54 protein-coding genes, 3 tRNA genes, 1 rRNA gene and 1 pseudogene are annotated in these 57,671 nt (G+C 46.3%); 15 read left to right on the top strand and 44 right to left on the bottom strand.

What is annotated here, in order from left to right; translation table 11 throughout:
- The first annotated feature begins 239 nt into the window (after positions 1–239).
- The 5 genes and pseudogenes from M2133_RS09985 to M2133_RS09965 all read left to right on the top strand — a co-directional run bounded on the left by M2133_RS09985 (position 240) and on the right by M2133_RS09965 (position 3,661).
- Positions 240–575: an Arm DNA-binding domain-containing protein gene (locus tag M2133_RS09985; RefSeq protein WP_277465979.1), complete on the top strand. Its 336-nt coding sequence runs from the start codon at positions 240–242 to the stop codon at positions 573–575.
- 85 nt (positions 576–660) lie between these two features.
- On the top strand, positions 661–1,458 hold the full coding sequence (locus tag M2133_RS09980; RefSeq protein ID WP_277465978.1) for a nitroreductase family protein: 798 nt from the start codon (positions 661–663) through the stop codon (positions 1,456–1,458).
- A gap of 354 nt (positions 1,459–1,812) precedes the next feature.
- Positions 1,813–2,952, top strand: a complete 1,140-nt coding sequence (locus tag M2133_RS09975; RefSeq protein ID WP_277465977.1) for a DNA alkylation repair protein — start codon at positions 1,813–1,815, stop codon at positions 2,950–2,952.
- A 43-nt stretch (positions 2,953–2,995) separates the two neighbouring features.
- Positions 2,996–3,382 (top strand): annotated as a pseudogene (locus M2133_RS09970) (VOC family protein); the annotation flags it as partial.
- 15 nt (positions 3,383–3,397) lie between these two features.
- Complete coding sequence (locus M2133_RS09965; RefSeq protein ID WP_277466078.1) at positions 3,398–3,661, top strand: zinc ribbon domain-containing protein; 264 nt, start codon at positions 3,398–3,400, stop codon at positions 3,659–3,661.
- Here the strand turns inward: M2133_RS09965 and M2133_RS09960 are convergent.
- The 6 genes from M2133_RS09960 to M2133_RS09935 form a co-directional block, all read right to left on the bottom strand.
- Positions 3,658–4,368, bottom strand: a complete 711-nt coding sequence (locus tag M2133_RS09960) for a DUF169 domain-containing protein (protein WP_277465976.1) — start codon at positions 4,366–4,368, stop codon at positions 3,658–3,660. The genes M2133_RS09965 and M2133_RS09960 overlap by 4 nt on opposite strands.
- A 7-nt stretch (positions 4,369–4,375) precedes the next feature.
- On the bottom strand, positions 4,376–4,873 hold the full coding sequence (locus tag M2133_RS09955) for a DUF2269 family protein (protein WP_277465975.1): 498 nt from the start codon (positions 4,871–4,873) through the stop codon (positions 4,376–4,378).
- On the bottom strand, positions 4,870–5,301 hold the full coding sequence (locus M2133_RS09950) for a MarR family transcriptional regulator (RefSeq protein ID WP_277465974.1): 432 nt from the start codon (positions 5,299–5,301) through the stop codon (positions 4,870–4,872). The genes M2133_RS09955 and M2133_RS09950 overlap by 4 nt, the downstream gene beginning before the upstream one ends.
- Before the next feature lie 88 nt (positions 5,302–5,389).
- A complete protein-coding gene (gene rarD / locus M2133_RS09945) occupies positions 5,390–6,295 on the bottom strand; it encodes an EamA family transporter RarD (protein ID WP_277465973.1) in 906 nt (301 codons plus the stop codon).
- Positions 6,296–6,311: 16 nt separating this feature from the next.
- Positions 6,312–6,665: a DUF2200 domain-containing protein gene (locus M2133_RS09940; RefSeq protein ID WP_277465972.1), complete on the bottom strand. Its 354-nt coding sequence runs from the start codon at positions 6,663–6,665 to the stop codon at positions 6,312–6,314.
- A gap of 15 nt (positions 6,666–6,680) precedes the next feature.
- Entirely contained in the window at positions 6,681–7,994 is a 1,314-nt protein-coding gene (locus tag M2133_RS09935; protein WP_277465971.1) for a UDP-glucose/GDP-mannose dehydrogenase family protein, read from the bottom strand.
- Between the two features lie 176 nt (positions 7,995–8,170).
- Between M2133_RS09935 and M2133_RS09930 the strand changes: the two genes are divergently transcribed.
- The 6 genes from M2133_RS09930 (at position 8,171) to M2133_RS09905 (ending at position 14,576) form a co-directional block, all read left to right on the top strand.
- On the top strand, positions 8,171–9,409 hold the full coding sequence (locus tag M2133_RS09930; RefSeq protein WP_277465970.1) for an O-antigen ligase domain-containing protein: 1,239 nt from the start codon (positions 8,171–8,173) through the stop codon (positions 9,407–9,409).
- Positions 9,409–10,404 (top strand): acyltransferase family protein, encoded by a 996-nt coding sequence (locus M2133_RS09925; protein WP_277465969.1) that lies wholly within the window; start codon positions 9,409–9,411, stop codon positions 10,402–10,404. The genes M2133_RS09930 and M2133_RS09925 overlap by 1 nt, the downstream gene beginning before the upstream one ends.
- An 81-nt stretch (positions 10,405–10,485) precedes the next feature.
- Positions 10,486–11,679, top strand: coding sequence for a glycosyltransferase (locus M2133_RS09920; RefSeq protein ID WP_277465968.1), 1,194 nt, complete (start codon positions 10,486–10,488; stop codon positions 11,677–11,679).
- A complete protein-coding gene (locus M2133_RS09915; protein ID WP_277465967.1) occupies positions 11,679–12,383 on the top strand; it encodes an acyltransferase in 705 nt (234 codons plus the stop codon). The genes M2133_RS09920 and M2133_RS09915 overlap by 1 nt, the downstream gene beginning before the upstream one ends.
- Before the next feature lie 7 nt (positions 12,384–12,390).
- A complete protein-coding gene (locus tag M2133_RS09910; protein ID WP_277466077.1) occupies positions 12,391–13,461 on the top strand; it encodes a radical SAM protein in 1,071 nt (356 codons plus the stop codon).
- Positions 13,458–14,576: a glycosyltransferase family 4 protein gene (locus tag M2133_RS09905; protein WP_277465966.1), complete on the top strand. Its 1,119-nt coding sequence runs from the start codon at positions 13,458–13,460 to the stop codon at positions 14,574–14,576. Before M2133_RS09910 ends, M2133_RS09905 begins: the two co-directional genes overlap by 4 nt.
- Here the strand turns inward: M2133_RS09905 and M2133_RS09900 are convergent.
- The 9 genes from M2133_RS09900 to M2133_RS09860 all read right to left on the bottom strand — a co-directional run bounded on the left by M2133_RS09900 (position 14,545) and on the right by M2133_RS09860 (position 24,200).
- Entirely contained in the window at positions 14,545–15,615 is a 1,071-nt protein-coding gene (locus tag M2133_RS09900; RefSeq protein WP_277465965.1) for a sialidase family protein, read from the bottom strand. The two genes, M2133_RS09905 and M2133_RS09900, sit on opposite strands and share 32 nt — an antisense overlap.
- A 242-nt stretch (positions 15,616–15,857) precedes the next feature.
- The gene (locus M2133_RS09895; protein WP_277465964.1) at positions 15,858–16,367 is read right to left on the bottom strand and encodes an HAD-IIIA family hydrolase; all 510 of its coding nucleotides are present in this window, start codon (positions 16,365–16,367) and stop codon (positions 15,858–15,860) included.
- Between the two features lie 11 nt (positions 16,368–16,378).
- On the bottom strand, positions 16,379–17,419 hold the full coding sequence (locus M2133_RS09890; protein ID WP_277465963.1) for an N-acetylneuraminate synthase family protein: 1,041 nt from the start codon (positions 17,417–17,419) through the stop codon (positions 16,379–16,381).
- On the bottom strand, positions 17,416–18,183 hold the full coding sequence (locus M2133_RS09885) for a glycosyl transferase family 2 (protein ID WP_277465962.1): 768 nt from the start codon (positions 18,181–18,183) through the stop codon (positions 17,416–17,418). Before M2133_RS09885 ends, M2133_RS09890 begins: the two co-directional genes overlap by 4 nt.
- A 53-nt stretch (positions 18,184–18,236) precedes the next feature.
- On the bottom strand, positions 18,237–19,169 hold the full coding sequence (locus tag M2133_RS09880) for a polysialyltransferase family glycosyltransferase (RefSeq protein WP_277465961.1): 933 nt from the start codon (positions 19,167–19,169) through the stop codon (positions 18,237–18,239).
- Positions 19,166–20,629: a hypothetical protein gene (locus tag M2133_RS09875; RefSeq protein WP_277465960.1), complete on the bottom strand. Its 1,464-nt coding sequence runs from the start codon at positions 20,627–20,629 to the stop codon at positions 19,166–19,168. The genes M2133_RS09880 and M2133_RS09875 overlap by 4 nt, the downstream gene beginning before the upstream one ends.
- Before the next feature lie 3 nt (positions 20,630–20,632).
- Entirely contained in the window at positions 20,633–21,655 is a 1,023-nt protein-coding gene (locus M2133_RS09870; RefSeq protein ID WP_277465959.1) for a glycosyltransferase, read from the bottom strand.
- 116 nt (positions 21,656–21,771) lie between these two features.
- Complete coding sequence (locus M2133_RS09865) at positions 21,772–23,388, bottom strand: Wzz/FepE/Etk N-terminal domain-containing protein (RefSeq protein WP_277465958.1); 1,617 nt, start codon at positions 23,386–23,388, stop codon at positions 21,772–21,774.
- A gap of 5 nt (positions 23,389–23,393) precedes the next feature.
- Complete coding sequence (locus M2133_RS09860) at positions 23,394–24,200, bottom strand: polysaccharide biosynthesis/export family protein (protein ID WP_277465957.1); 807 nt, start codon at positions 24,198–24,200, stop codon at positions 23,394–23,396.
- 255 nt (positions 24,201–24,455) lie between these two features.
- Between M2133_RS09860 and M2133_RS09855 the strand changes: the two genes are divergently transcribed.
- The gene (locus M2133_RS09855; RefSeq protein ID WP_277465956.1) at positions 24,456–25,295 is read left to right on the top strand and encodes a S1-like domain-containing RNA-binding protein; all 840 of its coding nucleotides are present in this window, start codon (positions 24,456–24,458) and stop codon (positions 25,293–25,295) included.
- Between the two features lie 116 nt (positions 25,296–25,411).
- Here the strand turns inward: M2133_RS09855 and M2133_RS09850 are convergent, their stop codons facing one another.
- From M2133_RS09850 to M2133_RS09750, 21 genes are all read right to left on the bottom strand, one after another.
- Positions 25,412–25,789 carry a RidA family protein gene (locus M2133_RS09850; protein WP_277465955.1) on the bottom strand — a complete coding sequence of 126 codons (378 nt, stop codon included), beginning with the start codon at positions 25,787–25,789 and terminating at the stop codon, positions 25,412–25,414.
- A 77-nt stretch (positions 25,790–25,866) separates the two neighbouring features.
- Positions 25,867–26,607, bottom strand: a complete 741-nt coding sequence (gene rlmB / locus M2133_RS09845) for a 23S rRNA (guanosine(2251)-2'-O)-methyltransferase RlmB (protein ID WP_277465954.1) — start codon at positions 26,605–26,607, stop codon at positions 25,867–25,869.
- 2 nt (positions 26,608–26,609) lie between these two features.
- Positions 26,610–27,206: a thymidine kinase gene (locus M2133_RS09840; protein WP_277465953.1), complete on the bottom strand. Its 597-nt coding sequence runs from the start codon at positions 27,204–27,206 to the stop codon at positions 26,610–26,612.
- Between the two features lie 128 nt (positions 27,207–27,334).
- Positions 27,335–27,808 (bottom strand): hypothetical protein, encoded by a 474-nt coding sequence (locus M2133_RS09835; RefSeq protein ID WP_277465952.1) that lies wholly within the window; start codon positions 27,806–27,808, stop codon positions 27,335–27,337.
- A gap of 215 nt (positions 27,809–28,023) precedes the next feature.
- A complete protein-coding gene (recN, locus tag M2133_RS09830) occupies positions 28,024–29,691 on the bottom strand; it encodes a DNA repair protein RecN (RefSeq protein ID WP_277465951.1) in 1,668 nt (555 codons plus the stop codon).
- A gap of 2 nt (positions 29,692–29,693) precedes the next feature.
- Positions 29,694–30,596: a DUF4835 family protein gene (locus M2133_RS09825; protein WP_277465950.1), complete on the bottom strand. Its 903-nt coding sequence runs from the start codon at positions 30,594–30,596 to the stop codon at positions 29,694–29,696.
- Positions 30,593–31,795, bottom strand: coding sequence for a bifunctional phosphopantothenoylcysteine decarboxylase/phosphopantothenate--cysteine ligase CoaBC (gene coaBC, locus M2133_RS09820; protein WP_277465949.1), 1,203 nt, complete (start codon positions 31,793–31,795; stop codon positions 30,593–30,595). Before coaBC ends, M2133_RS09825 begins: the two co-directional genes overlap by 4 nt.
- 31 nt (positions 31,796–31,826) lie before the next feature.
- Positions 31,827–32,594, bottom strand: coding sequence for a 3'-5' exonuclease (locus M2133_RS09815; RefSeq protein WP_277465948.1), 768 nt, complete (start codon positions 32,592–32,594; stop codon positions 31,827–31,829).
- 9 nt (positions 32,595–32,603) lie between these two features.
- On the bottom strand, positions 32,604–33,728 hold the full coding sequence (gene dnaN, locus M2133_RS09810; RefSeq protein ID WP_277465947.1) for a DNA polymerase III subunit beta: 1,125 nt from the start codon (positions 33,726–33,728) through the stop codon (positions 32,604–32,606).
- Positions 33,729–34,394: 666 nt separating this feature from the next.
- On the bottom strand, positions 34,395–34,547 hold the full coding sequence (locus tag M2133_RS09805) for a DUF4295 domain-containing protein (RefSeq protein WP_277465946.1): 153 nt from the start codon (positions 34,545–34,547) through the stop codon (positions 34,395–34,397).
- A 16-nt stretch (positions 34,548–34,563) separates the two neighbouring features.
- Positions 34,564–34,752 (bottom strand): 50S ribosomal protein L33, encoded by a 189-nt coding sequence (gene rpmG / locus M2133_RS09800; protein ID WP_277465945.1) that lies wholly within the window; start codon positions 34,750–34,752, stop codon positions 34,564–34,566.
- 17 nt (positions 34,753–34,769) lie between these two features.
- Positions 34,770–35,009, bottom strand: coding sequence for a 50S ribosomal protein L28 (gene rpmB / locus M2133_RS09795; RefSeq protein ID WP_277465944.1), 240 nt, complete (start codon positions 35,007–35,009; stop codon positions 34,770–34,772).
- A 192-nt stretch (positions 35,010–35,201) separates the two neighbouring features.
- Positions 35,202–35,285 (bottom strand) — tRNA-Leu (locus M2133_RS09790).
- Between the two features lie 17 nt (positions 35,286–35,302).
- A tRNA-Leu gene (locus tag M2133_RS09785) sits at positions 35,303–35,384 on the bottom strand.
- Between the two features lie 44 nt (positions 35,385–35,428).
- Positions 35,429–35,504: transfer RNA gene (locus tag M2133_RS09780), tRNA-Gly, on the bottom strand.
- A 140-nt stretch (positions 35,505–35,644) separates the two neighbouring features.
- Positions 35,645–36,469 carry a purine nucleoside phosphorylase I, inosine and guanosine-specific gene (locus M2133_RS09775; RefSeq protein ID WP_277465943.1) on the bottom strand — a complete coding sequence of 275 codons (825 nt, stop codon included), beginning with the start codon at positions 36,467–36,469 and terminating at the stop codon, positions 35,645–35,647.
- A 150-nt stretch (positions 36,470–36,619) separates the two neighbouring features.
- Entirely contained in the window at positions 36,620–37,963 is a 1,344-nt protein-coding gene (locus M2133_RS09770; protein ID WP_277465942.1) for an amidohydrolase, read from the bottom strand.
- Position 37,964: 1 nt separating this feature from the next.
- On the bottom strand, positions 37,965–39,269 hold the full coding sequence (locus M2133_RS09765; RefSeq protein WP_277466076.1) for a DEAD/DEAH box helicase: 1,305 nt from the start codon (positions 39,267–39,269) through the stop codon (positions 37,965–37,967).
- A gap of 2 nt (positions 39,270–39,271) precedes the next feature.
- The gene (locus M2133_RS09760) at positions 39,272–39,937 is read right to left on the bottom strand and encodes a DUF4276 family protein (protein WP_277465941.1); all 666 of its coding nucleotides are present in this window, start codon (positions 39,935–39,937) and stop codon (positions 39,272–39,274) included.
- Between the two features lie 12 nt (positions 39,938–39,949).
- On the bottom strand, positions 39,950–41,335 hold the full coding sequence (locus M2133_RS09755; RefSeq protein ID WP_277465940.1) for an AAA family ATPase: 1,386 nt from the start codon (positions 41,333–41,335) through the stop codon (positions 39,950–39,952).
- Between the two features lie 47 nt (positions 41,336–41,382).
- Complete coding sequence (locus M2133_RS09750; RefSeq protein ID WP_277465939.1) at positions 41,383–42,738, bottom strand: dipeptidase; 1,356 nt, start codon at positions 42,736–42,738, stop codon at positions 41,383–41,385.
- 117 nt (positions 42,739–42,855) lie between these two features.
- On the opposite strand from M2133_RS09750, the gene M2133_RS09745 reads away from it, so the two are divergent.
- From M2133_RS09745 to M2133_RS09735, 3 genes are read left to right on the top strand one after another with little or no spacing between them, the layout of a single operon-like run.
- Positions 42,856–44,388, top strand: a complete 1,533-nt coding sequence (locus M2133_RS09745; protein ID WP_277465938.1) for an ATP-binding protein — start codon at positions 42,856–42,858, stop codon at positions 44,386–44,388.
- A 21-nt stretch (positions 44,389–44,409) separates the two neighbouring features.
- Positions 44,410–45,531, top strand: a complete 1,122-nt coding sequence (locus M2133_RS09740; RefSeq protein WP_277465937.1) for a glycoside hydrolase family 43 protein — start codon at positions 44,410–44,412, stop codon at positions 45,529–45,531.
- Positions 45,532–46,257 carry an SDR family NAD(P)-dependent oxidoreductase gene (locus M2133_RS09735; RefSeq protein WP_277465936.1) on the top strand — a complete coding sequence of 242 codons (726 nt, stop codon included), beginning with the start codon at positions 45,532–45,534 and terminating at the stop codon, positions 46,255–46,257. It abuts the gene before it with no gap.
- 64 nt (positions 46,258–46,321) lie between these two features.
- Here the strand turns inward: M2133_RS09735 and M2133_RS09730 are convergent, their stop codons facing one another.
- From M2133_RS09730 to rrf, 8 genes are all read right to left on the bottom strand, one after another.
- Entirely contained in the window at positions 46,322–46,711 is a 390-nt protein-coding gene (locus M2133_RS09730; protein WP_277465935.1) for a GtrA family protein, read from the bottom strand.
- Between the two features lie 40 nt (positions 46,712–46,751).
- On the bottom strand, positions 46,752–47,306 hold the full coding sequence (locus M2133_RS09725; RefSeq protein WP_277465934.1) for an NAD(P)H-dependent oxidoreductase: 555 nt from the start codon (positions 47,304–47,306) through the stop codon (positions 46,752–46,754).
- A 70-nt stretch (positions 47,307–47,376) separates the two neighbouring features.
- A complete protein-coding gene (locus M2133_RS09720; protein ID WP_277465933.1) occupies positions 47,377–48,207 on the bottom strand; it encodes a peptidylprolyl isomerase in 831 nt (276 codons plus the stop codon).
- A gap of 60 nt (positions 48,208–48,267) precedes the next feature.
- Entirely contained in the window at positions 48,268–50,097 is a 1,830-nt protein-coding gene (locus M2133_RS09715) for a U32 family peptidase (protein WP_277465932.1), read from the bottom strand.
- 95 nt (positions 50,098–50,192) lie between these two features.
- Positions 50,193–51,125 (bottom strand): homoserine O-succinyltransferase, encoded by a 933-nt coding sequence (metA, locus tag M2133_RS09710; RefSeq protein ID WP_277465931.1) that lies wholly within the window; start codon positions 51,123–51,125, stop codon positions 50,193–50,195.
- Between the two features lie 244 nt (positions 51,126–51,369).
- Positions 51,370–55,830, bottom strand: a complete 4,461-nt coding sequence (locus M2133_RS09705) for a multidrug efflux RND transporter permease subunit (RefSeq protein ID WP_277465930.1) — start codon at positions 55,828–55,830, stop codon at positions 51,370–51,372.
- Positions 55,827–56,993: an efflux RND transporter periplasmic adaptor subunit gene (locus tag M2133_RS09700; RefSeq protein WP_277465929.1), complete on the bottom strand. Its 1,167-nt coding sequence runs from the start codon at positions 56,991–56,993 to the stop codon at positions 55,827–55,829. Before M2133_RS09700 ends, M2133_RS09705 begins: the two co-directional genes overlap by 4 nt.
- A 589-nt stretch (positions 56,994–57,582) precedes the next feature.
- Positions 57,583–57,671: ribosomal RNA gene (gene rrf / locus M2133_RS09695) — 5S ribosomal RNA — on the bottom strand; the annotation flags it as partial.

The following is a 57,671-nucleotide window of genomic DNA, read 5'->3' as shown; positions in this document are numbered from 1 at the left end:
GAATAAGAAAAGCAAAAAAGAGAAAATCCCTGAAAGTCAATCACTTTCAGGGATTTTTCTTTTCTCACGAAAGTGCAAAATGGGGCGAAAAATAACGTTCTTGGTGGCGTAATCGGTGACTTTTTCGAGACTATTAAAAATAGTCACCAATTCGATTCTAATTCGCTGGTATGCTGTGTTTTGCATAAGTTTAATTCAGGCTTATTTCCGTAATTTTGAACCATTAAAATTGAAAGGAAATGAGAAGAAATTCATTTGGAGTTTTGTTCTTCTTAAAGAAGAACCAGTTGCTTAAGAGTGGAGAAGCTCCCGTAAGCATGAGAATCACTGTCAATGGACAACGTGAGGAGATTCGCACGAAAAAAAGTATTAACCCTTCGCTTTGGAAAGGAAAAATAGATATGGCAAAGAAAAACGGAAATATAGTAGAAGAGCCTTTGTTAAGTGTAATAAAAGTTGCTTCCATATTCTTTTATTCGTATTTGTTTCTTGCCACAAAAATACCCATAAAAAAACACCTGACAAATAGGTTGACAGGCGCTTTTCAAGGAGTTCTTGTAAACCCAAGTAACTGATGAATATGTTGAATTTAGGAAGATATATTATAGGTATCCCAAAGAAATCGTAGATTTGTAGATTAAGTAATTCAAAGCTTAGAATATGTCTATTACAAAGCAGATCAAAAAACGCAAATCCGTGCGCAGTTACACCGGAGAGCCGTTAAATGAAGAATGTGTCGATCGTATAAACAACTATATCGGGCAACTGAATGCCCCGTTCGGGACAAAAGCAAAGATACAGTTAATCAGGGCAAAGACAGGCGATCAACCGGTCAAACTCGGAACTTATGGGGTGATAAGCGGCGCGACAGATTTTTTACTTCTCATAGGCGAAAGAGGCGTCATGTCCGAAGTTGGAGCGGGTTATATGTTCGAGCAGGTCGTTCTCTACTGTACCGAATTAGGGCTTGGTACCTGCTGGCTGGGTGGGACATTGAAACGGGATGATTTCTTAAAACAAATTCAACTCTCCGAAGGCGAAGAACTGATCGTCATTTCTCCTGTCGGGTATAAAAGAGAAAAGCGGACACTCTTGGAATCCATCATGCGCGCAGGAGCAGGAAGTGACAAGCGCAAACCTTTCGGTTCACTGTTTTTCAATAACACCTTCGGAACCCCTTTGACAGAGTCAGATGCCGGCGACTATAAAACTCCGCTGGAAATGCTGCGGCTCGCTCCATCAGCAAGCAATAAACAACCCTGGCGTGTGGTGATGAAAGACGGAGCTTTCCACTTCTACTTCCAAGCCGGACACTTCTCTGCAAATGATATGGGGATTGCCCTCTGCCATTTCGAACTTACCTGCAATGAACTGGATTTGAAAGGACATTTTGAAAGAATGTCCGATGTCTCTTCTTCAAATGATATGGGATACGTAACATCCTGGATAATAGAATAACCAAGACATACGAAAAGATTGCCTCCTACTTAAATTGGGAAGACCGTGGACAATTACTCGTCCCCGGCGTCGACGCCAAAGGCGATATAAATACCAAAGGACAAGACTACCTCAAATCAGCCAAAGCGCTTGGACTTACATTGTAAGTAGCGTTGGTTTGATCAAAATTATGCACTGAAATTTTATTGTCGAATGGCATGGTCAGTACTGTCCATGCCCTTCGACAGTACTGATGATGCGGTTCGACGGTACTGTCCATGCGCATGGACAGTAAAATTCCCCTTTTTCTTTGCTCCTATCTCCTTGTTCCTTTCTTTTTTAATTCCCTATCTTTGTCCGAAATAAATCACAAGTATGGCAGAGCCCTTTAAAAATATGTACAACGAGCAGTTCTTGGACCGATTCACGAAGGACTTGAAGCTCGTTATTCCCGACTTGGATACCCGTGCATTCGTGTCGCAGGTAATGGATAAGGACTGGGAAGAGCGGGAACTCAAACAGCGCACCGCGCATATGGCGACAGTATTAAAAAAGTTCTTACCGGCCGACTACAAAGAGGGCGTCGCTAAAATACTTGAACTACTGGATCTCATAGAACCTCGCTATCCACATTGTTCCCAAATAGACGATACGAAGTTTGGTCTGCTGTTAGAATATGGAGGGGTCTTGGATAATTACGTTGAACAATATGGCCTGGACGATTACGAAACCTCTGTCAAAGCCATAGAGCGGATCACTCAGTTCAGCAGCTGTGAGTTTGTTACCCATCCCTTTATTATCAAATACCCCGATGCGATGATGGCGCAGATGCTCGTCTGGTCGAAGCATGAACATTGGGGAGTCCGCCGATTGGCATCCGAAGGTTGCCGCCCGCGCCTGCCCTGGGCAATGGCTCTGCCGAATCTGAAAGCCGACCCCGCTCCTATCCTTCCGATACTGGAAAACCTCAAGAACGACCCGGCACGGTTTGTGCGCCTGAGCGTTGCCAATAACCTGAATGACATAGCCAAAGACAATCCCCAAGTAGTGATTGATCTGGTAAAAAGATGGCAAGGAGAGTCGGAAGAAGTCGACTGGATCATTAAACACGGCTGCCGGACACTCCTCAAACAAGGCAATTCGGAAGTGATGGAATTATTCGGCCTGGGTTCGACGAAACAGATAGCGATTAAAGACTTCCGGATCGCAACACCCCAGGTGAAAGTCGGCGACTCGTTGGAGTTTCGTTTCAACCTATTGAACAACGGTAATAAGAAAGCGAAAATAAGACTCGAGTACGGTTTGTATTACCAAAAGGCAAACGGTACGTTATCGAAGAAAGTCTGCAAGATCAGTGAGAAAGACTACGCCGCCCTATCAACCACACGTATCAGCCGCAAACACTCTTTTAAGGTCGTGACCACCCGCAAGCTACACCCCGGACTTCATCAGGTGGCTGTTATCATCAACGGAAAAGAGTTTGAGAAACATGATTTTGAACTAAAAGAAAGCTAAATTTGGCAAGAATAGAGATTAATAAATCAAAAACAGAACAAACATGAAATTCAGCAACGTAAGACTATTAGTCAAAGACTATCGCAAATGTTTCGACTTTTACAACCAGCAGCTTGGCCTGGAGGCCGCCTGGGATGTGGGTGACTGTTATGCCAGCTTCAAAGTAGCCGACGGAATAGAAGGGCTTGCCCTGTTCACCTCCGACTATATGGCTCCTGCCGTTGGCAATGCCGACAAGGCGCAACCCGTTGGATACCGTGAAAAGTCGATGATCTCCTTTGAAGTAGAAAATGTAGACGAGACCTATCAGGCGTTCCAGGCAAAAGGACTTAAATTCATCAATGAACCCATGGATATGCCCGGCTGGGGAATGCGTGTTGTGCATCTATACGACCCGGAAGAGAACCTGATCGAATTATTTACTCCACTTAAAGCAGAAGTACCAATCTGTCAAAGCTGTGGTATGAATATGAAGTCCGTCGAAGAGTTCGGAACCAATGCCGATGGAACCCCCAATCAGGACTATTGCCACTATTGCTATCAGAACGGCGCATTCACCCGCGACGTAACAATGGACGAGATGCTGGAGACTAATTTGAAATACCTCGATCACTGGAACAAAGAAACAGGAAACAACTTTACACCGGATGAGGCACGCCCCATATTGCGCGAGTTTCTATCCTCCCTCAAACGTTGGAAGAAGGATTAAATATTTATCCGTTCGCGTATTTTCTTCCATGCGTGTGTATCGAATAAGCTGCTTTCCCGCATGGTGTAGTACATTTCTTTAAATCGCGAGATAGGTATCACGAAACTTAAGATATCTGCTTCTACATAAGGGCGGACAGAAGGATCGAAAAATCCGATGAACGTTCTCTTTCCGCCCTTGTGATTCTCAACAACCACATTGGTTACTACAGCCGAGCAGCCGGAACCGAACATGGAGGTTACCGCATCTTCCGAATTGTTGTCGAAATAAGCCCATGTTGTCAATCCGGATAGTATATCGGGTGTTGCCAAAAACAAGAGACCTTCCACCTTGTCAAACGTTTCAACCTGGTCTATGCGTGTAAAATTCAGATACTTCCGGTTGGTAAGCGGTACGCCAAGCTGTTCAATAAACTCAACGACCATTTCGGGTGTCTTTTTATATTTTTCCTTCAGCGAAACGAAGTTGGGTACCCGTTCGGGCATTTCGGTAAATCCGGTATAGAACTTTCCTCCTCCGCAACCGATCACTTCAGCATTCAAACTTATGGGATTCCCTTCTCTAACCGTTTTCAGCCCTTTGAAGAAACAACCATTTATCTTTTCGGTATCGGCAAGCGCGATGTCGGAATACCAGAACACTATCGGCAGTTCGGCTTTTTCGCCGAATGCTTCCCTGTAATTGTCAATAAATACTTTTACTTCCATAATTCTATTATTTTTTTTTCTTCTTCCATGGTTTTTGTACCGATATGATGATGATGATCAGTAATAAGGCTGTTTGAATACTGCCCCATATCTGTGTCATGCGAATGTTTTCAAGAAATACCGGATCTGTCAAGGCGGCATCGCGAAGTTGGTCGGCAATAAGGACATTATTGTTGACACAAGGTCCAAGCACAAATGTCCCAAATAATATTTGCAGGATTGTCATGATCCATTTTACAATGATCCACGGATGCTTGAAGAACCCCCAGTTTGTCCATATACTATAAATCAATCCGGTAATAAATGCCCCGATTGCTCCGCAGATAATGAAATAATCGTCTACTATCTGCAATATCCGCGAACGCATATAGAGTTCATCACCCGATTCGGGATAGGTGGTAAAGACCAATAAGCATAAAGTAAGACCTCCTACAATCCAACAAAAAGCCAGTAGTATGTGGCACATTTTAAGGATTTTCACTCCTTGTGGACTTAGCTTCTTCATAATGTTTTCTTTGTTATATTTTGATAGATCATTTTCAGCATAGAGAATAGCTGTTCCCGGCTTTCTTCCGAAAAACCGTCAAGTGCCTCCTCTATAATTTGATTCGCTATTTTTAAAACCTGTGGCATAAGTTCACGTCCCTTATCCGTTATGCAGACTGAATTTTTTAATGTGCGCACCTGTTTGCGAACAGCCAACCCTTTGTTTTCGAGGTTATCAACCGTTCTTTTAATGGCAGCCGCATCTTTAGATATCATATTCGCAATCTCCAATTGACTCATCCCGTCATGGAAGTATAAAATTCGTAACACAACAAACTGAGAATGTGGCAAATCAATGTTATTCTCTATCAATGCTGCATTAAGGGCTTTGGATAAGGCTAATGAAGCCATGCCCGTCAGTAATCCTAAAGAGTAAAAATCATTCATAATATAATCTTTTCACAAAGATAACAAATATATTGATTGGTCAATACATAATACGAGGCGCGCTTTGGAAGTATTTATTCTTCAGGAGTTATTGGGCTATTGTTACCTTTTTCCCTTTCAGGATACTGATTGTGTAGCAAATCAATCCGGCCCAGACAAAGGCGAAGCAGATCAGATATTCAATGCCGAAGGTCTCACCGTAGACAAAAATTCCGAGCAATAACTGGAGCGTCGGGCTCAGATACTGGATGAAACCCATGGTTGATAAAGGGATTGCCTGTGCCGACTTGCCGAACCAGAAAAGTGGGATCGCCGTGACCAATCCGCTCAGAATCAGCAATGCACTTGTGATGCCCGACGAAGGGAAGAACGGGATTGCCGCATTACTTTCTGCCGTATAAAACAAATAAGCCAAGGCGAACGGGAAAACCACCATCGTCTCTACTGTAAGTGCAGGCATGGACTCGAGGTTCGCTTTCTTCTTCAACAGTCCATACAGCCCGAACGAAACGGCAAGCACGAGTGAGATCCAGGGAAACTGCCCATAACTGATCGTAAAATAAGCGACCCCGATAAGTGCCAATACGACGGCGATCTTCTGCATCGTCGCCAATCGCTCTTTCAGGAACACATAACCCAGAAACACATTCACCAACGGATTGATATAATAGCCCAAACCCGCCTCAACAATATGATTATTGGACACAGCATAGATATAAATTCCCCAGTTGGCGCTGATCAGAAATCCGGCCAGCCCAAGGCGCAACAACAGTTGGGGCTGTTTTATATAATGGATAAACGTTTGCCGGTTCGTCAATAGAACCCAGACAAGGAGAAAGGCGAACGACCACACAATACGATGCGCCAATACATTCACGGCAGGCACTCCGGTAATGGCTTTCCAGAATATAGGGAATAATCCCCAGGCGACGTAGCAAGCCAGGGCATATACGATACCCTGGTTGTAACTCAATTTCTTTTGCTCAAATGACATGATCCGGCAGCGGCATTTATTTTCTCAGGATCTTCTCCATAGCCTTGCCTTTAGCCAATTCGTCGATCAGTTTGTCCAGGTAACGGATCTTGCGGATCAGTTCGTCTTCAATCTCTTCGACCCGGTAGCCACATATCACACCTGTAATCTTTGATACGTTAGGATTCAGCGCCGGCGCTTCGGCAAAGAAGTGTTCGAAATCTGTATGATTGTCGATTTGTTGTTGTAAGGTCTGCGCGTTATAACCGGTCAGCCAACAGATAATTTCATCCACCTCCGCTTTCGTACGTCCCTTCCGCTCCGCTTTTTGCACATAAAACGGATAGACGCCGGCAAAAGACATCTTGTATAATTTCTGATTCGTATCCATTGTTTTACTGTGATTCTACTGCCCGATTCCTTTGTAGATAAAGCCGAGGGTCTCGAGTTCTTTTTTGTCGTAGAGGTTACGTCCGTCCAGGATCAGGTTGTCGTTCATCACCTTACGCACGACTGTCCACGAGGGCATACGGAAGACTTTCCACTCGGTAACGATCAACAAAGCATCGGCTTCGTTGACCACGTCGTAGATATCCTGTCCGTACTCGATGCGATCGCCCAGGATACGCTTTGCTTCCGGCATGGCGATAGGGTCGTAGGCCGCCACCTTGCAGTTCCATTCCAACAGGCGTTCGATCAGTGCCAAAGAGGGAGCTTCGCGGATATCATCGGTCTCCGGCTTGAAAGCCAAGCCCCAGACGGCGATCTTCCGGCCTTCGATCACACCGTGGAAGTGGGTGATCAGTTTTTTGAATAAGACTTGTTTCTGTTCGGCATTGACATCTTCGACGGCTTGCAGGATACGCATCGGGTAATGATGATCGTAAGCCGTCTTGATCAATGCTTTCACATCTTTGGGGAAGCACGATCCGCCATAACCGCATCCGGGATAGAGGAAACGGCTACCGATACGGTTGTCGGAACCGATGCCTTTGCGCACCATATTGGCATCGGCGCCTACCAGTTCGCAGAGGTTCGCGATATCATTCATAAAGCTGATGCGGGTAGCCAGCATGGCGTTGGCAGCGTATTTGGTCATCTCAGCGGAAGGGATATCCATAAAGATCACCCGGAAGTTATTCAGCATAAAAGGACGATAAAGGCGGGCCATCAGCTCCTGTGCCTTGTCGCTCTCCACGCCAACGACCACCCGGTCGGGAGTCATAAAATCTTTGATAGCAGCGCCTTCCTTGAGAAACTCCGGATTGGAGGCAATATCAAATTCGATGGATACCCCTCGCTTCTGTTGTTCTTCCAGAATCACCTGTTTCACTTTCTTTGCCGTCCCCACCGGAACGGTACTCTTGGTTACCACCAGGATATATTTCTGCATATACTGCCCTACGGAACGCGCCACATCCAATACGTACTTCAGGTCGGCACTGCCGTCTTCATCCGGCGGAGTCCCAACGGCACTGAAAAGCACATCGACTTCATTGATGATTTCTTTCAATTCGGTAGTGAAATGGAGCCGCCCGGCTTTATGGTTGCGCACGACCATCTCTTCCAGGCCCGGTTCGTAAATCGGCATGATCCCCTTTTTCAGGTTCTCCATCTTCTCGACATTGATGTCCACACAATAGACATCGGTTCCCATTTCAGCAAAACAAGTTCCGGTCACCAGCCCGACATATCCTGTTCCTACTATCGCTATTTTCATATTGTGTACGGTTTATGACTTTAAAGTCCACAAAAGTAATACTATTCGGGAATATTCCCCCAAATATTCCTACTTTTGCATTTGATAACATGAATTAATCAAGGCTTCGGCATACTAAAGCCTGGCGGTTTTCCGTTGGGTATATGAACAGAAATACGGACATAGAATAAACAGACATGGTGCAATCCTATATAAACAAATATTTTTTCTTTCTATTCATATTCGCTTTCGTCTTTGTCATTCTGTTGTATTATACTATTGGTTTCCAGTTTACCGATGAGTTGACAACGATGTTCCTATTCATTCTCTTTCTGTTTGCCATGTTTAAAACCCCTGACTGGGCTTTCAATAAAGTATTTTTACTCACCTTAGGAATCTTCCTTTTCTACACGATTTATTCGCTTTGGATTGGCAGTAACGCAAAAAGAGCCATATTTAACGACCTTATCATCCAGTTGAAACCTTATCTGGGTTTCTTTTGCGTATACCAGTTAAGGCCGGTATTAAATAAAAGCCGCAAGTCATTATTCAAAGAAATCACCCTGCTTTTCTGGTTTATATTTCTCTTACCCATAGGACTGATAGGAGCATTCAGCGAGCCGTTTATTGAAATATTCATGCGTCACCCGGCCATTTACGGCATTGCGATTACGATTACCGGATTATGTTATTTATACAGTTCGGACTATAGCAAACGGGATAAGATAATATTCATGCTGCTGCTATCGATCGGCATCATAAGCGGGCGTTCGAAATTCTATGGTTTCTTTGTTTTGTCGCTCTTCCTGGTTTTTTTGCTCAAACCAAACGCACATTTCAAACTCTCGATGAAGAACATCATGATCTTCCTTGTACTCTTCGGACTGATGTTCTACGTCGCCTGGGAAAAGATTTATATCTATTTTGTTCAGGCGCTTACCGACAACCCGGATGTAGACAAAGATATGATGGCCCGATTTGTTATTTATCGGGTAACTCCGGAGATCCTGACCGATTATTTCCCTTTCGGCACGGGTTTTGCCAGTTTCGCAACTCACTCTTCCGGCATCTTTTATTCGGGAACATATGCCGAATATGGGCTGGATAACGTGTATGGATTAACCAAAAACAATCCGAAATTTGTTTCAGACACCTTTTACCCTTCCTTGGCTCAGTTTGGAGTGGTGGGGGTTATTCTCTATATATTGTTCTGGTTGTATATATTGCGAAAAGCATTCTCCTATTTTAAGGCCGATCAGCAGCGACAACTGAAATCGCTGGTTATTGTGATTCTTATCACCGGATTTATTGCCATTGAGGGGACTACCGGTTCTACGTTTATCGCGCAAGGAGGTCTTTTTGTCATGATGTTATTGGGATTGATCCTATCCGACATGAAGCATATCGCAGAAGAAACACCCCAACGTACAATATAATGGGTAACAGGCTGACATATATCGACATCGCAAAAGGGATTTGTATCATACTGGTTGTGATCGGCCACTTTCAACCGGCAAACACCCCTGCCTGGTATATGCAACTGATCGATATTATTTACACCTTCCACATGCCCCTATTTATGTATGTCAGCGGATTTGTATATATGAAATTCAGGAAACCGGTAAAATACACTCCCTTTATCTGGAAGAAATTCAAACGACTGATGATCCCGTACTTTCTGATTTCTATCCTTATCATCTCTTTAAAGCTCTTGGCCGAAAGAGGGATGTATGTGGAAAATCCGGTCACACTATCCTCTGTTTATGAGACACTCTACCTCCCGTCTGCCGGTTTCTTTCTATGGTTTGTATATGTCTTGTTTCTTATTTTTCTTATCATTCCATTCTTTGATACGGCAAAAAAGATTAACATCTTATTGTTTATTGCCCTGATACTGGTATTGATCCCAGTGAAAACAACAGGATTATTCTGTCTGGAACAACTGAAAAACCATCTGTTCTATTTCGTATTGGGATGTTTCATTTGTCAATATCAGGCCGTAAGGGATAAGATCAGCCGCATTCCGGCATGGGCCATTCTGTTCGCTTTTTCCATTATATATCTTCCAACGACTTCAATCTCCCCTCTCGGAGATAGTCTTTTAGCCGGAAAGGTGTTTTCTTTAGGATTAGGTGTTTTAGGCATTGCGTTCGTTATCAACCTATCCCGTTTTATTGATTCGAAAATGGCTGCTGCCCGAAAGATCTTCCTGCATTTAGCGGTCTATTCTTTTACGATTTACCTTTTCCATACCACTTTTCAGGGACTTGCCAAATCGGTCCTTCTGAAATTTCACTTAACGGAATACCTGGGAGATTCCGCGGCATTCATAAGTTCAATCCTTATAGTCAACACGATAGGAATCATCGGTCCCATTATCCTTTATCTTTTGGATGCAAAAAGAGAAAAGATCATGAAGAAGTCTTCGTAATATTCGTAATAAATAAGAACATTTCCCGTTATAATTGTACACAAAACTTAAATACACAGAAAAACAACATCAGAATCAAGAATGGCCCGAATAGTATTAGTAAATAAGTTCTATTATCCGCGCGGAGGCGATTGTATCGCCACGATCGACCTGGAAGCTTTATTGAAAGCCAACGGCCATGAAGTGGCGATGTTTGCGATGCAACATAAAGAGAACCTTCCCAGTCCGTATCAAACCTATTTCCCTTCGGAGGTGTCCTATTCGAGAGAGACTAAGACAAGCAAAATAAAAACAATCACCCGTCCATTGGGTGCCAAAGAAGTGAAAGAGAAATTCAGCTTATTGCTTGACGAATTCAAACCGGAGATTGTTCACCTGCAAAACATCCATACGCAATTATCCCCCGTCCTGGCTCAAATCGCTCACAAGAGAAAGATTAAAGTGATATGGACATTACACGATTACAAATTACTCTGTCATCGATCGGATTGTTTACGCAATGATATACCCTGCGAACGCTGTTTCAACCGGAAATGGGAGGTCTTGAAGTATAAATGTGTGAAAAACAGCTTTATGGGCAGCCTATTGGCCTATGCCGAATCGCTCAAATGGAACAGAAAGCGGTTGGAGAAATATACGGATCGTTTCATTTGCCCGAGTCATTTCCAAAAAGAGAAAATGATTAGTGGAAAATTTTGTGCCGATAAAATCAGCGTGTTAAGCAATTTCACGACGATTAATACAGGCGGGTTTGATAATTACGAGAAACAAGATTACTTTTGTTATGTAGGACGTATCTCGAAAGAAAAAGGGATAGAGACTATGATTAATGCGGCCATAAAAGCACGTATTCATCTGAAGATAGCCGGAAGAGGTCCTCTCTTTGAGGAATTAAAAGGCAAATACAGTTCTTCGCATATCGAATTTTTAGGCTACCTGAATCAAACAGGAATACGAGAGTTATTGGGCAAATCCCGGGCGATGATCATGCCCTCCGAGTGTTATGATGTCAATCCTATTTCTGTGATTGAATCGTTGGGTTTGGGAACACCCGTGATAGGATCTCGCATGGGAGGTATTCCTGATCTTATCGACGAGGGGATCAACGGTATGCTTTTCGATGCGTGGGACACAGATGAGTTGGCAAAGAAGATGACTGAGATTGTCAATGGCCATAAGTCGTTTGATTATAAAGCTATTGCGAAAATATCATCCGAGCGGTTTTCTCCGGAGAAGTATTATCAGCAATTATTATATATCTATTTGCACACATAATGAAACAACTAATTACGAAAATAATTCACCGCTTGGGAAAAGAGAATTACCAATTGGATGAATCGCTTACCTCCTCGGATCTTTTGAAAATCGTATGGGAGAAAGGATGGAGTGTGATCCGGGGGATCTTATTCCTGAAACCGTTCCTGAGTCAGTCCGAAGGGCTTATTTTCATGGGGAAAGGCGTGAAAGTTAAATATAAAAACAGAATCCGGACAGGTCGGACGCTCACATTGGGCGATCACGTCGAAATCAATGCATTATCGCGCCAGGGCGTCACGATCGGCAATAATGTTTCGATCCTGAAAAACACAACTATCGAATGTACGGGAGTGATACGCGAACTGGGCGAAGGATTGACGATCGGAGATCATGTGGGTATATCCCAAAATTGCTTTATTCAGGTACGGGGAATAGTTGAAATCGGATCGTATGTTATTTTTGGTCCCGGCGTATCCCTTTTCTCCGAGAATCATAATTTCGACCGGACGGATGAATATATCATCAATCAAGGCGCCACCCGTAAAGGCATAAAAATCGGCGATGGAGTGTGGATTGGCGCCGGAGCAATCGTCCTGGATGGCGTGACGATAGGCGAAAATGCGATTATTGCAGCCGGAAGCGTAGTCAGTAAAGATGTTCTTCCCTATACTATCGTAGGAGGAATTCCTGCCAAAACAATAAAAAACAGAAAAGAAGAGTGACATGACAATGAATAAGAATATCCCCTCTCCGACCGATGTAAGTATCATCACGACTTATCGTTGCCCGATGCGTTGTAAGATGTGCGACATCTGGAATAACCCGACCGACAAGAATAAAGAGATCAAAGCCAGCGACCTGGAGATCCTTCCCCAATTGAAGTTTGCCAATATCACCGGCGGAGAGCCTTTTGTCAGGGAAGATCTGGAAGAGATCGTGGAAGTGATGTTCCGCAAAGCGCCCCGGGTGGTGATCTCTACCTCCGGCTGGTTCGAAGACCGCATCATCGCGCTGGCGCGTAAATTTCCCAATATCGGGATCCGCATCAGTATCGAAGGATTGTCGGTACGCAACGATGAATTGCGTGGCCGTCAGGGTGGGTTCGACAAAGGACTGCGCACGCTGTTGAAACTGCGCGAGATGGGCGTCAAAGACATTGGCTTCGGCATTACGGTGTCGAACAACAACTCGGCCGATATGATCGACCTCTACCGCCTGGCGAAAAACCTGAATATGGAGTTTGCCACAGCAGCATTCCACAATTCCTATTATTTCCACAAATACGACAATGTCATTACCAACCAGGAAGAGGTGATTGCCAATTTCGAGCAGCTTATCGCCATGCAAATGAAGGACAACCATCCCAAGTCGTGGTTTCGTGCCTTCTTCAACAACGGCTTGATCAATTATATCGAAGGTAACCGGCGTATGCTTCCCTGCGAGGCGGGGCTGGTGAACTTCTTCGTCGATCCCTACGGCGAGGTTTATCCCTGCAATGGCTTGGAAGAGACGTATTGGAAAGAGAGCATGGGCAATATCCTGCAGGTGGAGCGGTTCGACGAGATCTGGCAGAGCGAAAAAGCCGAGAAGGTACGTGAGAAGGTACGTACTTGCCCGAAGAACTGCTGGATGGTAGGCACTGCCTCACCCGTGATGAAGAAGTATATCCGTCACCCGCTGCAATGGGTGATGCGCAATAAAGTGAACAGTATGTTGGGTAAACCGCTCTGCCTCGACCGCCGATGGTACGATGTAGGGCAGTCGCCCGAACAAGGAAACTTAAGAAAACCCGAGAGATGAAAGTTGTAGTCACCGGCCTGCGCGGCTTCCCCAATATTCAGGGCGGCGTAGAGACCCATTGTGAAGAGTTATACCCTCGCCTGGCCAAGCTGGGCTGTGAGGTGACGGTCGTGCGCCGGAAAGGATTCGTGCAGGAAAATCCGCCATTGGCGGAATACCGGGGTGTGAAGTTCAAAGATATTCAATCGCCCCGGATCACCGGATTGGAAGCAGCCTTGCATACCTTCGCCAGCATCCTCTATGCCAAGCGTGTGCGGGCAGATATCCTGCATATCCATGCCATCGGGCCGGCAATCAATGTGCCCATCGCCAAACTATTGGGATTGAAGGTGGTGGTAACCCATCACGGACCCGACTACGACCGGGAGAAATGGGGCTTCCTGGCCCGGAATATCATTAAGATGGGCGAATACTTCACTGCCAAACTTGCCGATCGGATCATTGCGATCTCTACGGTGATTACGGGTATCCTGGAGAAGAAATACAAGCGAACGAAGAACGTAAGCCTGATCTATAACGGTGTCACGATCCTGCCCGGCTCGACCTCTACCAACTATATCGAGAAATTGGGACTCAAGCCCAACAAATATATTTTAGCCGTTGGCCGCTTTGTAGAAGAAAAACGGTTCGATAAACTGATCGAGGCGTATGTCAAAGCGAATTGTACGGATTACAGCCTGGTTTTGGCCGGTGATGCCGATTACGAGACATCCTATAGTTATTACCTCAAGAATTTCGCGGAAGAGAACCAGGTAACTCTGACCGGTATTGTGAAAGGAGAGAAACTATATCAACTCTACAATAATGCCGCTTTATTTGTTCTTCCCTCATCACACGAAGGTTTGCCCATCACCCTATTGGAGGCAATGAGCTACAAACGAAAGGTACTGGCCAGCGACATACCGGCCAACCTGGCGGTAGGCCTGCCGGAAAATGTATATTTCAAACTGGATGATCAGAAAGACTTTATCAAACGACTAAACGAACGGCTGAACGATCCATCCCTGACTGCCGAATACGACCTTACATCTTATAACTGGGATCATATTGCGGAAGAAGTTTTGGGCGTTTATCTATCGCTCACTAATCCTCAAAGACGTCATACAGAATCTTGAAACAATGAATAGAATTCTCTGTATAACAACATAACAGGAAGAAATCGTCGAATGTAAAGACATCCCCATACCCCATATCAAAATAATGCGTCTTCAATAAGGTTACTGTTTTTGAGCACAATTCGCCATCTTTGAATAACGCCATATCAAAATGGAACCTGTTATGTTCATTTTCATCTGTTTTCGTATTGCGATAAGTAAGAATGTGTTTATCCTTATAAGGCGTCAACGATGGAGCCTGACCGTAAACGGGGAGCTGCTTCCATTCATTCCAGGTGCATCCCTCATCTTCACTACGCGCCACATGTATTTTTCGCGGTTCATCGAAACCCGAACGGGAGACAACATACATCCTGTTGTCATGAATACCTAAAGATGCTTCGTTTAGTTGAAAGTGAGTATCTCTTTGTAAATCTACCGGATTATCTATCCAGGCTACAAACTTCCAGGAGACTCCCTGATCGACTGATTTCATCAGCCAGTTTTCGTGCCAGCGGTTATAAGACGTAGAATATATTGCGTCGGCTGTCACCAACATATTCCCACGGGCAGCAGCGTAAGTTTCTCCCCTGTGAGGCATAGGAAATTCGCCCACTCGATTGTCGTAGGTTTTCCCACAATCATTCGAACGAATAAACTTCACGGTAGATGCGTCCTGACTTGTACGCACAAAGAAACGGCAGATAATCGTGCCATCCGCCAAAGTAACGAACTGAGGATCACGCGCATCGCATCCCGATCCTCCATCGTAAATAACTTTTCGATTCCCCCATGTTACGCCCTGATCATAACTTTCTTTCTGAATAATTTTCCCGTCGAAACTCGTATGACCGGATCCCTCCCGATAAGCAATAACCAACTTCGAGCCATCCGGATAACCAGCAATAGTCGGAAAAGCAATATGATTGGTATTTGTTTCTACTATGGCATCGTATACATAAGGAGTAGATTCTATCACACAATACACTTCTTCCTCAATACAGGAAGTTGCGAAGAATAGGCATAAAACGATTAACAGGGCGCTGCGTTTATCATTCATATTCAATCATTTAGTTCTATTAAAAAACATTCATCATCACCGTAAGGCAACAACAAATTCTAAATATGAATAAGCGATTGATTTAAACTCACATTTCAACAAAAACAGATTCAAGGCTCACACTACTTATCCCACACAATTGCTTACTTCATTTACGGCGTAAATGTAATATTTTCAATAAATACAGTCAAGAGATACCTCTTATTAAAACAGAGATAAAGCACTGTTATACAACATAAAACCTATTGTCTATCCAGAAAAAGATCAACAAAGTCAAGTTTCACATCACACGTCTTTACAATCTGCTCGACAAATTCCCGAAAAACGCCCTCTCCTCCTTTCTTCTCCAAAGGAATTTTGCTGAAACATCTTATATATTCGGGGGCGCCAAACGGTACTCCGGCAAAGCCGACTTCACGCAATAGCTCCACATCATTAAGGTCGTCGCCGATATAGGCCACGTCGTCCCAGGAGAGCTGTAGTTCTTCGATCAGTTTACGGGCGACCGACAATTTATCTTTTACGCCTTGAAAGAGATAATCGATCCTCAATTTTTCGGCTCTGCGGCGGACGATCTCCGTATCTTCTCCGGTAATAATACCGACAGGGATCTGCAGCTTACGGGCGATGATCACACCGGCGCTGTCATAGGTATGAAATTTCTTCCACTCGTTTCCTGTCTGGTCATAATACATACCGCCATCGGTCCATACGCCATCAATGTCGGTCAATATCAGCTTGGGCAACTTCATACGCGTTTGATTTATTCAATGGATTTGGAATAGATAATTTCATTGGCTTCTATCACTTCTTTCACCTTCCGACCGATGATATGTTCGCGTTCACTCCATTTAAAGCCATCGCCTGGGCTCAGCATGTGGAGATCTTCCAATTTGATTATTTCACCGGGATTCATCTGGCGTTTGGTAGCGATAGATCGTTCCAGTTTGATCTTGGTCGACTGGATACTCTGGTCTACATAAAGGTCTTCCGTTCCCAGCCAGCGCTCGGTCACGCGGATATCGCGCAGCATCCGGTTCACGCCGTCGGGGCCCAATGAACCGATCTGGTCGGTTCCTTTCATGTGGCGGTCGATCGTAATATGCTTTTCGATGATCTCCGCTCCCATGCCCACGGCCACGATCGGGGCGGAAATACCGATGGTATGGTCGGAGAAGCCAATACGATATTGGCCGTAATGTTTCTTCAGGTAACCGATAGTGCGGAGATTCAGATTATCGGGATGCGTAGGATACTGAGAGACGCAGTGCAGGATCGAGATATTCGAATGATAACGCGTAATGACCTCCAGCGCATCATCCAGTTCTTTCTTCCCGGCCATACCGGTAGAGAGGATGATCGGGATCTTTGTCTCCGCCATCACCTCCAATAGCGGGATGTTGGTCAGGTCGCGGCTGGCCACCTTCAGGTAGTCGGGCGTAAAAAGCTTCAACATCGACAAACAACCGATAGCACAAAGTGTCTCGACAAACTCCAGACCAAGAGATTTGGTATGTTTATAGACTTCGAAATGTTCTTCTTCCGACAGTTCCAAGGCAGCCCGATGCTCGCCATACGTGCGCCCGAAAGAATTGGGATTGTCGTAGAGCTGGTTCATCTGCGAGGTGGTCAACTCTTCACTCAGGTCTCTTTTGGTCAGCTTAATCGCATTCATCGGTTTGAGGTCGAGGCCGAAAACTTCTTCCCGAACCGGACGGGCCACCAGATCGACTATTAACTTTGCAATATCGACCGAACCGTTATGATTTTGTCCGATCTCTCCGATGATATATGTTTCCTTCATTTCTTACTGTTTTTTATGATTTGATTCTTCATTGAAAGATAAAAATCAGGATATCGATCCAAATAAGCGATGATATCCTTTATCGTGGGACATTCTTTCTCTTCCGATAGTTCTTTATAAATCTTCTGCGCACTTCTGAAATCTTCTTCCGTATCGATTGTCAACCGTATATCCGTATGTTCTTTTAACTCTTCCGGCCCTGCCAGCCAACGGATCGAAAAGGATTCCGGATGGGTATAAATATAATTCGTAACATGTTCATGATACAACGGCTCTTCGGTCAATGAGGCTACTTTCTTCAGGGCTTCCAGCGTTACATATTCCGTCCAGAAACCATAATGAGTCTGAATTGATGGGGTTCCAAAAATATCAAATGCAATATAATCACAGGGAGCATCTGCGACATCATCCAGAAGCCGGATGATAGACTCGCATTCTAAAAAAGGATTATCCGAGCAGACGCGTATCATTCGTTTGACATGATATGCCTCCGCAGCTTTTATAAAACGATCTAAAACATCATTTTCTGCGCCTCTAAAGCAATGAACACCTTTTTGCAAGGCCAGGGATTCGATCACATCATTTGCCGGCGACACGGAAGTAGTCAGAATAACCGCGTCTTTCCCGCCAATCTTTACCAATTTATCTATAAGCAGTTCCAATATGGATTTCTCATCAAAAAAAGGGAGTAGTATTTTGCCTGGCAATCGGGTCGAACCGATTCGAGCCTGTACGAGAAAGTATATTTGTTCAGAAGTTTTCATTTCTATGACTTAGCATGTAAAGTTATTCAATATTAAAGAATAATACAAAAATATCAAGAAGGAACATGTTCCCGTATATAGCTGGCGACGATATTATACTCTTCTACAGGTTTCCCCATATTACAAATACGCATTTTATCCTGAAACCAGAGAACAGCCGTACTGTTCTCATGAATCACGGTCACTTCGTTTTTATTCTCCATCAATAAAAGTAATAATACTTCGACCATAATATTCGACCGGATGATGTTACCAGCAAAAGCGTCCAGTTTGTCTATATTCTTTATATGCGGATGGGGCTTGATATAAACCCGGTCGTATTTCGTTTGCTCCGAATGGAGGAAATGCAAAATCTCGTCACTTATATGATGGGTAGTAAGATAAAGCAATATCGATTCCCCTTTCACATCCTCCAGCCACTCTATACCCGTAGATAAGGATTTGAGCAGAGAGACATTGTCTTGCAGCGCTTGCATAAAGGTCTGACGAAAAGGCTTTATTTCTTTTTTATAATCAGGAAACAACTGTTTATAGAGTTCAGGCAAATAAACAAAGACCCCCTTCAGATAAGCCGCGTTTCCGATACGCTCCCCTATCCCTAACAAACAATACAACCGGAACTTCTTCTTATCTATACTTTCCTTTATCACGGCTTTTCGATAAATACCATATCCTTCTTCATAGACATATACTGTTTTGCGCAGCAGAATCGAATATAATGCAAGGAAAGCGGAAGAATCATTATCGATATATAAGGTCGAAGCCTTTGCTTTTATGATCTCCCGATAATAATCAGACGTATTATCCGCATAAACGACCTCATCCCAAAGAGCTTCCTCCTTTTTTATCTTTTGGGCAAAAGAATAAGAATCTATAAAATTATCTTTTACCAGAAGGATACGAAAAGAGTCGCGTCCTTCACCTACCGTATTCTTCAAATTAAAATACTGTAACGGCTTTGTACAGATATAGAGCTCTCTCTTCATATATTTATTATTTTAGGGTCCTTCAAAATACGTTGTACAATACCCGCCAAGTTCTTTATTTTCTTAAAATTCAACACGATAAACAACAGAAGAACGCCCCAATAGGTATAATGCGACTGGTCGGTCACCACAAACAGGAGGCAGAGGGAGTAAGGAACAAACAAACTTAAAGGGAAATTATCGGCAAATACCGTTTTGAAACTATTCCGGATAGTCATCAATCCATTTGAAAACAGCGTAAGTATGATATTATAGACAAAATAAGCGACTAATGTAGCAAGAATGACATACTCGTAGCTCCATTTAAGAACAAGGGCAATCACCAGAGCCAATATAATGTTCAGGATCAGAACAGCCAAAGCTATCCCTCCCAATTGCTTTTCCTTCGAATTGGCAGTCATCACGGACGAATAGATAAAACAATTGGAGTAAAACACCAACGACATCACAATCAAAGCAAAACACTTAAACTGTTCCTGGTATTTCGGGAACAACATAATCAATAAAGGGAAAAGCAAGATAAAGGAGTACATGATCAAGTGGATAGCTACAATATAGCCGTTCCGGACATAGGACAGAATAGTGGCTGTCTGCTTTTGATCTCTTTTATTTAATCGATTGATAATCTTCGGATAAATAAGAAATGAAAAAGAATCGAACAATAGCATGATCGCATTAGCCAGCGTGAAGGAAAATGTAAAATAACCAAACTCTATCACATCATAATAGGCACTCACAACCGTACGGGTCGATATGAGAATCAGATAAAAACAAGCGTTATAGATAAACAAATAAAAGCCTCTATGTAAGAGTTGCGGCATGACAACGGCAATCGATGACTGTCGAAAAGAGATCTTCACATCCAACTTAAACAGATAAATAGCCAACGAAAAGAATTGCCCGATTAACATTACGGCCAGTAATACATTTATCAACAGTTCTTTGTCTCTGACAATAAAAAGGATAACCAGAGTCATCACCGGCACTATCGACTGAAAGAACATGATTTCTTTCAATTTATTCCGGATCCGGAAATAGTTGGTAAACAGATTATTGAAATGGGTAAGAACGGCAATCAGGAAAACCGGAATGATATAATCAGAAAACTGAAACTTCGCTCCCCAATTCAATCCGAGAAAAGAGTAAAAGGATAAGAGAGCGAGAAATACAACACTGAGAACCAAATAAAAGAAAATGGCCGCAGACATCAGGTCTTGCGTCTTCTTATCGTCATCACGGTTTATTGCCAACATAACATTCAAGGAGTGAGGAACACCCAAATTGAATTGGGCGGCATATTGCAGTACCAGATTGATGAATCCCCAAATACCTAAGTAAATCGGTCCCAATAGGGCGGCTATAATAAACGAATTCACAAACTGGATGCCCATAGTCAGATACCTTGTCGAGACGTATCCTACTATTTTATTCTTTATTACGGTCTTAACTATGGGAAGCATATTTTAAGGTTTACTGTAAAAGATATCAATAATTGTTTCGGCAACAGATATATTCGACAATTTTCCCCGGTAATTCAGACAGTTCGTGGTATAATAACTATTCTTTTCGATGATCGTACGCAAGTCGTGTTCACCCCAATTATCGTCTATAATCCCAAGGTTCTCTTCCTGGGTATAATACGCGCTTCCGGGTTGCGAGTTCGAGATCACCGGTGTTCCTGCGCTTATTGCTTCGGGGATAGAAACCACATTCAAATCTTTTTGCGTATTAACCAAAAGAGCTTTAGATTGGGAAACAATAGAAAAGAGTTTATCATGCCGCACAAAACCTTCGAACACGACATTCGCTCCTATTCCCAACTCCTCGACCAGGCGTTTTAACTGATCTTCCATTTCGCCACGCCCAAGGATATACAACAGATAAGAAGAGTATTGCGGATACACCGAGAGAAAACGTGCGAACTTGCGCAGAATAAGATCGACTCTTTTCCTTTCGATCAATTGAGAAACAACGACAAACTGGTTTTCTTTGGTGATCGTATCAGGAAGGTCGATCAACTTCATTCCATGTTCTACGCATGTTTTACTGACTCGCTTTGCATATTGGGAGATAAAGTCGTAAGCTTTTTTCGAACGGGGAACAATCCGTATGTTCCGATAGAGCAACCGTACGACACAATTGTACCAGAACAACGAGGGCAACCTGTAGAACAGGCGATTATGCACAAAAAGCTCCTGCCAAACCAAGAGTTTAGACGGCACAACCAAGGCAGCCATAAACGAATGGGTAGAAAAAGCCTCACTGGAAATCACGAGGTCATATTCATTCTTTCTTTTTCTCAGGAAAGAAAACAGCGATAAATGCAAAGGGAAATAACTAACCTTAAACAGAGATTTCAGGTTTGATTTCAGAAAGACTATTTCAAAATCATACACTTCGGATCGGGTCGGTTTATACTCTTCGGCGGCAACCAATGTCACCTCGTGTCCCAACTCCTTAAAGCCTAAAGCAAAAGTATAGATCATACAATCTTTAATGCTCTCTACTTTAGGCAATATATTCTTTTCCGCTGTATATAAAATAGAATTTAAAATCAGGATTTTCATGTTTACTCCCTCCCTGAAACAAAGAATATTCTTAATTAACTGTCTTGAAATTCTTTTTTCAGCTCTTTGAATATCTTACGACCCTCAATCCAGGCAACGGGGATGACCATTGTTAGGAGTATCACAAAGATAAGTGCATACAACTTACGAGGGGCAACCTTCTTTTGTTTCACGAAAGGATCATCCACAATACGCGCATGCTCCTTCATCTCACCGATACGTAAAGCCGCGTCTTCCCGTTTTTGCAGAAGGATCAGATAGACTCCCTGATAGATTTCCTGCTGGCGACGGTAATCGACAAGTTCCCGTTCCATCGACGGCACTTCTCCCATCTTAGCTAACAACTGGTTTTCTTTTCCTTTCAGGTCGGCCAGAGTCACTTCCAGGGCTTTATGTGCATTACGGATCGTTTGAAAGACGCCTTCCCGCAAATTGTCCAGTTGCTCGTCTTTCTGTTTGATCAGCGGACTTTCAGTTTTGGAACTCTTCAGGATGGTATTTCGTTCGATCACCGCAATATTATAGGTGGCAATCGGTCCTCCTTTTTCTCCTTCGGCAGCCGACAATAACATCGGAATCACATTGTATTTATTAGCCGGATCTTTCACGTAATCATCCAGCATGGTGACGACATATTTTTCAGCTTCCAATTCGATTATCTTCGTTTGCAGTTCACTCATCTGACCCACATAGAATTCGATATCGTATTCCAGTTCGGTCATTCCGTTTTTTGCCTTAAACTGCTGAATACGTCCTTCGGCTTCATCCAATTCAGCAATCACATTCTGAATACGTCCATCGATAAAAGTCATTGACTTATCAACGTTTTGCTTCTGTGTATTTTCATATTGCCGGTTAAACTCGGCAACCAGGGTGTTCAGGAAATCGACCCCCCGCTTTTTTTCATAATCCTGTATGGTCAGTTCCAGAATATTCGATGTATTACTCACATCTTCCACTCCCAGTTCTTCCGCCAGATCTTCCGCAACCCAGGATGCCGGATTGACATTGATTTTCATTTTGAAAGGTGCTTTGATCTCCGGATCGCCCAACGCATTCTTCGAAAGGGTGAACGTTCCCAGCGGCAGTTCGATAACTGCGGGAAGAGAAGGGTATTCTAATTTGTATTTGCCGATATCATTGGATTTCACCTTTACCTTGACTTTTTCGGATTTATCTACCGATACTTCAAAAACAAGCGCATCCATGATGTTTGCATTTGTCTTTTCATCAAAATCGAGCAGTAACGGACTTCCTTTGTACATCTTATATCGGAAAGCTCCGGGTTTCATATAAGCGACCTGCAGATCCAGCTGGTGAATCACTTGGCGAAGCAGGCTATTGGAAGCGAGAATAGTCATTTCATCATCCATATTGACCGTGGTTCCTCCACCTCCGCCCAGCCCAAACGATTTCATCAGACCGGCTGCTTCACCCAAACCGAAAGCGCCTCCCGACGAATCTTCCTGTATCTGGATACGTGCGAATATCTCGTATGTTTTCGGAACCAAAAACAAATAAAGTATGGCCGGAATCAAAGACAAAACGCCAACTATAACAAAAACTTTCCATTGGTGGATATAGTTGACTATAATCTTCTTTAGCCCTAAAGTTTCATTCTCCGATTGATTTATAATCTCCTTTTCTGACATATTATTTAGAATACATTCGTTAACACTACTGTTAAGACAGAGATCGCACTCAGGATGGTGGATACGACCGTTATATTATACTGTTGCGCCTGGCTATATCTGGAATTCTTTTTCTTGGCTTCATTGGGTTCTACGTAAACCACATCGTTTTGCTGAAGATAGTAATAGGGAGAAGCGAAGATAGCGGGATCAGTCAAGTCAATACGTCCACGTTCCACCACCCCGTTATTATCCCGAAGTATCAATATGTTTTTTCGGTTGGCATTGATTGTTACATCGCCTACAGAGCCTAAAAAGTCCAAAATAGAAATACGATCATGACGGATGGTAAGGGTTCCCGGACGACTCACTTCACCCAATGCCGTTATTTTGAAATTCACTAAAGAAACCTTGACCAACGGATCGTCGATATATTTGGAAATATCGGCACGCAACCTATCTGCCAGTTCCTGTTTGGTCAGGCCTTGCACATGCACTTTCCCCAAGACCGGGAATTGAATATATCCTTCCTGGTCAACAAGATAGGTATACAATGCCGGAGCTGATTGCACCATAGCCTCGCCTTCATGTATGGTGGCATAAGCATATGTCGGCGGATTAAAAGGAGTCACCACATTCGGATCCCAGGCCGTTACCGTGATGGTCAACAGATCATCGGGGCAGATCGGTGTATGGTAAGTCTGAGCCATTTGCTGGAGTTGTTCGGTCGTCAACTCGTCAATACCCTGGAAATAAGTCACATCTTTGGGAACGGAGCATGCCCCCATTACCAGAAGGAAGACAAGGGACAGAGCGGCAAATTTTAATCGCATAGGTTTTTTATTTTCTTTAAATAAGGTTGCAAATATACGCTTTTAAACTGAAACTTAGGTCCGGTTTGCCCGAGCCTTCCGCACAGTTACAGATATAACGATGCGATTGTTAAAATATTGCTGCATGGAATGGGGAATTTATTCTTTATTTTCACCGATCAACGCCTAAAACCAAACGCATCTTCGCATTAGCCGGAGGAAACTTGCTTCGGCGTTCATCTTTTCTTAACTTTGCACAATATAATCACCCACTCCATGATACAAATCGGAAACTACAACACCCTTGCCATTGTCAAAGACCTCGACTTCGGTGTTTATCTCGACGGAGGCAATGACCTGGAAATCCTTTTGCCGGCACGTTATGTACCTAAAAATGTCAAAATCGGCGATGAAATCGAGGTTTTTATCTATCACGACAACGAAGGCCGCCTGATCGCCACTACCCTTCGCCCGAAAGCCACGGTCGGCGAATTTTGTTTTATGCGGGTCAGCTCCGTGAATGAAACCGGTGCTTTTCTGGACTGGGGCTTGATGAAAGATCTGCTTGTCCCTTTCCGCGAACAAAAAGCAACGATGCATGAAGACGGCTGGTATCTGGTGTATGTGCGCTTGGATAACGTCACCGGACGGATTATGGCGTCGGCCAAAGTGGATAAATTCCTCGACAATACCCCACCCGACTACTCATTCAACCAGGAAGTAGACCTCTTGATCACCGAAGAGACCGATTTGGGCTATCGCGTCATTATAAACAATCTGCATTGGGGACTGATTTACCATAGCGAAGTATTCCGCCCGCTCAAAAAAGGCGAACAGCTAAAAGGATATATCAAAGAAGTGCGTGAAGACGAGAAGATCGACGTAAGCCTCACCCCCTTAGGTTATAAAAAGATAGATGGCCTCTCGGGTATGATTCTTGAGACGCTCAAGGCCAACGGAGGTTACCTGGCGGTACACGACAAAAGTGACCCGGAGCAAATTTACGCCCTGTTCCATTGCAGCAAAAAAGCTTTCAAACAAGCCATCGGCCTGCTCTACAAGCAACAAATGATCACGCTCGAACGCGAAGGGATACGCTGGGTTACAGGCGATTAAGACAGCCCAACTTATTCACAAAAAAACTACCGGTAGTTTGCGAACAAAGTATCGGTAGTTTGTCAACGAAATACCAGTAGTTTATCAACAAACTACCGGTACTTTTTTTTGCTCATTTATTTACAGGCGATAAACTCGATCTCGACCAGGCCATTTTTGGGCAAAGTCTTAACCGCAACAGCCGAACGGGCCGGGAAATCGCCTTCGAATTGGGCGGCATAAACTTCGTTTACCACCGCGAAGTCGGCCATATCAGCCAGAAAAACGGTTGTTTTCACTATGTTTTCTACGGCAAAGCCGGATTCTGCCAGTATAGCATGGATATTTTTGAATACCTGGACGGCTTGCTCCTTCACTCCGCCTTCCACGAAGTTACCCGTTGCCGGATCCATGCCCAGTTGGCCGGACGAGAATAACATATTTCCTACCTGAATAGCCTGACTGTACGGCCCGATTGCCGCCGGGGCATTTGTTGTTGAGATTACTTTCTTCATGACTGTTTAAGTTTTATAGTTTGCAATTGCTTTACGCTTCGCTCCAATTCGTAATTTTTAATTCGTAATTCGTAATTTCAATTCTCTCCTCTCTGTCTCACCACCTCATAGATCATCACCGAGGCAGCTACCGAAACATTCAACGAACCGATCGTTCCATATTGTGGAATTTTGACCATTTCATCGCAAATTCGGAGGTTATCCATCGAAACGCCCGTATCTTCCGCTCCGACCACGATCGCCACCGGGCCATCATAAGCGACACGGGTATAAACCGACTGAGCTTTCTCCGTGGCCGCGAAAACCTTTATCCCGCTTTCCTGCAGGAAACGAATAGCCTGGTTTATACTCTTTTCCTTACAAACCGGTAAGATATGCAAGGCGCCGGCAGACGTTTTGATGGCATCGGCATTCACCGTCACACTACCTTTGGCCGGAATCACAACAGCGTCCACCCCGGCACATTCGCAGGTACGGGCGATAGCGCCGAAGTTACGCACATCCGTCACCCCGTCGAGCAATACGATGAAAGGATTTTTCCCTTGTTCGTAGACATTCGGGATGATATCTTCCAGCCGGTAATAGGTAATAGCCGAGATGAAAGCGATCACCCCCTGGTGGTTTTTGCGGGTGATCCGGTCCAACCGTTCCTGTGGCACACGCTGGCATTGAAGGTTGTTCTCCTTCAAAACGGCAAATAACTCACGGGCCAGGTCGCCCTGGAGTTCCCTTTTCACCAATATCTTATCGATCTCTTTACCCGCCTGTACCGCTTCGATCACGGCACGGATGCCAAAGACCATTTCATTCTCTTTCATCTCTATTCGTATTGATTAGTATTCTCTGCTTTTGCATAACAAGAACGGCACAAAGGCTCATACAGGGTTTGCTCGCCCAAAAGCACCCGTTTGTCATCGGCTACCGTCCGGTGCGACAAATAAGCTAACTGTCCGCAACCGACACAGATCGCATGCACCTTGGTGACCTCATCGGCGATCGCCATCAAATGAGGGATAGGGCCAAAAGGGACTCCTTTATAATCCATATCCAGACCGGCCACAATCACCCGGATGCCATCGGCCGCCAATTGATTGCAAACATCGACCAGGCCTTCGTCGAAGAACTGTGCCTCGTCAATGCCCACCACATCGATTTCGGAAGTAAACAGCAGGATACTGGCTGAGGTATCGATCGGGGTCGAAGGGATCTGATTCTTATCGTGCGAAACGACCATTTCTTCCGAATAGCGCGAATCCATCGCAGGTTTGAAGATCTCTACGCGCTGGCGGGCAAACTGCGCCCGCTTCAACCGACGGATCAGCTCTTCTGTTTTACCCGAAAACATCGATCCGCAGACTACTTCGATCCGTCCTTTCCGGGGAAACTGAAATATATGTTCTTCCGATCCTGATATCATATCCTTTTATTTGTGCCCACAAAAGTACGGAATAATTATTTACCCTTTCCCCGTTCGCCCGGTTTATGTAAACAAAAAAACAGTCCCGAAAAGAGACTGTCTTCATTTTACTATTTTAAAAGAGAATATTACCGGCGACCCGGCTTTTCGTTTCTTGGCCGATTATCATATCTGCCGTTGTTTTTATCTCGATCTCTATCTCTATCTTTCTCTTTATTCGGTTTGTATTTCTCTTTATTGGATTTGTATTTCGGACCCGGAACGGATTTCCAATGATGACTCCAATAGGAGTTCTCGTAGCGCCGGACATCCGGGTAAACCCGAACGGATGCATAAGAAGGATGTTCGTACCAACCGCGATATTCATGGATCCGGCCGGGGCGTTCTCTGGTCAGCTGTACATAGCGATCGAACTGGTAGGGAGAAAGTAGACGAAGCAACTTTTTATCCCGATCCATACGCAGGTCATAGATCTTCCGGGCGGCCTTGTCCCAGTGTTTATAATCCCGACGGGATTCCTTTTCTATCTTTTGACCGTACTTATGAACGATCTTTTCATATTCCCGGGCTTGCTTCGGGTGTAACTGAAGTGAAGCAGACATGGAGCGGCACTGTGGACAATTGGCTTGATGCCAACCTTTTTCAATCCAAAACTGACTGTAACCGGGTAAACTTATCAGAAGTATGAATAGCGATATAAGACTTAAACGTTTCATGGCTTTGTGTTTTTAAAAGGTTTTACATCTCGTTTGTTATTTCTATGACACCTTCCAAACAGAAAGGTTTAAAACAATGGATAAGGAAAGCTAATTATCCATTACCCATTATCTATTTGAAGAAGCTCTTTCGCATTCGCCAAAGAAGCATCGGTCAGGGTCGCTCCGCTTAACATCCGGGCAACTTCAGTGATGCGCTCTTCTGCGTTCAATTCCCTGATGCAGGTAACCGTCTTTTCCGGCGTATCTTCTTTATAGACATAATAATGCATATTCCCTTTCGCGGCGATCTGAGGAAGATGGGTAATGGTTATCACCTGCATATCCCGACTGAGCGCTTGCATGATTTCCCCCATTTTATCGGCAATATCACCCGAAACACCCGTATCTATTTCATCAAACAGGATAGCCGGCAAAGCCGTATGCCCGGCGATCATGGCTTTAAGGCAGAGCATCAGGCGGGAGATCTCTCCTCCGGACGCGGTTTGAGCTACCGGTTGCAAGGTGCCGTTGCGATGAGCGGAAAACAAAAAGCGAATTTCATCCATTCCATCGGGTCCCGGCTCCTGGCGCGACTGGAGATCGACCACAAAACGAGCATTAGGAATACCCAATGTAGCGATCATTTCTTCCAACTGACGACTAATAACCTGAGAGGCTGCTTCGCGTTTTTCCCGCAACCGGGTGGCTTGATCGAACAATTGCTGATACGTTTCGGCGATTTCATTCTTCAAGGTTTCGACCTGTTCGTCGAATGAATCGATCTCTTTAAGCTGTTCCTCGAATTTGCTTTCGATCGCAATCAATTCGGGCACGGTATTGACCCGGTGTTTCTGTTGTAGATTATAGATTACGTCCAGTCGCTCATTCACCCAGTCTAAACGTTCGGGGTTGAATTCAATATCTTCTTTCCAGCCTTCGGTCTCCGAAGCCAGGTCGTTCAGTTCGATATAAGCGCTTTTCAATCTTTCGCTGATCTCCCGGGCTTTCGGATAATAACGTTCCAAAGTATTCGCGATGGAAAGGGCTTCTTTTAAAAGGAGAACACTTCCCTGCTCCTCTCCGTTCAGGCAATTGGTAATCCGGTAAAGGCCGCTTTTAATCTCTTCGGCATGGGATAATACCTCCTGCTCGGTCTCCAGTTCCGTCTGTTCATCCGGTTTCAAACGGGCGTCACTCAACTGTTCCAATTGAAAGCGAATATAATCCTCTTCCTGTTTACTTTGAGCCGCTTTTTCCTCAAGCGCGATCAGCTCTTTTTGCAAATTCCGGTAATGGGTGTATTGCGTGCGATAAGCAGTCAATAAAAGCTCATTTTGCGCCATTACATCGACAACCTTCAACTGAAAGCGATTATCGGCCAGGAGCAGATTCTGATGTTGGGAATGGATATCGATCAAACGGGCGCCCAATTCCTTCAGGATATTCAGCGAAACCGGCGAATCATTCACAAACGCACGTGACTTCCCGGAAGCAAACAATTCTCTCCGGAGCAGACAGGTCTCCGCATCGTATTCCAGATCATTTTCGATGAAAAAAGATTCCAACTGATAGGCTGAAACATTGAATTGCGCTTCGATCACACACTTCTCAGCGCCCTGGCGAATACTTCGACCGTCGGCACGCTGACCGATAACCAGCCCCAGCGCACCCAATATAATAGACTTACCGGCACCTGTTTCCCCGGTAATAACAGACAATCCTTTCCGGAACGTAATATCCAGATTATCGATTAAAACGTAGTTTTGTATATAAAGAGATTGCAACATAACTATTTCTTAAGTGCTTCCAGAACGGTTCCCTGGGTGGGATAGATATCCGACAAAAGATCGTATCCTTCTTTCTTTTCCTGATTCGTAGCTTTGGAATAAATAGCAACAACCTCGGTCAGTTTGGCATCGGCAAACATCTGTAGGACGACAGAGGTGGGACGAGCGCTTTTCACTTCTTTCAGTGCAGGTAAAGCTTCTATAATGGTAGTCCGTCCCCGGTCCGGATTAGCGGCCATTTCATCGAGTCCCCGACGGTGGTACTGATACCACATATTGCGGAAAGCTTCAGAAGTATTATCGGTCAGTGCCGTAATCACCCCATGACGGTTCGAATTGCTCTCAAAAGCTTTCCAACCGACCCAATTGGATTGGGCCTGCGCCAGCGTGACGACCTGTTGAGCCGTCTGAAAGAAAGCGGCTCCGCCCAGAGGAGAAAAGCTATCGAAATCCAAACCCAGGATCACATACACATAGAATACAATCACTGCGGTCAAGTTATTGTTCAATACATTCTCGGTGTACTCCAACGGTTCGAATTCAATATAGTCAAAGTCAATCTGCCGATCCTGAAAGTTTAATAAGTTGGTCGAATAACCCGAATTGTAGGCAGGGCGTCGCGCCTGGATCTGCAATGTTCCTTTGAAAGCATTATCCTGCTGCTCGCTGATATTGATGGTAAAGGTTGACTCGATACGCTCATTCACCGAGAAGGTCGCATCGGTCCATTTCCGGTTGTTGATAAACTCTGTCAGAGCATTTTGCAACGTAGTAAATACCTGTTTATTGGTTCCTTGCACCTGGCTACTGTTGATTGTCACACGGGCATTCATTTCCTGCGCGTCCACTTGCAGGGATACGCATAAAACCAACAACAGGTAAATGACTCTTTTTTGCATCTTCATTTTAATTGCTCTACTAACTTATTCACAATATCGACTGCTACTTCTGTCTTATTCTTCAACGGATAGTCGGTAACCTCTCCTGTCCGGTCGATGATCGTGATCTTATTCGTATCGTGACGGAACCCGGCACCTTGATCTTCCAGAGAGTTCAATACGATGAAATCGAGGTTTTTGCGCTTCAATTTATCTTGCGCATGACTCATGCCATCTTGTGTTTCCAAAGCAAAACCACCCAACACCTGCCCTTCGCGTTTCTGTTTACCCAAAGAGGCGGCAATATCTTTATTGGGCACCAGGTGAAGGATCATATCGCCCGTCGACTCCCGTTTGATTTTCTCTTCCGCTGAAGATTCCGGACGATAATCGGCTACGGCTGCACACAACAGGGCTGCATCCATCTGCGGAAAGAGGCTGAGGGCTTTCTGGTACATTTCTTCGGCCGACTCCACGTCGAATTGAGTAATCCGCGGATGTTCGGTGCGTAACGCCGTCGGTCCGGCAACCAAAAACACTTCGGCTCCTCGCCTTGCACAGGCCTCTGCCAATGCAAATCCCATCTTTCCGGAAGAATAATTACCTATAAAACGTACGGGATCGATCTTTTCATGCGTCGGGCCTGCGGTTATTAACACTTTTTTATCAATCAGGTCCTGCTGGGCAGCAAAAAAGTCGTGCAAACAAGCGATAATCACCTCCGGATCTTCCATACGTCCCTTGCCGATCAACTGACTGGCCAATTCACCTTCGCCCGGTTCAATGATCCGGTTTCCAAACGAACGCAAACGATCCAGATTTTGTTGTGTCGCCTGGTGGGCATACATATCCAAATCCATAGCCGGAGCGACAAACACAGGCGCTTTACAGGAGAGATAAGTTGTTATCAGCATATTATCCGCAATCCCGTTAGCCATCTTTCCGATTGTGGCAGCCGTTGCCGGTGCAATCAGCATCGCATCGGCCCATAAACCCAGATCGACATGGCTGTTCCACGTCCCGTCGCGGTTAGAAAAAAACTCGCTGATCACCGGATTGCGGCTTAATGTAGAGAGGGTCAAAGGCGTGATAAACTCTTTGCCGGCAGGCGTAATCACCACTTGCACTTCAGCACCTTTCTTTACCAGCCCACGGATAATCGTAGCCGCCTTATAAGCAGCGATACTTCCCGTAACCCCTAATATAATGTGTTTACCTTTCAACATAACCTATTGCTTTGAAAAGTCAAAAGAAGAATTATTTATTAAAACCTCTCAGTTTGATTTCAGTAAAGACCTTTTTGGTATCCAGCGGGAAATCGCCATTCAGTATCCACCCATAATAACCCGGATCGCTCTCGAGAACTTCAACCACCGGTCTTCCTTTGTGTTTTCCGAAGTTGATACACTCTACTCCCTTTTCGTTATACACAATCCGCCCGGCATAATCCACATGATCACCATAAGAGGAGAATTTGGCTAAGAAGGGCACATCGTTTTGTAACTCGGGATAACGATCCAGTTGGGCTTTCAATACTTCGTAAGTGGCAATCGTATCCGCTTCGGCCGAATGGGCATTTTCCAATGTCTTCTCGCAGTAGAATTTATACGCGGCAACCAACGTGCGCTGTTCCATCTTATGGAAGATATTCTGCACATCGATGAATTTCCGTTTCCGCAAATCAATATCCACACCGGCACGCAGGAATTCCTCGACCAGCATGGGGATATCAAAACGATTGGAGTTGTAGCCGGCCAGGTCGCATCCTTCGATCTGTGCCGCCAGCGATTTGGCGATCTCTTTGAAAGACGGACAATCCTTTACATCTTCATCCGAAATACCATGGATAGCAGTGACTACCGGAGGAATAGGCATGCCCGGATTGATTCGGTAAGTCTTGGTTTCTTCTTTCCCGTTGGGATGAACTTTCACGTAGCAGAGTTCAACAATCCGGTCGGTGACTATATTTGTACCCGTAGTCTCCAGATCAAAGAAGACTAACGGGTTTTTCAGGTTTAATTGCATTTATTTTTTTCAGTCATTAAGCATCATCGGCATCAGAAGCATCAGAAGGTCTTCCCCTTCTTCATTATCCGTAGGCACAATGACACCTGCGCGGGAAGGATCGGCTAATTCCAGTACCACTTCCGGCGAATTAATATTACTCAATATTTCAATCAGATAGGTTGCTTTGAAACCTATACTCATATTAGCGCCGTCAAACTGACAAACGATCTTTTCTTCTGCCGAAGTCGAGAAATCGATATCCTGGGCAGACACCTGCATCTGGTTCTCTTCCATTTGAAGTTTCACCAAACTGCTGGCCGGATTCGAGAATACGGACACACGCTTAAGAGCGGTCAGGAACGACAAGCGGTCGATAGTCACTTTATACGGATTCTCCTGTGGGATGACGCTGTTATAGTTCGGATAACGTCCTTCGATCAACCGGCATACCATCTCGAAGCCCGGCGTTGAAATATACGCGTTATTATCATCGAAAGAGATCTTCACCTGTTCTTTTTCCTTACCCAGAATACCCTTCAACACATTGGCCGGTTTTTTCGGCAGGATAAAAGAGGCTCTTTCCGGCGATTGCACCGTTTTATTGCGCAAGCGTACCAGCTTATGCCCGTCGGAAGCCACAAATGTAAGATCATCGGTATGGATATCGAAATAAACCCCATTCATCACCGGGCGAAGTTCATCGTCTGCCGTAGCGAAGAGTGAACGACTGATACCGCTGAGCAACAGCTGAGAATCCATCGTCAACGAAATCGCATCTTCCTTCAACGGTTTCTGTTGCGGATAAGTATCTCCTTTTTGCCCAATAAAATTATATTTACCATTCTGGTAATGGACATTCACCTCCAGGGTATCCAGATCCAGGTCGAAGGTCAGCGGCTGTTCAGGCAGTTCCTTCAGCGGATCGAGCAACATTTTCTGAGAGATACAGAAAAGGCCTTCGCCACTTACATTCATCACTTCTACACTGGTCACCATCCGGGTTTCCGAATCGGAAGCCGTAATAGTCAGTTTGTCCCCGTTCAATTGAAAAAGAAAGCTGTCCAATATCGGTAGTGAATTTTTGGATGCAATCACTTTACTGACAGATTGCAAACGTGACAAAAGCGCTGTACTGGATACGTCAAATCTCATGGTTTCTATATTTTAATTGTGTTTATGTTACATACTGATATGAATGAGCAAAAATAACAAATTATTAGATCAAACAGGAAAGAAGAGAAGAAAAAGTGTATAAAGAAATCGGGCGAACAACAAACTGGATCATTCCGAACCGAAGGTCGCTTCGCGAAGCATAAAGTAAATCTGGTGGAATCATTCGTTGCCGCCCTTTTCCAAAAAGCCGCCGGAGTTTTCCAAAAGGCCGGCAGCCTTTTCGCAAACCCCGGCAGCCTTTTCCGCGACACGCCCACACATAAAAGTTTTCACCCCGGTCTTCACCTTTCACCCTGTGGCGAGATCCCTGTATTGATCAGCGTTTCGGGTGAAAGGGGATCACACCCCGAACCGAAGAGTAGGAAGAGAATATTTATATCTCATTTTCAAGGGTTTAGAAGTCGGACATTATCCGTTACTTAGTAGGTCGTTGGCCTTTGTGAAATCAATATCAAACGAAGTTCTCCACAATAATACGGGGTGATCCAAGGCCTTCACCCGAAACGCTGATCAATACAGGGGTCTCGCTACAGGGTGAAAGGTGAAGGGCCGGGTTTAACTTTTTATGTGGTACGTTTTCAGAAACACAAAACCCCTCAGACCTTTTTGATCTAAGGGGTTTCTTTATTTTATAACGCGCTTGTCTTATTTCGCGTAATAATCTTTTACAGCTTCGTTAGGAACCATTTCTTCCTGGAAGATATAAGCGCCTGTTTTCGGAGACTTCACCATTTTAATTACCTTTGAGTAGGTACGGCCGTCACCTTTCTTAAAAGTTGCAACTGCTTTTTTTGCCATCGTTTAAAATCTCCTATTATTTAATTTCTTTATGAACAGTCATTTTCTTCAGGATCGGATTGTATTTCTTCAACTCCAGACGAGCTGTCGTGTTTTTCCGATTCTTAGTCGTGATGTATCTTGAAGTACCCGGCACACCGCTTTCTTTGTGCTCTGTACACTCGAGGATTACTTGTACTCTATTACCTTTTGCTTTCTTTGCCATTTCTTATTTCCTCCCAATTATGCGTTTAGATAACCCTTTTCAGCGGCTTTTTTAATTGCTGCATCCAGACCCACCTTATTGATAGTACGCAGACCAGCAGCTGAGATATTCAGGCTAATCCAACAATCTTCTTCCACCCAGTAGAATTTCTTTCTAAACAGGTTCACATTAAATTTACGCTTCGTACGGTGATTGGAGTGCGAAACGTTATTGCCAACCATTGCTTTTTTTCCGGTAATTTGACAAATCTTAGACATCTCTTTATTCTATTCTTTTAATTATTTCCTACTTATATCGCAAACAGGGCGCAAAGTAACATATAAAAAATTATACATACAAATTTTCACCCTTAAAAAGCATAAATCTCCTCATCCTGCATCAGCATCATAAACAGAACAGAGACAGATAATATATCGTTAAAAGATATAACAAGGAGGCGGGGGGATTTGTACGCAGGATGAGACTTGAACTCACACGCCGTAACCGGCACTACCCCCTCAAAGTAGCGTGTCTACCAATTCCACCACCTGCGCATCTAATTTAACGGGGGTGCCCAGAACAGGACTCGAACCTGCACGTCTTGCAACACTCGCACCTGAAACGAGCGCGTCTACCAATTCCGCCACCTGGGCTTTCAACACATTAAAAAAGGGAGAATCGCTCACCTCCCATGGCTTGGAGCGAAAGACGGGATTCGAACCCGCGACCCTAACCTTGGCAAGGTTATGCTCTACCAACTGAGCTACTTTCGCATTTGCGTGTGCAAAGATACGCCTAATTTTGAATCCACCAAAAGAATTTTATTTTTTCTTTCCTTCTTTTTTAGGATTTAAAGTCTTTAAGGGCCTTAAGTGCGTTTACAGCCTGAAGGATCTTAAAGACTTTAAAGCAGTTAGATCATCGAGATCAGTTTGGTGAATAAAGAGGTCATCACCTCTGCTGCACGATTAGCTGCGGCGATCACATCGGCGCCGTCGTTCACAAAATCGTCTGCGAAGTGATATCCTTCATTGGTAATCACCGACATACCAAAAACATTTATTCCGGCATGACGAGCCACAATCACTTCGGGCACCGTACTCATACCCACAGCATCCGCTCCTCCTTTACCATAAAAGGCATACTCCGAAGGTGTTTCGTAAGAAGGGCCTGTCAGCCCGACATAGACTCCTTTCTTTAGAGGGATATGCATACCGGCTGCGATCTCTTCCATCAAAGCGATATACTGCCGATCGTAAGGACGGGTCATATCCGGGAAGCGGGGTCCGAAATCTTCATTGTTCTGTCCGATCAGCGGATTAGGCATCATATTGATATGATCGCGGATAATCATCAGGTCGCCTACCTTAAAGGTATTATTGATTCCTCCGGCGGCATTCGATACCAACAGATTCTTTATCCCCATCAACTTCATCACACGGATAGGGAAGGTCACTTGCTTCATAGTGTATCCTTCATAATAATGAAAGCGCCCCTGCATTGCCAGCACATACCGCTCTCCTAACTTGCCGCAGATAAAGTTTCCTTTATGCCCCGGCACAGTAGATTTTACAAAATGAGGGATTTCTCCATAAGGGATCACCACCGCTTCGCTGATCCGGTCGGCCAGCGATCCTAAGCCACTGCCCAAAATTATAGCGGTTTCCGGCTGGCCATTGATGCGCGACAAGAGGTAATCCGCAGCTTCCTGGTAGTGCATTGTTGGTATCATTTCCATAAATTTAGCGTTCAAAACAATTGAGAATGTAATTAATCGGACAAAGATAAGACTTCCAGAAGAATTATGAATTATGAATTATGAATTATGAGAAGGGGCACATAAACTTTTTACGATTCATGAGCCGGAAGAATTGGCTGTGCTCATCATTCATAATTCATAATTCGTCAGGCGTAAGGCTACGCCTTGAGCCTGACGCAGGATTTCTTCCTCTCCCGGGACCTTCCGATTCTCCATCAGGATCTTTCCGTCGCAGATAACCGTGTCTACCGAACTGCCATTGGCAGCATAAACCAGGTTGGAGACAAAATTGAAGTTCGGGGTAAATACCGGAGAACAAAGGTCGATCAGGCATAGATCGGCCAAACAGCCTTCTGCGATCCGTCCGGTATTCAGTCCGGCAATCGCTGCACCGGCTTCAGTTGCCGCATAAAGCATCTCCGGGGCCGTAAGGATTTCGGGATCCTTCCGCCACCCTTTGCCCAAAAGAGCAGCCAATTTCATTGCCTCGACCATATCCAGGTTGTTCGAAGAGGAACAGCCGTCCGTGCCGATCCCCACCGTAACACCGGCTTCTTTCATTTCGACAAAAGGGAATCGGATACCCGAGCCCAATTTCATATTCGATGCCGGGTTATGCGCCACTTTCACGCCGTATTCAGCCAGTAAAGCGATCTCCTCCTTATCCACATAAATTCCGTGAGCAATCAACAAACGGGGAGAAAGAATGCCTAACTGATGCAGATAACGCACCGGAGTCAATCCGAAATTCCGGAGAGAGTCATCCACTTCGCCTTGCGTCTCGGCCAGATGCAGATGGATCAACAGGTTGTTGTCTTTAGAATAACGATCGATCCATTGAAGCAATTCACCGGAAACCGTATAGATCGCATGAGGACCTAAAGAGAAACGAAGCCGGTCGGAATAATTTTCCATTTTCTTTTGAAGCTCCGGTATACTTTTCTTCGATCGTTCGGCTAACTCCGGTTTGAAATGATCGAAACAGACACCCGACAACACCGCGCGTATGCCCATCTCATCGACCGCCTGTGCCGTCGCTTCCAACCGTTGATACATATCGTAAAAGGTCGTAGTCCCACTCTTTATCATCTCCAGACAAGCCAGTTTCGCTCCCCAGTAGACATCTTCATCCGTCATCCGGGCTTCATTGGGCCAGATCTTTTGTTCTAGCCAGGGCATCAAAGCCATATCATCGCCAAATCCACGAAAAAGAGTCATGGCTGCATGGGTATGGGCGTTTACGAAGCCCGGAACTACGGCCTTCTTGAATTGACAATTGATAATTGACAATTGGCTATTAATAGTTTCAGATGATTGTTCTAAAGTTCCGTTGTTTTTTCCTGCAATTGTCCATTGTCCATTGTCCATTGTCAATTGAGAGGGTTTCCGGATCACTTTGGCGATTCGCTGACCCTCTATATATATATCGGTAGGATGGCCGTCTAACAGGACATCCTGAATTAAGATATTCATATCAATTGTATTTAGCGTTCATGTTTTTGATTTTCTCGCCTGCAATCCGCTGTAACAACGGTTTGTATTTTTCCCTTTTGACCGCAGCATACGCACAGCTCTCCCGTATTTCAATAACTCCTATATCCTCTTTCGCGAGTGCTCCTTTCTGAAAAAGGAAACCGACGACATCTCCTTTGCTCAATTTATCTCTTTTGCCCCGGTTGATCGTCAATGTAACCCATTCGGACGGACGGGGTTTCTTTTCCACTGCCGGCAGATAAAAGACAGCAGGTTCTCTCAGGTATTCAGGGATCGACTCGACTTCATTAATGATCAGAAAAGCATTCCCTGTATTATGCATACGCGCCGTACGCCCGTTCCGGTGGATATACGCTTCTTCATTCAACGGCAGATGATAATGGATCACATGCTGCACATCGGGAATATCCAATCCGCGCGCCGCCAGGTCGGTAGAGATAAACACCGTTGCACTCCCGTTGCGGAAGTGAGCCAATGCCTTTTCCCGTTCCATTTGCTCCTTTCCACCGTGAAAATACTCATTAGCCACCCCTTTTTCCGTCAGGTAATGACTCACCCGCTCCACGGCCTCACGCAAATTGCAAAAGACAAGTGCTGACTCGCCATTCAACTCTGCCAGCAACTTATACAACGTTTCCAATTTGTCCTTCACCGGTGATTGCACCTGGTAAACCTTTAGTCCTTTTGCCTCCTTCACATCCGACAAGAAAGAAAGGCGTACCGGCGATCTTAGCCCGATGAAATCGGGTATATCGACCGATTCCGTCGCCGAGGTAAGCACCCGCCGACGCACATGGGGCAGATAAGAAAGAATCTCTTTCATCTCCCGCAGAAAGCCCAACTCCAACGATTTGTCGAATTCATCGAGGATCAGACTGCGCACAGTCGTCAAATCGATATTCTCCCGCTCGATATGATCCACTATCCTTCCGGGAGTGCCGATCAGAATCGTTGGCGGATGTTCCAGACTTTTCTTTTCCGTCCGGATCGGATGACCACCATAACAGCAATTCACCTTATAGCCGGCACCCAACGAACGCAAAACCGTTTCGATCTGCAAAGCCAGCTCACGGGAAGGAGCGACAATCAACGCCTGTATTTTCTTTTCCTCATCAGTCAAAGTAGTCAGAAGCGGCAACAGAAACGCCAGCGTCTTGCCCGAACCGGTCGGACTCAACAACACCATATCCTTTTCCGTGCCGGCATCCAACACCGCCTGCTGCATCTCATTAAGCTGCTCTATTCCGACATTCGCCAGTGCCCGGGCTATTTTATTTGACACTATATTCAATGTAAAAAATTTAATTTTTGGAAAGCAGAGCGTACTTCTCCTTCGAAATATCTGAAAGAAGGAAGCATTCTCAGCTTATCCAATTCTATCTGGTTGCCAATTTCTTCATACAAATCTGATATTTCCACACGACAACGCCGCCGTCTAGTATTTTGATTTGCTATTTGCAAAACCGTTCTTATAACATTCTTTGGATCGGAGTAAACCTCAGGATTCTTTTCTATACCCAATTGATCATCTCTTTCATGCTCAACATTAATCAATCTTTTAAAAAGATTTTTATCTGCCAACATCCAGGACTCAGTCATTTGGATTGGAATAACAGGCACTATCATTTTACAATAAGTATCCGCTTCTTTCTCTGACAAAGCTTCAAGAAAGGGGACAAATTTATTTTCCACAACAGCCTTTTGGCTGACTGCATCTGAATCAGCATGAATACATAAGACGGTTATTCCATATTTATCGAAAGCCTCTCGAGCTGCATTTAGCATTGTCTCCACAAAAGAGGTCTTCTTTACATGAACGATCGCAATATCTAATATTTCTATATCCATATCACAATCAAAAGCAACTTCATCAAATGTACGCTTCACTATATTCTTAAGAAAGCGTATATCTGTAGGTCCTTCTGCATTAAGGCCAATGGCTATTTGTATCATATTATCCCTATCTTATAAAAATTGATCATATTCTCCATCTCCAGACTCCAAATAACGTTCTGCATCTATCATTGTTGTTTTTCTCTCAGCATCAGAAAAAGGCAATCTTAAATCACTAGTCAAAGCAATCATTTTACTAATTCTTAATCGGCATCTCTCACCATCAAGAGTGACAATGGCGGATGTTAATTTTGACAACCATATACTCATACTATCATTAGGGTTTCGATAAAAATGCTTCAACAAAACAGGGGAATGAGTATTGACGATGACTTGTCGCAAAGGCTCTTCCAGTTCATGCAGATCTATGGCCAACTCTCGCAACAAATCAACCATAGATTTCATACGAAACGGATGAATTCCATTCTCTGGTTCTTCAAAACAGAGAAGCCCGTCATGTTTATTATCAAATAACAAAATACATAAAGTCAGTATACGAAGAGTACCTTCAGACAATACACGTGAAGAGAATTCTTTTCCGTTCATATTACGCAATTTGATTACAAACTGTTTATTTGCAGCGTCGTCAACAACATCTACTTGTGTAAAATCAGGGAGAAAAGAAGCCAGTTTTCTCGAGATTAAAACCATTTGATAAGGATCTTCTTGCTTGATACGATACAATGCAGCTGCTACATTTTCTCCTGCATGGCCAATGACATCATTGAAGTGAGCATCCTGACGTGTGGGTTCTCTTAGAATTTCCGGATTTAATTGCATAAAGTTCCAACTCAACATTTCCTTTTTTACAGCCAACACATGAGGAAAATCTACAGTAGTCACATTCCCCAAAACAGTTTGATTTATAGAATTCGCCGCTGTAGCTTTGCCTCCTTGCCTTCCATCCTGTCTAATCTTAATTGTTGGGATCTCGTTAATTATTTCAGTATAGATATATGGTTTCCCACTACCGCCACTTGCTGTACTCTTCCATACCTTTTCATTTTTCTTTTTGAAGAAAGTCCTAGCCCATACATCATCCTCAGTATTAATTTTTGACAGTTGCTCATGAGTAACTACCAATTCATCAAAACCGCGCCCATTTTCTCTACGCATAATTGAAAGTTCATATCTTAAGCGAGGCGTTTTCACCGTTGCTTCTCCTCCCCAATTATCTGTAACCAAACGATTCACTAACATTTCAACAGCGAATGTCATCTGACGAACCGACTTATTATCAGAATATTGCATAAAAAGTTCACTAACATCCCCTCGTAAAGACTTATCCGAAAAGGCGGTTCTAAGATCCGTATCAGCCAATCGCGACAAAAGCTTTAGAGCATCGAAAAGATTACTCTTCCCAGAAGCATTAGTTCCTGCAATTACAGTCAGAGGTGTAAACTCCATAGAATAATTATAGAAAGACTTAAAACCATCTATTTCTATTTTTGTTATCATATTCTTTTAATTAAATAGTGAATCTACTATAAATAGAGACGATATTTTCATTTAAATTCCCGATAGAACTCGGCAACCGATTCGATTCCTTTATAGAAGAAGTCCAAACGGCAGCTTTCGTTCGGGGAATGGATACCGTTTTCTTCCAGGCCAAAGCCCATCAGGATGGTTTTCAAACCTAATACTTCTTCGAACGTAGCAATGATAGGAATACTTCCTCCGCGGCGAACAGCCAGCGGTTTCTTTCCGAAAGCGGTTTCCATCGCCCGCTCGGCCGCCTGATAAGCCGGGATATCGATCGGACAAACATACCCCTGTCCGCCATGCGTCGGACGGATCTTGACGGTCACATAAGCGGGGGCTACACGCGCGATATACTCTTCCATCAGTGTGATGATCTTCCGGTAGTCCTGATGCGGCACCAGGCGGGTCGACATCTTGGCATACGCTTTCGAAGGGAGTACGGTCTTACTGCCCTCGCCGGTATATCCTCCCCAGATCCCACAAAGGTCGAAAGTCGGACGGCAACTGTTACGCTCCAACGTAGAATAGCCCTTTTCACCGCGTAATTCCTTCACATCGATAGCCTTTTTATACTTTTCTTCATCGAAGGGGATCTGCGCGATCATATCCCGTTCGACAGGAGACAGTTCCTGCACATCATCGTAGAAGCCGGGGATAGTGATACGTCCGTCGGCATCCTGAATATCCGCCATTAACTTACACAATACGTTGATTGGGTTAGCCACTGCGCCTCCGAAATGGCCGGAATGTAAATCCCGGTTCGGGCCCGTCACTTCGATCTCCCAATAGGCCAAGCCACGCAGACCGGTGGTCAGGGAAGGGATATCGGGACTTACCATACTGGTGTCGGAAACCAGGATGATATCGGCTTTCAACAATTCTTTGTTTTCTTTACAGAAATCTTCCAGACTGGGTGAACCTATCTCTTCTTCTCCTTCGAAAATAAATTTCACATTACACTTCAACAGCCCTTCTTTGATGGCGGTTTCGAAACCTTTCACCTGCATCATCGCCTGGCCTTTATCGTCGTCGGCTCCACGTGCCCAGATACGACCGTCGCGGATCTCCGGCTGAAAAGGATCACTTTTCCACAACTCCAACGGCTCGACCGGCATCACATCGTAATGCGAATAAACCAGAACGGTCGGCAGATCCGGAGAGATCATGCGCTCGCCATAGACTACCGGATGGCCTTTAGTCGGCATCACCACAGCACGATCGGCACCGGACGAAAGCAATACTTCGGTCCAGCGACGGGCACAAGCCTCCATATCCGGTTTATGTTCCTGCTTGGCGCTAATGGAGGGGATACTGATTAAAGAAAATAATTCTTCTAAGAAACGTTCTTTGTTAGATTCAATGTAAGATTTTACTGACATGGCATTATCTATATTTAGTTTAGGCAAACTTACACAAAAAAAGTAAGATTACTTATAGATCAGGTTTAACTTTTAAATTATCTTTGTGACGCGCACATTCAAAAGCCATAATTTTCAATGGATTCAACACAAGGCCCTTCAGTTCCGGGAACTGATTTTACGCATTCGGAAGAGATGCGGCAACTAACGCAACGGTGTAACGCAATTATAGAGTCGTTGCCTGGTTTCATCTTTGTTTTCGACGATCAATTCTTCCTGCGCGAGGTGTACATGCCGGAGAGCATGAAGCTCTTCCACAGCATGAAAGAGTTGGTCGGCATGGATGCCCGGATTATCTATTCGCCGGAAGTCAGTGAATTAATTATTCACACGATTCATCAATGCCTGGCCGATGGGCAGTTGCGGGAATTGGAATACCACGTGGACCTGAAAGGTCTACGTTTCTATTACCAGGCGCGTCTCGTGCCCTACAAAGATAATCTGGTATTGGCTTTGATCCAAGACATCGGCGACCGGATCAGGCGTATGGATGAGTTGGTCGATATCCGCAAACGGCAGGAAGCAAACCTGATGAAATCGTCCTTTTTAGCGAATATGAGCCATGAGATCCGTACCCCGCTGAACGCCATTGTGGGCTTCTCTGAGATCCTGGCTTCCGATGAGTTCTTCGGCGAAAAAGAGGAGATCATCGCCATTATCCGCAAGAACAACGAATTATTGCTTCAACTGATCAACGACATCCTGGATATCTCCCGCATTGAGTCGGGCCGGATCGAGATCAACCTGCAACACACCGAGCTGAACGAGCTGTTGAAAGAGATTTTCGAAGTGCAAAAGATCAAAATGAAACCGGAAGTGGAGCTTCATTTGCTCCTGCCGCCGGAAGAGATCTACACCTATACCGATCCCAACCGCATACGACAGGTCGTGCACAACTTCTTGTCCAACGCAGCCAAACATACCTTCGAGGGCAGCATCACGTTGCAAATGAAAATAGAGAAAGACAATACCTATACGATTTCCGTCACCGACACCGGAACGGGTATAACCGAAGACAAGTTACCGTATGTTTTTGAACGCTTTGAAAAGTTAGACAACTTCACACAAGGCACAGGACTGGGACTGGCTATTTCCAAAAGCCTGGTTGAGCATCTGGGCGGAGAGATCGGCGCTACCTCTGTTTTCGGACAGGGCAGTACGTTCTTCTTCCGTATACCGTTGCGGCAAACCATGAAAGAAGCAGAGGAAGCCCAGCCACTACCACCTGACGAACAGGTTCAACCTCAGGAGTCGCTACACCGGAAGAAGATCCTGGCTATCGGCTTCGACGAATTGGATTTCGGGCCGATCCACACAGTTCTGAGTAATGAATATATTATTTTGAAAATCAACGATAAAGAAGAAGGACTGGAGAAATATCTTTCTCTTTCACCCGAATTGTTGATGGTGCATGTCTCCAGTCCGGTTATCGACGGCTTGAACTTTGTGAAAAGAATACGGGATCTTTCCTTCACCACCCCAATCATCGCTTTCACCGAATACGGCAACTACACCGCGCAGGAAAAAGCGCTAAAAGCGGGGTGCAACGATATCGTATTGAAACCGTATACGGCGTCGCGACTGAAAGACGCTGTTATCTCTTATATTTAAACAAACAAAAACAAACTCCACATGAGAAATGTATTCTTTTTCTGCCTTTCGATACTCTTATTGGCAGGATGCTCGGGTAAATCAAAGCAGACAGATTCAGCCTCCGACGCAAAGACGTATTCATTCCGGAATCCTCTGCCGGTGAAGTTCGGCGACCCTTTCATCTTGAAAGCTTCCGACGGCAAGTTTTATATGTACGGCACGTCGGAGCCCAACGGATTCCGCGCCTATTCTTCCGACAACCTGAAAGATTGGAACGACGAAGGACTGGTCTATACCGGAGCGACCGCCGATTCCTGGACGGTCGACTGCTTCTGGGCACCCGAAGTGTACGAAAGGAACGGCAAGTATTATATATGGTATAGCGCAAACTGGAAAAACAATCCGACCAACGAACTGGAAATGTTCCGCATCGGAGTAGCCGTAGCCGACCAACCGACCGGCCCTTTCCGGGAGATGAACGGCGGCCCGCTATTCGATCCGGGTTATCCGATCATCGACGCGAACCTCTATTTCGACGATGAAAACGGTAAAGTATATCTCTATTACTCCCGCTGTTGCTATAAACATCCGGTCGAAAGCGAAGTGGCCGACTGGGCAAAAGCCAAAGGTTGGTTCGATGAAATCGAGGAAAGTTGGATCTATGGCGTGGAGCTCAAGCCGGATTTCAGCGGGGTGATCGGTGAACCGGTACTCTTGCTTCGTCCGCCTGTCCGGATGGACGACCAACAGGCGGAATGGGAAAGCCGCTCGGTCACGTCGCAGGAAGTAAACCGCCGCTGGACCGAAGGTTCTTTCCTGATCAAAGAAGGCGATACGTATTATATGTTGTACTCGGCCAATTTCTTTGGCGGAGCAAACTATGCCGTGGGTTATGCCACAAGCCAAAATCCGTTGGGTCCGTTTCGGAAAGCAGATAATAACCCGGTACTGGAAAAGAATGTGGAAAAGGGAGGCGATGTGACCGGCACCGGACACGGGATGGTTCTTTACCTGGAAGATGGTCAGAAGCTTCATGTATATCATGCTCGCACAACCCAAACGGGAGAAGACCGCGTCGTCTTTATCGACCCGATGGAGATCACGTCGGAGGGTAAACTCATCATCCACGGTCCGAACACCCAACCGCAAACCATTCCCTAAATGAAACGAATCATTATCATAGGAGCCACTTCCGGTATCGGTCTGGAAGTGGCTAAATTGTTCCACCAACAAGGCTGGCATGTAGGCCTTGCCGGACGACGAGCCGACCGCCTGGAAGCGCTTCGTGCCACCGACCCGGAGCGGTTCCAAACGCAACCCATCGATATCACCTCGGCAGACGCTCCTGCCCATTTATCCCATTTGATCGAGAAATTAGGGGGAATGGATCTTTTCCTGCTTAGCTCAGGCATCGGCAAACAGAACCCGACGCTCGATCCGGCCATCGAATTAGCCACAATAGAAACCAACGCCATGGGTTTCACCCGGATGGTGCTTGCCGCTTATCATTACTTTGAGAAACAAGGCGGCGGACATATCGCCGTGATCAGTTCCATCGCCGGAACCCAGGGATTGGGTGCTGCCCCCTCCTATTCCGCCACCAAGCGATACCAGAACATCTACGTCGATGCCTTGGCCCAATTGACCCGGATGAATCACAAAACAATCCATTTCACCGACATTCGCCCCGGTTTCGTGCAAACTGACCTCTTGAAAGACGACCGCTATCCGATATTGATGCAACCTGAGCGGGTTGCCCAGGCCATTGTCAAAGCCCTGTTACGAAAAAAGCGCCGCATCGTGATCGATTGGCGCTATCGGATTCTGGTATTCTTTTGGCGGATGATTCCGGGCTGGCTATGGGAAAGGCTAAGAATTAAGAGCTAAGGGGATTAAGGGGTCCAAGGGGTTTAAGGGATAAGCCTTAAGCCCCTTGGACCCCTTAATCCCCTTAAACCCCTTTCCCCTTAAAAGTCACCTTTCGATTCATCACAAAATTAACAGCCCCATAAACAAACAAGCCCAGGAACTGCGCCAGGTATTCATTCATCCCCAAACCCTCGACCATCAAAAGCAGCGCCAAGAACTGCGCCCCATAAGCACAGCCAAAAGCGATGAGAAACAAAGGTACCTCACGCACGAAACGTCCCCGGGCAGCCCCGAAGATCCAATACTTACTCCAAAAGAAATTATGCACCTGAGCCACGACATAGGCCACCACATTTGCCCAGAGATAGTTAGAACGCACCACATCCATCATCAGCCAGATGACGGCAGCCGTGATCAGCGCGTTCAACGTACCGATAATCATAAAGCGCACCACACGCACCGATTCTTTCATTGCTCTTCTCTTATGCCCATTGAGGAGGCAAAGATAGGGATTATTCCCCTTGTGTCTGAACGATCAATCGTAGCAATTGATCGACAAAGCCTTTGATCCTTCGGTCGGCCACTTCCGGCGCTTCGGCATTGCCCTGCTCATCGTATTCGTTGCCGGCATTCAAGGCCGTGAAAGAAGCCGGGATAACCAAAGCGCCCAGCCTCAATAACAGGGACTGCAGATCCATCACCGTCGTAATGCCCGCGTTCGTGCCGTAGGTCACCGAAGAGACGGCCACAACCTTGTCTTTCCATTCCGTCACCAACAGGTCGATCACATTCTTCAACGCCGCCGGGAAGCTGGCATTATACACCGGAGAGACCACAATGATCCCATCCGCCCGGTTGAAACGCTCGGCATAATCCAAGACCTCCGCCGAAGGATGTGTCTGATACATCAATCGCTCCGTAAACAAAGGGAAGTTATAGGCTTTCAAATCCAATACCTCTACCGTTGCCAAACGGTTATCCTCGATATACTTCTTGATAAAAAGGGCTACGCGATGGCTCAATCGGCCTTCCCGTATGCTTGCTGATATAATGGCAATATGTTTCATTCCTCTTCCATTAAGTTATTCTTATAGTACAACAATGGAAGAGGTTAAAAAGATTTAGAAGAATGCAAGCTTATTTCTGGAAGACCTTGGTCGAGATGACCCAGACGGGCTCTTTGGGCCAGTTGAAGTGTTCGGCACCTTCGGTTTCAACCAGTGACATCTTTTCGACGACATCCAGCCCTTCGACTACCTCGCCGAAGATCGTGACCGATCCGTCCAGATGCGGGGCGCCACCGATCGTGCGGTAGACCTCCCGGCGGTCTTCCGGGATCACATACGGGCCCAAGTCTTCCAGCGTATCCATTAGTTTAACAGATACTTCTGTCTCGAGCAATTCGGCGTTGGCTTCTTCCGCCAAAGAGGCATTGGCTTCGATCAGTTCCTTTTTAATCTTGTGATAGAGCCAGTTGCGGCGGATATCATTGATGCGTACTTCGGCAGCGTTCAGTTCTTCGTCGGTCATCACCTTGCCCTGCATAAAACAGAACTGCGTACCGGCCGAAGCCCGTTCGGGATTCGTATCGTCGCCTTTCTTGGCATCCAAAAGCACACCGCGTTTGTTGAAGTAATGCGGCAGAATCTCTGCAGGGACCGTATATCCACCGCTGTAGCTACCGTAGCGCACACCCTCTTCGCGTTCTTTGCTCTTCGGGTCGCCGCCTTGCACGACAAAGTCTTTGACGATGCGATGAAACAATACGCCGTCGTAGGTATTCTCCTGGCAGAGTTTGATAAAGTTGTCCTTGTGCAACGGGGTGTCGTCGTAGAGCACGACGGTCACATCGCCCATCGAAGTTTTCACGGTCACATACACCGGTTTGTTGGGATCCAATGGTTTCTGCTTCTGCGCACAACCGGTCATCAGGATCAATAAGACCAAAAGGGAAAGAAGGTTTTTCATAAGATTTAATTTTTAAGTTTTTCCATTCCCCACAAAACTAATCATTTCTGATCGTAATGTTTACCCTTCCCGATAAATTTTCATCTCGCAACGCCCGCAATCAAAGTCAAGCCGCAGCCGCGTGTCCTTGTACAGGAGGTAATACGGTTCTTTGTAGGGCGACTTTTCCTTCTGCCAGACCGGACACCAGCCCAAGCTGTAGCGCAGGCAATGCTTGGTGAACATCAAAGGCACATCCTTCTGCGGCATCCGTTCGAAAGCCGGACTGATCTGCTCCACCCCATGCGCCTCGTAGAAGGCTTCTGCCTGTTTATTCGCCACATTACCCAGGTAAGTGAGTATTTTTCCGGTGAAAACAGTCGGGTTCCGATACGTCTGCGGCTTCACCCATTCCCGATGGAATCGGATCTTTCTGACTTCCAACAGGCGTTCGACCCCGACCCGGCGCATCTCGGCCAAGACCGAAGAAGGCACAAACCAATGGTGCGAAAAGGTGATCTTCACCTCCGATGCCTCGAAAGGGGTGTTGCCCAGCTTCGTCAACTGGGTACGGATATTTTCTGTCTGATCGCGTTTGGCCGGTTCTTTTTCAAAGGGCCAGGGGAGTATGATACGGGCATCCGTCTCGTCGGTCATCACCAGGGTGAATCCGGTCGGGTTCTCTCCCAACTCGATCTCGACTGCGATCTTCCTCTCTGCCGAAGGCTTGGATAACAAGGCCGAGAAGGCATGATCCAGGTTACGGTAAAGCAAGGTCTTGGGCTTCAGCGCCGGACGGTCCATCGGATAGATGCGGTTGGCCTCGGCACGGTTCACCCGGAAACCCTCCAACTCGCCCCGGGCGTTAAAAAAGGCCAATCCATCGCCATTATGGATGGGTTTGAGGCCGGCAACGGTGAACGACTGCCCTTTGATCTCTTTCACCTTGCCGACGGGCTCACCGATCGACTTGGGCGTATCGAAAGAGGTGATATCCGGATCTTTCCCATGTAAGAGGTAAGAAGTGAATCCGCGGTTGAAACTCTTCTCGGGCACTGGCTCGAAGGTATAGGTAGACCGTCCCGACGAAGTCCGCCCGTATTCCGGTCGCCGGGCAAAGATCGCATCCAATTTCTGCCGGTAGTAGGCCGTGATATTCTTGACATACGACACATCCTTCAACCGTCCTTCGATCTTAAACGAAGCGATCCCGGCATCGAGCATCTGCTCCAGGTCAGCGGAGCGGTTCATATCTTTGAGCGACAACAGGTGCTTGCCCGAAACGATCGTCCGCCCGTCGGCATCGACCATCGTATAGGGCAAACGGCAGTATTGCGCGCACTCGCCCCGGTTGGCACTGCGTCCGCCGACGGCAGCGCTCAGGTAGCACTGTCCGCTATAACTCACACACAAAGCCCCATGCACAAAGGCTTCCAGGGCAACCGAGGTCTCTTTCGCAATCGCTTCGATCTCGGCCAATGATAATTCGCGGGCCAACACCACCTGCCGGAAGCCGACCTCTTCGAGGAACCGCACCTTCTCCGGCGTCCGGTTATCCATCTGCGTACTGGCGTGCAACGGGATTGGCGGCAGATTCAATTGCGTAATGCCCATGTCCTGCACGATCAGTGCATCGGTCCCGGCACGGTATAATTCCCAGATCAACCGTTCGGTTTCCTCCATTTCATCGTCAAAAAGGATGGTATTAAGCGCCACATACACCCTTGCATCATACCGGTGCGCAAAGTCGCAAAGCGCCCGGATATCCTCCACCGAATTGCCGGCTGCCGAGCGCGCACTAAACCGCGGCGCCCCGATATACACGGCATCCGCCCCATGCAGGATGGCTTCCTGGCCGGTGGCCAGGTCCTTGGCTGGGGAGAGGAGTTCTATTTTATGGTGTTGCTTCATTTTTGTTTTAGGAATCTTAGGAATTCATAGGAATTCATAGGAGCTCATAGGAATTCTTATGAGCTCTTATGAGCTCTTATGAGTTCCTAATTCTTTCATAATTCTTTCAAAAACCGTATATCTCCCCGATCGAACGGCGTCTCTTGATAGACATAGTAATTCAGCCAGTTGGTGAACAGGAGATTGGCGTGGCCACGCCAGCGCACGACAGGGCCTTCGGCCGGATTGTCGTTGCGGTAGTAGTTCTTGGGCACCTGGATGGGTAGGCCTTTGGCCAGGTCGCGCATATACTCGTCGTTCAAGGTGTAAGGGGAGTATTCGGAATGGCCCGTGGCATAGAATTCACGGCCGCCACGCGACATGACGATCGCCACGCCCGCTTCTTCGCTCTCGGCAAGCAACTTCAGTTCGGGCACTTTGAGGATATCTTCCCGGCGGATCTCCGTATGCCGGCTGTGGGGCACGAAGAATTCCTCGTCGAAGCCCCGGAAGATCGGCACATAAGGTTCGCGCAGCGTATGACGGAAGACCCCGAATTTCTTCGCTGGCAGTTCATACTTGGGTACGCCGTAGAAATGGTGAAGCCCCGCCTGTGCCGCCCAGCAGATATAGAGCGTCGAGGTCACATGCGTGCGCGCCCAGTTGAAGATCGTCTGCAGTTCTTCCCAATAATGCACTTCTTCGAAAGGCAGCAGTTCCACCGGTGCCCCGGTGATAATCATGCCATCGTAGTAGTCATCGGCCATATCCTCGAAGTTTTTGTAGAACGCCTGCATGTGTTCGATCGGTGTATTCTTTGAAGTATGTCCTTTGATCTTCATAAACTCCATCTCGACCTGAAGCGGGGTGTTACTCAACAACCGGATCAGATCGGTCTCAGTCGTGATCTTCAACGGCATCAGGTTCAACACAACAACCCGTAACGGACGAATATCCTGAGTCGCCGCCCGAAGCGAGTCCATCACAAAGATATGTTCCTCTTTTAGCAGTTCGATTGCCGGCAGATTTTCCTGTACATTTAATGGCATAATGGTGCGCGTTTGATTCCATGCAAAGATAGTGAAAGCCGAACAGGAATCAAAGAGAGTGAAAAGAGTGAGCAGTAAAAAATGAGGGATGAGGAGATTTTCGGGTAGTCCGGCAGGAAAAATAATTTAGAGGTACGTCAAAAACATTTTTGAGGTACGTCTAAATTTGTTTTGAGGTACGTCTAAATCCGTTTAGAGGTACCTCAAAATTATTTTTGAGGTACCTCTAAACAAAAAAAGCCGGTCAAAACCCTCCTCCCAGTGCCTTGTAGAGATAAATCACGGAGAGTTGCTCGTCGAGCACGGCATTGTTCAGGCCAATGCGGGCATCGAAGAGGCCACGTTGGGCGTCGAGCACGTCGATATAGTTCGTGATTCCGTTGATATACTGCAGCTGTGCCATGTATATATAGGTATCGGCGGCATCCAACAGGCGGGAGCGGGAACGGCGGATTTCTTTGATCTTGCGATGGGTCACCAAGGCGTTATTGACCTCCCGGAAGGCGGCCAATACGGTCTTTTGGTAGCTATAGACTTCTTGCTCGTACTGTGCTTGGGCGGCTTTGACACGGGCACGGTTCTTTCCCATGCCAAAAACCGGTTGCAACAGGTCACCGGCAATGAACCAAGCGGGGCTTTTCAGTAAATTACCCAATTCATCGCTCTCGATACCCAGGTTACCGGTCAGGCTGATGCGGGGAAACATCTCCGCTTGCGCCACTCCCACCCGGGCATTGGCGGCGCGCAACTGTTGCTCGGCAGCCCGAATATCCGGACGGCGCTGCAAAAGCGAAGAAGACAATCCCATCGGCAAGGTATCGGGCAAGGAGCCATACGCCAACGTATAGCTGCGGGGGATCTTATGGCTATATTCGCCCAATAAGAGCGAGAGGTCGTTCTCTTTGATCTCGATATCGCGCTGAAGCGCCGGAAGAAGGGTTTCGGTACGGGCCAACTCGACCTCGGCTTGGTTGTAAGCAGTCTGCGAAGTCAGTCCTCCTTCGTAGCGCAATTTGGCTAAACGCACCGCTTCGCGCCGCGCTTCCAGGGTTTGTTCGACGATGGACAATTCCTGGTCGAGCGCCGCCAGTTCGTAGTATTTGGTCGCCACTTCCGCCACAAGCGTCAGTTTCAATGCCCGCTGGGCTTCAACCGTCTGCATATATTGCGCCAGGGCGGCGGCGTTGGCCCATCGCAAGCGGCCAAAGAAATCCAATTCCCACGAGAGGGCGAGCTTGGCGGAGTATTCCGGATCGGGTTTGGCGTTATGCCCGCCGTAGTTCAGTTCCTCTTTTTGCGCATTGAGTTTGGCATTGACCTCTGGAAACTGATTGGCGAAAGAGATGCGCTTGGCGGCCGCCATCTCTTTGATCTTAGCCGCGGCGATCAACATATCTTTATTGTTTTCCAACGCTTTATGTATCAAGCTTTGCAAAACGGAATCGGGATAAAGGCTTTCCCAAGGCAGATCGGCCACCGAAGCGCTATCGGCACTCCAGAGGGTTTCTGCCGGCAAACCGAGATCCGGGCGGGTATAACGCTTTCCGACACTACAAGAGGAAACAGCCAACAAGATCAACAGTATGCCGATCTCTTTACGCACCGGTCTGAGCCGTATCCGCCCTTTCAGTTTATAGATCAACACAAAAAAGAAAGGAACCATGACGATCCCAACCGTAACAGCCAGGATCATGCCGAAGAACACCCCGGTTCCCAAGCTATGTCGCGAAGCCGATCCCGGTCCACTGGCCATCACCAACGGCACCATGCCCAGGATAAAGGCCAACGAGGTCATCAGAATCGGACGGAAACGTAACTGAGCCGCCTGAATCGCCGCCCGGGTCACATCCATACCGGCATCGACCTGTATCTTGGCAAACTCGACGATCAGAATCGCATTCTTCGCCGCCAGACCGATCAGAGTGACCAGTCCGATCTGGAAATACACATCATTCTCCAAGCCCGTCGCCCAGATCCCCAAGTAAGCACCCAGCGTCGCAATGGGCAGCGAAAGCAGTACGGCAATCGGCACGATCCAACTCTCGTACAACGCCGCCAGAAACAGAAAAACAAAAAGAAACACCAGAGCCAGGATAAAGCCCGTTTGCCCATCCGCCTTCTTCTCCTGATAAGACAAGCCGCTCCACTCCAGGCCGATATTCTCCGGAAGATGTTCGCGCGCGATACGTTCCATGGCGTTCATCGCTTCGCCCGTACTATATCCTTGTGCCGCCATGGCATTGACCGAAGCGGTGGTAAACATATTGAATCGCTTGATTGTTCCCGGTCCGGTCGTATACGAAGTTTTGCCTAAAGCCGTCAGGGGAACCATCGTTCCATTCGAAGCGCGGACGAAGAACAAACCGATATTATCTTGCGTAGCCCGGTAAGGAGCTTCCGCCTGGATATAGACACGGTAGATCCGGTTCATCATATTGAAATCATTGACGTAGACGGAACCCAGGTAAGCTTTCATCGTAGAGAATATATCCGACAGGGGGATACCCAAAGCTTTCGCCCGGTCGCGATCGACATCGAAATACAATTGCGGGATATCCGATTGCAGTGCAGAAGAAACACTTTGTAATTCAGGAGCCAGCGATGCGTAATAAAGGAAAGTATCCCGGGCGCTGATCAGGTTGTGCCAGGTCGCATTGCCCCGGGCTTCCAACTGCATCTCCAAGCCCCCGCTCTCTCCCAATCCGGGAATGACGGGTGGACGGTTCACATACGCTTTGATCTCGGGATAGTAATAAAACTCTTTACGCGCCACATCCATCACGTCTTCCACCTTCATGCCCGAAGATTTCCGGTCGGCCCAGGGTTTGAGGATAACGGTCAGTGCCGCCCGCCCCTGCGACGTACCGACACGCGGGCTGCTCCCGGTCACGTTCTGCACATAGGCAACTGCCGGCTGACGCATCAGAAAATCAATCGCCCGATCAGTCACCAGACGTGTCCGTTCCAGGGTCGAGCCCTCGGGCATCTCCAGTTCGACCGTGAAGAAGCCTTGATCTTCCTCGGGGATAAAGCTGGTCGGCAAGATCCGGTTCAACACAAAGATAAAGACAAGGATCATCCCGAACCCGGCCAGTACGCGGCGGGGCTGGGCGATCAGTTGATGTAAGATCCGGACGTAATATCCGTTGCTGCGGGCTAACCAGAGGTTAATCTTTTCAAAAACAATAGGCTTGCGCCCGGTTGAAGGTTTCAACAGGATCGCACACATCGCCGGGCTCAGGGTCAAAGCCACAACGGTCGACAGAAGGACCGAAACGACAATCGTCACCGAGAACTGCCGATACAGAAGCCCTGTAATCCCTCCCAGAAAGCTGACGGGCACAAACACGGCAGCCAACACCAACGAAGTGGCCACCAAAGCGCCGGTCAACTCCCGCATGGCCTTATGCGTGGCTTCGCGCGCGGGTAGCTTCTCGGTCTCCATGATCCGTTCCACATTCTCCACCACCACTATCGCATCATCCACCACAATACCAATAGCCAGAATCAAGCCCAGCAGAGTCAGCATATTCAACGAGAAGCCCATCATCAGCATAAAACCAAACGTGCCGATCAGAGAAATAGGCACGGCAATCGTCGGAATCAGGGCTGCCCGCCAATTCTGCAGAGACAGGAAGACCACGAGAATAACCAACAATAAAGCTTCGAACAGCGTTTTATAGACTTCGTGGATCGACTGCGAGATGTATTTCGTCATGTCGAAAGGAATCGTGTACTCCAATCCTTCGGGGAAGTTGTGGCTGATCTCCTCCATGGCGGCTTTCACGTTGGCCGCCACTTCCATCGCATTCGCGCCGGGCAACATATAAATGCCCAGGATCGCGGCGTTCTTCCCGTTGATCCCACTTTCGGTAGAATAAGAAGAAGCTTCGAGGGAAACACGGGCGACATCGCGCAAGCGCACCACCGTCCCATCCGAATTGGCACGCACCACAATATCTTCAAACTCCTTAACCGTTGAAAGACGGCCGGGAGCGGTAATCGGCAAGGTGATATCGACATCCAATACCGGCTGCTTTCCTAATTCTCCGGCAGCCGACTCGCGGTTCTGATCGAGCAAGGCACTCTGCAGGTCCTTCACCGTCAAACCCATATTCGCCAACCGATCAGGATAGACCCAGATCTGCATACCATAGTAACGGCTACCGACATTGGAGATTCGCCCCACGCCAGGAATACGGCGCAGGATATCCAACACATTCACTGTCGCAAAGTTACTGAGGTAGATCTCGTCGAATTTGGGATCGTCGGACATCAAGCTGAGGGTCATCAACTGGCTGGGCGCCTGTTTCTCTATGGTGATTCCGTTCTGTACGACCTCGGCAGGCAAGCGGTTTTCGGCTAACTTCACTCGGTTTTGTATTTCAACGGCAGCAAGATCGGGGTTGGTGGCAACATCAAAGGTAACCGTGATACTCAATCCTCCGGAATTGGAACTGCTGCTTTGCATATAGATCATGCCCGGCGTACCGTTCAACTCCTGCTCGATCGGGGTAGCCACGGCCTGCGATACCGTCAAAGCGCTGGCACCCGAATACGACGCATTGATCCGGACCACCGGGGGAGTGATCTGCGGATACTGATCGATCGGCAACAGCGCCAATCCGATAATGCCGACAACCACAATCAAGATCGAAAGCACAGTCGAGAAGACCGGACGGTCAATGAAGAAACCCGGCTTCATAACTGATCCTCCTCTTTCAATAGTTCGATGGCTTCTTTGTCTCCGGCATGAACCGGACGGACTTTGATGCCCGGCGTCAATTTATGGTAACCTTCGATCACGACACTTTCGTTTTCACCCAGACCACGCTCGACCACGACATTGTTCCCGATCTCGGGGCCGGTCTGCACAAAGCGCTTCTCAGCAATATCATCCCGACGGATAATATAAATAAAAGCACCGCCACTCTCTATCGACAAGGCTTTGCGGGGAACGACTATCGCCCGCTCACGCACATCCAGCAACAACTTGACGCGGGTGAACTGCCCGGGCAACAGACGCTGATCCGGATTAGCCAACTCCGCGCGCACACCGAAAGTACCACTCTGCGGATCGACCAACGGGTCGGCAAAGTCGACAAAGCCTTTTAAGGGGTATTCCGTATCGTCGGCTAAGGTCACGGTCACCGTCGGTTGCCAGGAACGCGTCGTGTCCTGCTCGCCAAAACGGATATTCCGCCGCTCGGCACGCAGGTAGTCCAAGGCGGTCATCTTGAAATCTACCAATACGGTATCACTCTTAACCACAGCAGCCAGCTTCGAATTAACCCCGGGGCCAACCAAAGCGCCGATATCGACTAAACGTTCACTGATATAACCGGAAATCGGGGAAGTAACCGTGGTATAACCCAATTCCAACTGCGCCTGATCCAGATCCGCCCGGCTCATGGCAATCTCGGCTTCGGCATTCTCCAACTCCGCCGTTGCATTATCCAGATCCAACTGGCTGGCAGCATGTTGCTCGTAAAGCGGACGCAAACGTTCGACATCCCGCTTAGCTTTCGCCGCCTGTGCTTCATTCTTTTTCAATTGCGCTTTGGCTTTCTCCACACGCGCTTTGTAGGGTGCCGAATTAATAATGAATAAAGGATCATTCCGCTTGACACGCTTTCCTTCTTCGAAAAGCATACGTTCCAGATACCCTTCCACCCGGGCATGTATCTCTACATAACTGGCCGCACGAATGCGCCCTACGTACTCACCGTAAATCTCTACATTCTCTTTTGCCGGTTTATCTACTACAACAATCGGAAGTTGAGGTTCTTCTTTCTTTTTGCACCCAGTGACCAACAATAAGCATACAAGCCCAAACAGGTTTGCTCTCCAAAATTTACTCGTAACCATTTTTAATCTTTTTACTGTAACCTAAAGCCTAATACAATTTAAGCCCTTCACTCCAACCTAAAGCCTAATACAACTTAAGCCCTTCACTCCAACCTAAAGCCTAATACAACTTAAGCCCTTTACTCCAACCTAAAGCCTAATACAACTTAAGCCCTTCACTCCAACCTAAAGCCTAATACAGATACACTAGCGTAAAAATACCGCTTTTATTGCTCTCACTCCTTTAGGCTCCCCTCTCATTCATATAACAACGAAACGGAATATTATGTTATCCAAAGCCTTACGATAAATCTTTTTTTTTACTAATAACCCCCAACAAAACCTAACTAAAAACCCAATCCTAAGAACTCATAAGAGCATAAGAATAAGAACTCATAAGAACTCATAAGAACTCATAAGAACTCATAAGAAAGGCAAGCCCGCCCTCCTATCCCTAGGATTCCCTAGGGTTCCTAGGAGTCCTAGGATTCCTAAGCCTCCTATGAATTCCTATGAGCTCTTATGAGTTCCTATGAGCTCTTATGAATTCCTATGAATTTCTAAAAACAAAAAGAGCCTGCCCCCTCTCGGAAACAAGCTCTTCTACTTAAAACGGCAGCTACCTACTCTCCCACCTTGTGAGCAGTACCATCGGCGTGGTGAGGCTTAACTTCTCTGTTCGGAATGGGAAGAGGTGGA

It is taken from the genome of Parabacteroides sp. PF5-6, assembly GCF_029504695.1.
In the GTDB taxonomy this organism is placed as follows: domain Bacteria; phylum Bacteroidota; class Bacteroidia; order Bacteroidales; family Tannerellaceae; genus QVMG01.
Note: the sequence above shows the minus strand (reverse complement) of the source record. Positions and strands in the feature narration are given on the sequence as shown.

What these genes read in the sequence shown, in the direction of transcription:
- M2133_RS09985 (WP_277465979.1), top strand. Translation starts at nt 240, where the DNA reads ATGAGAAGAAATTCATTTGGAGTTTTGTTCTTCTTAAAGAAGAACCAG.
- M2133_RS09980 (WP_277465978.1), top strand. Translation starts at nt 661, where the DNA reads ATGTCTATTACAAAGCAGATCAAAAAACGCAAATCCGTGCGCAGTTAC.
- M2133_RS09975 (WP_277465977.1), top strand. Translation starts at nt 1,813, where the DNA reads ATGGCAGAGCCCTTTAAAAATATGTACAACGAGCAGTTCTTGGACCGA.
- M2133_RS09960 (WP_277465976.1), bottom strand. Translation starts at nt 4,368, where the DNA reads ATGGAAGTAAAAGTATTTATTGACAATTACAGGGAAGCATTCGGCGAA.
- M2133_RS09955 (WP_277465975.1), bottom strand. Translation starts at nt 4,873, where the DNA reads ATGAAGAAGCTAAGTCCACAAGGAGTGAAAATCCTTAAAATGTGCCAC.
- M2133_RS09950 (WP_277465974.1), bottom strand. Translation starts at nt 5,301, where the DNA reads ATGAATGATTTTTACTCTTTAGGATTACTGACGGGCATGGCTTCATTA.
- rarD (WP_277465973.1), bottom strand. Translation starts at nt 6,295, where the DNA reads ATGTCATTTGAGCAAAAGAAATTGAGTTACAACCAGGGTATCGTATAT.
- M2133_RS09940 (WP_277465972.1), bottom strand. Translation starts at nt 6,665, where the DNA reads ATGGATACGAATCAGAAATTATACAAGATGTCTTTTGCCGGCGTCTAT.
- M2133_RS09935 (WP_277465971.1), bottom strand. Translation starts at nt 7,994, where the DNA reads ATGAAAATAGCGATAGTAGGAACAGGATATGTCGGGCTGGTGACCGGA.
- M2133_RS09930 (WP_277465970.1), top strand. Translation starts at nt 8,171, where the DNA reads ATGGTGCAATCCTATATAAACAAATATTTTTTCTTTCTATTCATATTC.
- M2133_RS09925 (WP_277465969.1), top strand. Translation starts at nt 9,409, where the DNA reads ATGGGTAACAGGCTGACATATATCGACATCGCAAAAGGGATTTGTATC.
- M2133_RS09920 (WP_277465968.1), top strand. Translation starts at nt 10,486, where the DNA reads ATGGCCCGAATAGTATTAGTAAATAAGTTCTATTATCCGCGCGGAGGC.
- M2133_RS09915 (WP_277465967.1), top strand. Translation starts at nt 11,679, where the DNA reads ATGAAACAACTAATTACGAAAATAATTCACCGCTTGGGAAAAGAGAAT.
- M2133_RS09910 (WP_277466077.1), top strand. Translation starts at nt 12,391, where the DNA reads ATGAATAAGAATATCCCCTCTCCGACCGATGTAAGTATCATCACGACT.
- M2133_RS09905 (WP_277465966.1), top strand. Translation starts at nt 13,458, where the DNA reads ATGAAAGTTGTAGTCACCGGCCTGCGCGGCTTCCCCAATATTCAGGGC.
- M2133_RS09900 (WP_277465965.1), bottom strand. Translation starts at nt 15,615, where the DNA reads ATGAATGATAAACGCAGCGCCCTGTTAATCGTTTTATGCCTATTCTTC.
- M2133_RS09895 (WP_277465964.1), bottom strand. Translation starts at nt 16,367, where the DNA reads ATGAAGTTGCCCAAGCTGATATTGACCGACATTGATGGCGTATGGACC.
- M2133_RS09890 (WP_277465963.1), bottom strand. Translation starts at nt 17,419, where the DNA reads ATGAAGGAAACATATATCATCGGAGAGATCGGACAAAATCATAACGGT.
- M2133_RS09885 (WP_277465962.1), bottom strand. Translation starts at nt 18,183, where the DNA reads ATGAAAACTTCTGAACAAATATACTTTCTCGTACAGGCTCGAATCGGT.
- M2133_RS09880 (WP_277465961.1), bottom strand. Translation starts at nt 19,169, where the DNA reads ATGAAGAGAGAGCTCTATATCTGTACAAAGCCGTTACAGTATTTTAAT.
- M2133_RS09875 (WP_277465960.1), bottom strand. Translation starts at nt 20,629, where the DNA reads ATGCTTCCCATAGTTAAGACCGTAATAAAGAATAAAATAGTAGGATAC.
- M2133_RS09870 (WP_277465959.1), bottom strand. Translation starts at nt 21,655, where the DNA reads ATGATCTATACTTTTGCTTTAGGCTTTAAGGAGTTGGGACACGAGGTG.
- M2133_RS09865 (WP_277465958.1), bottom strand. Translation starts at nt 23,388, where the DNA reads ATGTCAGAAAAGGAGATTATAAATCAATCGGAGAATGAAACTTTAGGG.
- M2133_RS09860 (WP_277465957.1), bottom strand. Translation starts at nt 24,200, where the DNA reads ATGCGATTAAAATTTGCCGCTCTGTCCCTTGTCTTCCTTCTGGTAATG.
- M2133_RS09855 (WP_277465956.1), top strand. Translation starts at nt 24,456, where the DNA reads ATGATACAAATCGGAAACTACAACACCCTTGCCATTGTCAAAGACCTC.
- M2133_RS09850 (WP_277465955.1), bottom strand. Translation starts at nt 25,789, where the DNA reads ATGAAGAAAGTAATCTCAACAACAAATGCCCCGGCGGCAATCGGGCCG.
- rlmB (WP_277465954.1), bottom strand. Translation starts at nt 26,607, where the DNA reads ATGAAAGAGAATGAAATGGTCTTTGGCATCCGTGCCGTGATCGAAGCG.
- M2133_RS09840 (WP_277465953.1), bottom strand. Translation starts at nt 27,206, where the DNA reads ATGATATCAGGATCGGAAGAACATATATTTCAGTTTCCCCGGAAAGGA.
- M2133_RS09835 (WP_277465952.1), bottom strand. Translation starts at nt 27,808, where the DNA reads ATGTCTGCTTCACTTCAGTTACACCCGAAGCAAGCCCGGGAATATGAA.
- recN (WP_277465951.1), bottom strand. Translation starts at nt 29,691, where the DNA reads ATGTTGCAATCTCTTTATATACAAAACTACGTTTTAATCGATAATCTG.
- M2133_RS09825 (WP_277465950.1), bottom strand. Translation starts at nt 30,596, where the DNA reads ATGAAGATGCAAAAAAGAGTCATTTACCTGTTGTTGGTTTTATGCGTA.
- coaBC (WP_277465949.1), bottom strand. Translation starts at nt 31,795, where the DNA reads ATGTTGAAAGGTAAACACATTATATTAGGGGTTACGGGAAGTATCGCT.
- M2133_RS09815 (WP_277465948.1), bottom strand. Translation starts at nt 32,594, where the DNA reads ATGCAATTAAACCTGAAAAACCCGTTAGTCTTCTTTGATCTGGAGACT.
- dnaN (WP_277465947.1), bottom strand. Translation starts at nt 33,728, where the DNA reads ATGAGATTTGACGTATCCAGTACAGCGCTTTTGTCACGTTTGCAATCT.
- M2133_RS09805 (WP_277465946.1), bottom strand. Translation starts at nt 34,547, where the DNA reads ATGGCAAAAAAAGCAGTTGCAACTTTTAAGAAAGGTGACGGCCGTACC.
- rpmG (WP_277465945.1), bottom strand. Translation starts at nt 34,752, where the DNA reads ATGGCAAAGAAAGCAAAAGGTAATAGAGTACAAGTAATCCTCGAGTGT.
- rpmB (WP_277465944.1), bottom strand. Translation starts at nt 35,009, where the DNA reads ATGTCTAAGATTTGTCAAATTACCGGAAAAAAAGCAATGGTTGGCAAT.
- M2133_RS09775 (WP_277465943.1), bottom strand. Translation starts at nt 36,469, where the DNA reads ATGGAAATGATACCAACAATGCACTACCAGGAAGCTGCGGATTACCTC.
- M2133_RS09770 (WP_277465942.1), bottom strand. Translation starts at nt 37,963, where the DNA reads ATGAATATCTTAATTCAGGATGTCCTGTTAGACGGCCATCCTACCGAT.
- M2133_RS09760 (WP_277465941.1), bottom strand. Translation starts at nt 39,937, where the DNA reads ATGATACAAATAGCCATTGGCCTTAATGCAGAAGGACCTACAGATATA.
- M2133_RS09755 (WP_277465940.1), bottom strand. Translation starts at nt 41,335, where the DNA reads ATGATAACAAAAATAGAAATAGATGGTTTTAAGTCTTTCTATAATTAT.
- M2133_RS09750 (WP_277465939.1), bottom strand. Translation starts at nt 42,738, where the DNA reads ATGTCAGTAAAATCTTACATTGAATCTAACAAAGAACGTTTCTTAGAA.
- M2133_RS09745 (WP_277465938.1), top strand. Translation starts at nt 42,856, where the DNA reads ATGGATTCAACACAAGGCCCTTCAGTTCCGGGAACTGATTTTACGCAT.
- M2133_RS09740 (WP_277465937.1), top strand. Translation starts at nt 44,410, where the DNA reads ATGAGAAATGTATTCTTTTTCTGCCTTTCGATACTCTTATTGGCAGGA.
- M2133_RS09735 (WP_277465936.1), top strand. Translation starts at nt 45,532, where the DNA reads ATGAAACGAATCATTATCATAGGAGCCACTTCCGGTATCGGTCTGGAA.
- M2133_RS09730 (WP_277465935.1), bottom strand. Translation starts at nt 46,711, where the DNA reads ATGAAAGAATCGGTGCGTGTGGTGCGCTTTATGATTATCGGTACGTTG.
- M2133_RS09725 (WP_277465934.1), bottom strand. Translation starts at nt 47,306, where the DNA reads ATGAAACATATTGCCATTATATCAGCAAGCATACGGGAAGGCCGATTG.
- M2133_RS09720 (WP_277465933.1), bottom strand. Translation starts at nt 48,207, where the DNA reads ATGAAAAACCTTCTTTCCCTTTTGGTCTTATTGATCCTGATGACCGGT.
- M2133_RS09715 (WP_277465932.1), bottom strand. Translation starts at nt 50,097, where the DNA reads ATGAAGCAACACCATAAAATAGAACTCCTCTCCCCAGCCAAGGACCTG.
- metA (WP_277465931.1), bottom strand. Translation starts at nt 51,125, where the DNA reads ATGCCATTAAATGTACAGGAAAATCTGCCGGCAATCGAACTGCTAAAA.
- M2133_RS09705 (WP_277465930.1), bottom strand. Translation starts at nt 55,830, where the DNA reads ATGAAGCCGGGTTTCTTCATTGACCGTCCGGTCTTCTCGACTGTGCTT.
- M2133_RS09700 (WP_277465929.1), bottom strand. Translation starts at nt 56,993, where the DNA reads ATGGTTACGAGTAAATTTTGGAGAGCAAACCTGTTTGGGCTTGTATGC.